The organism is Aquimarina celericrescens (genome assembly GCF_042682765.1).
In the GTDB taxonomy this organism is placed as follows: domain Bacteria; phylum Bacteroidota; class Bacteroidia; order Flavobacteriales; family Flavobacteriaceae; genus Aquimarina; species Aquimarina celericrescens.
Genome location: NZ_JBHUHY010000033.1, coordinates 1 through 57,671, shown reverse-complemented (window position 1 = coordinate 57,671; position 57,671 = coordinate 1). Strand labels below are relative to the sequence as shown.

49 protein-coding genes and 1 other RNA gene (1 of these 50 running past the window's edge) are annotated in these 57,671 nt (G+C 34.5%); 25 read left to right on the top strand and 25 right to left on the bottom strand.

Going from position 1 to position 57,671, the window contains the following annotated elements:
• Positions 1-271 carry the 3' portion of a DUF7935 family protein gene (locus tag ACFSJT_RS19130; protein WP_378321947.1) on the top strand. It extends 248 nt beyond the left edge of the window, so 271 of the gene's 519 nt are visible here — the last part of the coding sequence; the start codon falls outside the window, past its left edge; it ends in the stop codon at positions 269-271.
• Between the two features lie 69 nt (positions 272-340).
• Here ACFSJT_RS19130 and ACFSJT_RS19125 read toward each other — a convergent pair whose 3' ends face one another.
• Positions 341-1,264, bottom strand: a complete 924-nt coding sequence (locus ACFSJT_RS19125) for a patatin-like phospholipase family protein (RefSeq protein WP_378321946.1) — start codon at positions 1,262-1,264, stop codon at positions 341-343.
• Between the two features lie 9 nt (positions 1,265-1,273).
• The gene (locus ACFSJT_RS19120) at positions 1,274-3,358 is read right to left on the bottom strand and encodes a M1 family metallopeptidase (RefSeq protein WP_378321945.1); all 2,085 of its coding nucleotides are present in this window, start codon (positions 3,356-3,358) and stop codon (positions 1,274-1,276) included.
• Between the two features lie 112 nt (positions 3,359-3,470).
• Here ACFSJT_RS19120 and recG point away from each other — a divergent pair, with 112 nt between their 5' ends.
• The 3 genes from recG to ACFSJT_RS19105 all read left to right on the top strand — a co-directional run bounded on the left by recG (position 3,471) and on the right by ACFSJT_RS19105 (position 6,713).
• Positions 3,471-5,573 (top strand): ATP-dependent DNA helicase RecG, encoded by a 2,103-nt coding sequence (gene recG, locus ACFSJT_RS19115; RefSeq protein ID WP_378321944.1) that lies wholly within the window; start codon positions 3,471-3,473, stop codon positions 5,571-5,573.
• A 66-nt stretch (positions 5,574-5,639) separates the two neighbouring features.
• Positions 5,640-6,098, top strand: coding sequence for a hypothetical protein (locus ACFSJT_RS19110; RefSeq protein WP_378321943.1), 459 nt, complete (start codon positions 5,640-5,642; stop codon positions 6,096-6,098).
• 108 nt (positions 6,099-6,206) lie between these two features.
• Positions 6,207-6,713, top strand: coding sequence for a GNAT family N-acetyltransferase (locus ACFSJT_RS19105; protein ID WP_378321942.1), 507 nt, complete (start codon positions 6,207-6,209; stop codon positions 6,711-6,713).
• 41 nt (positions 6,714-6,754) lie between these two features.
• On the opposite strand, the gene ACFSJT_RS19100 is transcribed toward ACFSJT_RS19105, so the two are convergent.
• Both ACFSJT_RS19100 and ACFSJT_RS19095 read right to left on the bottom strand, forming a co-directional pair.
• Positions 6,755-7,258: a GNAT family N-acetyltransferase gene (locus ACFSJT_RS19100; protein WP_378321941.1), complete on the bottom strand. Its 504-nt coding sequence runs from the start codon at positions 7,256-7,258 to the stop codon at positions 6,755-6,757.
• Positions 7,259-7,476: 218 nt separating this feature from the next.
• Positions 7,477-10,053, bottom strand: coding sequence for an endonuclease (locus ACFSJT_RS19095; protein WP_378321940.1), 2,577 nt, complete (start codon positions 10,051-10,053; stop codon positions 7,477-7,479).
• Positions 10,054-10,421: 368 nt separating this feature from the next.
• Between ACFSJT_RS19095 and ACFSJT_RS19090 the strand changes: the two genes are divergently transcribed.
• The gene (locus tag ACFSJT_RS19090) at positions 10,422-10,607 is read left to right on the top strand and encodes a hypothetical protein (protein ID WP_378321939.1); all 186 of its coding nucleotides are present in this window, start codon (positions 10,422-10,424) and stop codon (positions 10,605-10,607) included.
• A gap of 143 nt (positions 10,608-10,750) precedes the next feature.
• On the opposite strand, the gene ACFSJT_RS19085 is transcribed toward ACFSJT_RS19090, so the two are convergent.
• From ACFSJT_RS19085 to ACFSJT_RS19065, 5 genes are all read right to left on the bottom strand, one after another.
• Entirely contained in the window at positions 10,751-11,938 is a 1,188-nt protein-coding gene (locus ACFSJT_RS19085; protein ID WP_378321938.1) for an acetate/propionate family kinase, read from the bottom strand.
• 26 nt (positions 11,939-11,964) lie between these two features.
• On the bottom strand, positions 11,965-14,058 hold the full coding sequence (gene pta / locus ACFSJT_RS19080) for a phosphate acetyltransferase (protein WP_378321937.1): 2,094 nt from the start codon (positions 14,056-14,058) through the stop codon (positions 11,965-11,967).
• Between the two features lie 177 nt (positions 14,059-14,235).
• Complete coding sequence (locus tag ACFSJT_RS19075; RefSeq protein WP_378321936.1) at positions 14,236-15,336, bottom strand: DUF2911 domain-containing protein; 1,101 nt, start codon at positions 15,334-15,336, stop codon at positions 14,236-14,238.
• 144 nt (positions 15,337-15,480) lie between these two features.
• Positions 15,481-16,710 carry a peroxiredoxin family protein gene (locus tag ACFSJT_RS19070; protein ID WP_378321935.1) on the bottom strand — a complete coding sequence of 410 codons (1,230 nt, stop codon included), beginning with the start codon at positions 16,708-16,710 and terminating at the stop codon, positions 15,481-15,483.
• Between the two features lie 92 nt (positions 16,711-16,802).
• Positions 16,803-17,228, bottom strand: coding sequence for a hypothetical protein (locus ACFSJT_RS19065; RefSeq protein ID WP_378321934.1), 426 nt, complete (start codon positions 17,226-17,228; stop codon positions 16,803-16,805).
• A gap of 188 nt (positions 17,229-17,416) precedes the next feature.
• On the opposite strand from ACFSJT_RS19065, the gene pheT reads away from it, so the two are divergent.
• Both pheT and ACFSJT_RS19055 read left to right on the top strand, forming a co-directional pair.
• On the top strand, positions 17,417-19,843 hold the full coding sequence (gene pheT, locus ACFSJT_RS19060; RefSeq protein WP_378321933.1) for a phenylalanine--tRNA ligase subunit beta: 2,427 nt from the start codon (positions 17,417-17,419) through the stop codon (positions 19,841-19,843).
• A gap of 186 nt (positions 19,844-20,029) precedes the next feature.
• Positions 20,030-21,802, top strand: a complete 1,773-nt coding sequence (locus ACFSJT_RS19055) for a serine hydrolase (RefSeq protein WP_378321932.1) — start codon at positions 20,030-20,032, stop codon at positions 21,800-21,802.
• A gap of 73 nt (positions 21,803-21,875) precedes the next feature.
• Here the strand turns inward: ACFSJT_RS19055 and ACFSJT_RS19050 are convergent, their stop codons facing one another.
• Both ACFSJT_RS19050 and gyrA read right to left on the bottom strand, forming a co-directional pair.
• Positions 21,876-23,150 carry a tetratricopeptide repeat protein gene (locus ACFSJT_RS19050; RefSeq protein WP_378321931.1) on the bottom strand — a complete coding sequence of 425 codons (1,275 nt, stop codon included), beginning with the start codon at positions 23,148-23,150 and terminating at the stop codon, positions 21,876-21,878.
• Positions 23,151-23,177: 27 nt separating this feature from the next.
• The gene (gene gyrA, locus ACFSJT_RS19045) at positions 23,178-25,718 is read right to left on the bottom strand and encodes a DNA gyrase subunit A (protein WP_378321930.1); all 2,541 of its coding nucleotides are present in this window, start codon (positions 25,716-25,718) and stop codon (positions 23,178-23,180) included.
• Between the two features lie 373 nt (positions 25,719-26,091).
• Here gyrA and ACFSJT_RS19040 point away from each other — a divergent pair, with 373 nt between their 5' ends.
• From ACFSJT_RS19040 to ACFSJT_RS19025, 4 genes are all read left to right on the top strand, one after another.
• On the top strand, positions 26,092-28,647 hold the full coding sequence (locus tag ACFSJT_RS19040) for an ATP-dependent Clp protease ATP-binding subunit (protein WP_378321929.1): 2,556 nt from the start codon (positions 26,092-26,094) through the stop codon (positions 28,645-28,647).
• A 166-nt stretch (positions 28,648-28,813) separates the two neighbouring features.
• Positions 28,814-29,197, top strand: a complete 384-nt coding sequence (locus tag ACFSJT_RS19035; RefSeq protein WP_378321928.1) for a hypothetical protein — start codon at positions 28,814-28,816, stop codon at positions 29,195-29,197.
• Positions 29,198-29,286: 89 nt separating this feature from the next.
• Positions 29,287-29,664 (top strand): hypothetical protein, encoded by a 378-nt coding sequence (locus ACFSJT_RS19030; protein ID WP_378321927.1) that lies wholly within the window; start codon positions 29,287-29,289, stop codon positions 29,662-29,664.
• Positions 29,628-29,993 (top strand): hypothetical protein, encoded by a 366-nt coding sequence (locus ACFSJT_RS19025; RefSeq protein WP_378321926.1) that lies wholly within the window; start codon positions 29,628-29,630, stop codon positions 29,991-29,993. Before ACFSJT_RS19030 ends, ACFSJT_RS19025 begins: the two co-directional genes overlap by 37 nt.
• A 50-nt stretch (positions 29,994-30,043) precedes the next feature.
• On the opposite strand, the gene rny is transcribed toward ACFSJT_RS19025, so the two are convergent.
• The 5 genes from rny to glf all read right to left on the bottom strand — a co-directional run bounded on the left by rny (position 30,044) and on the right by glf (position 33,623).
• Positions 30,044-31,609, bottom strand: a complete 1,566-nt coding sequence (gene rny, locus ACFSJT_RS19020; protein WP_378321925.1) for a ribonuclease Y — start codon at positions 31,607-31,609, stop codon at positions 30,044-30,046.
• Between the two features lie 55 nt (positions 31,610-31,664).
• Positions 31,665-31,771, bottom strand: a non-coding RNA gene (gene ssrS / locus ACFSJT_RS19015) — 6S RNA.
• Positions 31,772-31,823: 52 nt separating this feature from the next.
• Entirely contained in the window at positions 31,824-32,114 is a 291-nt protein-coding gene (locus tag ACFSJT_RS19010) for a cell division protein ZapA (protein ID WP_378321924.1), read from the bottom strand.
• Between the two features lie 7 nt (positions 32,115-32,121).
• Positions 32,122-32,412, bottom strand: a complete 291-nt coding sequence (locus tag ACFSJT_RS19005) for a hypothetical protein (RefSeq protein WP_378321923.1) — start codon at positions 32,410-32,412, stop codon at positions 32,122-32,124.
• A gap of 83 nt (positions 32,413-32,495) precedes the next feature.
• Positions 32,496-33,623 (bottom strand): UDP-galactopyranose mutase, encoded by a 1,128-nt coding sequence (glf, locus tag ACFSJT_RS19000; RefSeq protein ID WP_378321922.1) that lies wholly within the window; start codon positions 33,621-33,623, stop codon positions 32,496-32,498.
• Positions 33,624-33,809: 186 nt separating this feature from the next.
• Between glf and ACFSJT_RS18995 the strand changes: the two genes are divergently transcribed.
• The 3 genes from ACFSJT_RS18995 to ACFSJT_RS18985 are packed head-to-tail and all read left to right on the top strand — an operon-like array spanning position 33,810 to position 39,079.
• Positions 33,810-34,853, top strand: coding sequence for a glycosyltransferase (locus ACFSJT_RS18995; protein ID WP_378321921.1), 1,044 nt, complete (start codon positions 33,810-33,812; stop codon positions 34,851-34,853).
• Between the two features lie 54 nt (positions 34,854-34,907).
• Positions 34,908-36,596, top strand: a complete 1,689-nt coding sequence (locus ACFSJT_RS18990) for a M23 family metallopeptidase (RefSeq protein WP_378321920.1) — start codon at positions 34,908-34,910, stop codon at positions 36,594-36,596.
• Positions 36,597-36,610: 14 nt separating this feature from the next.
• Entirely contained in the window at positions 36,611-39,079 is a 2,469-nt protein-coding gene (locus ACFSJT_RS18985; protein ID WP_378321919.1) for a TonB-dependent receptor, read from the top strand.
• A gap of 22 nt (positions 39,080-39,101) precedes the next feature.
• On the opposite strand, the gene ACFSJT_RS18980 is transcribed toward ACFSJT_RS18985, so the two are convergent.
• The gene (locus ACFSJT_RS18980; protein ID WP_378321918.1) at positions 39,102-40,250 is read right to left on the bottom strand and encodes a cysteine desulfurase family protein; all 1,149 of its coding nucleotides are present in this window, start codon (positions 40,248-40,250) and stop codon (positions 39,102-39,104) included.
• Between the two features lie 258 nt (positions 40,251-40,508).
• Between ACFSJT_RS18980 and ACFSJT_RS18975 the strand changes: the two genes are divergently transcribed.
• Together ACFSJT_RS18975 and ACFSJT_RS18970 are read left to right on the top strand one after the other, a co-directional pair.
• Positions 40,509-41,432 (top strand): hypothetical protein, encoded by a 924-nt coding sequence (locus ACFSJT_RS18975; RefSeq protein WP_378321917.1) that lies wholly within the window; start codon positions 40,509-40,511, stop codon positions 41,430-41,432.
• Between the two features lie 3 nt (positions 41,433-41,435).
• Complete coding sequence (locus ACFSJT_RS18970) at positions 41,436-41,939, top strand: hypothetical protein (protein ID WP_378321916.1); 504 nt, start codon at positions 41,436-41,438, stop codon at positions 41,937-41,939.
• 3 nt (positions 41,940-41,942) lie between these two features.
• Here the strand turns inward: ACFSJT_RS18970 and ACFSJT_RS18965 are convergent, their stop codons facing one another.
• On the bottom strand, positions 41,943-42,497 hold the full coding sequence (locus ACFSJT_RS18965) for a Smr/MutS family protein (protein WP_378321915.1): 555 nt from the start codon (positions 42,495-42,497) through the stop codon (positions 41,943-41,945).
• Complete coding sequence (locus tag ACFSJT_RS18960) at positions 42,494-42,703, bottom strand: hypothetical protein (protein ID WP_378321914.1); 210 nt, start codon at positions 42,701-42,703, stop codon at positions 42,494-42,496. Before ACFSJT_RS18960 ends, ACFSJT_RS18965 begins: the two co-directional genes overlap by 4 nt.
• A gap of 96 nt (positions 42,704-42,799) precedes the next feature.
• Here ACFSJT_RS18960 and ACFSJT_RS18955 point away from each other — a divergent pair, with 96 nt between their 5' ends.
• Both ACFSJT_RS18955 and ACFSJT_RS18950 read left to right on the top strand, forming a co-directional pair.
• Positions 42,800-43,081: a DUF2752 domain-containing protein gene (locus ACFSJT_RS18955; RefSeq protein ID WP_378321913.1), complete on the top strand. Its 282-nt coding sequence runs from the start codon at positions 42,800-42,802 to the stop codon at positions 43,079-43,081.
• A gap of 20 nt (positions 43,082-43,101) precedes the next feature.
• A complete protein-coding gene (locus ACFSJT_RS18950; protein WP_378321912.1) occupies positions 43,102-43,425 on the top strand; it encodes a CCC motif membrane protein in 324 nt (107 codons plus the stop codon).
• Positions 43,426-43,489: 64 nt separating this feature from the next.
• Here ACFSJT_RS18950 and ACFSJT_RS18945 read toward each other — a convergent pair whose 3' ends face one another.
• Entirely contained in the window at positions 43,490-44,227 is a 738-nt protein-coding gene (locus tag ACFSJT_RS18945) for a bacteriorhodopsin-like (protein WP_378321911.1), read from the bottom strand.
• A 60-nt stretch (positions 44,228-44,287) separates the two neighbouring features.
• Here ACFSJT_RS18945 and ACFSJT_RS18940 point away from each other — a divergent pair, with 60 nt between their 5' ends.
• The gene (locus ACFSJT_RS18940; protein WP_378321910.1) at positions 44,288-45,205 is read left to right on the top strand and encodes a Brp/Blh family beta-carotene 15,15'-dioxygenase; all 918 of its coding nucleotides are present in this window, start codon (positions 44,288-44,290) and stop codon (positions 45,203-45,205) included.
• Between the two features lie 9 nt (positions 45,206-45,214).
• Here ACFSJT_RS18940 and rocD read toward each other — a convergent pair whose 3' ends face one another.
• Positions 45,215-46,492: an ornithine--oxo-acid transaminase gene (rocD, locus tag ACFSJT_RS18935; protein ID WP_378321909.1), complete on the bottom strand. Its 1,278-nt coding sequence runs from the start codon at positions 46,490-46,492 to the stop codon at positions 45,215-45,217.
• A 252-nt stretch (positions 46,493-46,744) separates the two neighbouring features.
• On the opposite strand from rocD, the gene rlmD reads away from it, so the two are divergent.
• From rlmD to ACFSJT_RS18920, 3 genes are read left to right on the top strand one after another with little or no spacing between them, the layout of a single operon-like run.
• Positions 46,745-48,154, top strand: a complete 1,410-nt coding sequence (gene rlmD, locus ACFSJT_RS18930) for a 23S rRNA (uracil(1939)-C(5))-methyltransferase RlmD (protein ID WP_378321908.1) — start codon at positions 46,745-46,747, stop codon at positions 48,152-48,154.
• A 3-nt stretch (positions 48,155-48,157) separates the two neighbouring features.
• Complete coding sequence (locus ACFSJT_RS18925; protein ID WP_378321907.1) at positions 48,158-48,673, top strand: DUF6452 family protein; 516 nt, start codon at positions 48,158-48,160, stop codon at positions 48,671-48,673.
• Entirely contained in the window at positions 48,639-49,349 is a 711-nt protein-coding gene (locus tag ACFSJT_RS18920) for a DUF6048 family protein (RefSeq protein WP_378321906.1), read from the top strand. The genes ACFSJT_RS18925 and ACFSJT_RS18920 overlap by 35 nt, the downstream gene beginning before the upstream one ends.
• Before the next feature lie 37 nt (positions 49,350-49,386).
• On the opposite strand, the gene ACFSJT_RS18915 is transcribed toward ACFSJT_RS18920, so the two are convergent.
• The 3 genes from ACFSJT_RS18915 to ACFSJT_RS18905 all read right to left on the bottom strand — a co-directional run bounded on the left by ACFSJT_RS18915 (position 49,387) and on the right by ACFSJT_RS18905 (position 54,962).
• Entirely contained in the window at positions 49,387-50,244 is an 858-nt protein-coding gene (locus ACFSJT_RS18915; RefSeq protein WP_378321905.1) for a dienelactone hydrolase family protein, read from the bottom strand.
• Positions 50,245-50,340: 96 nt separating this feature from the next.
• On the bottom strand, positions 50,341-53,613 hold the full coding sequence (locus tag ACFSJT_RS18910) for a VPS10 domain-containing protein (protein ID WP_378321904.1): 3,273 nt from the start codon (positions 53,611-53,613) through the stop codon (positions 50,341-50,343).
• Between the two features lie 185 nt (positions 53,614-53,798).
• Entirely contained in the window at positions 53,799-54,962 is a 1,164-nt protein-coding gene (locus ACFSJT_RS18905; RefSeq protein WP_378321903.1) for a THUMP domain-containing class I SAM-dependent RNA methyltransferase, read from the bottom strand.
• Positions 54,963-55,015: 53 nt separating this feature from the next.
• Between ACFSJT_RS18905 and ACFSJT_RS18900 the strand changes: the two genes are divergently transcribed.
• The 3 genes from ACFSJT_RS18900 (at position 55,016) to ACFSJT_RS18890 (ending at position 56,854) form a co-directional block, all read left to right on the top strand.
• Complete coding sequence (locus tag ACFSJT_RS18900; RefSeq protein ID WP_378321902.1) at positions 55,016-55,747, top strand: class I SAM-dependent methyltransferase; 732 nt, start codon at positions 55,016-55,018, stop codon at positions 55,745-55,747.
• A gap of 89 nt (positions 55,748-55,836) precedes the next feature.
• A complete protein-coding gene (locus ACFSJT_RS18895) occupies positions 55,837-56,424 on the top strand; it encodes a ZIP family metal transporter (protein ID WP_378321901.1) in 588 nt (195 codons plus the stop codon).
• A 1-nt stretch (position 56,425) separates the two neighbouring features.
• Positions 56,426-56,854 carry a DUF4268 domain-containing protein gene (locus tag ACFSJT_RS18890; protein ID WP_378321900.1) on the top strand — a complete coding sequence of 143 codons (429 nt, stop codon included), beginning with the start codon at positions 56,426-56,428 and terminating at the stop codon, positions 56,852-56,854.
• A 1-nt stretch (position 56,855) separates the two neighbouring features.
• Here the strand turns inward: ACFSJT_RS18890 and trhA are convergent, their stop codons facing one another.
• Positions 56,856-57,482 (bottom strand): PAQR family membrane homeostasis protein TrhA, encoded by a 627-nt coding sequence (gene trhA / locus ACFSJT_RS18885; protein WP_378321899.1) that lies wholly within the window; start codon positions 57,480-57,482, stop codon positions 56,856-56,858.
• Between the last annotated feature and the right edge of the window lie 189 nt (positions 57,483-57,671).

Below are 57,671 nucleotides of genomic sequence, written 5' to 3'. Positions count from 1 at the left end.
GGAAGGTTACGAATCGTTATTAGTTCACACTATAGATCAAGAATTCGAGCATAATCTTACACAACAAATTTACGTTTCAGACGAATGCTGGAATACCATTATAGCTGCAAAAAATGCAACCATTGCCATGATTAGAAAAACTGCTTTAAAGGAAGAAGTAGACTCTGCAGACAAAATGAGAGAAGTTATTCTAACACAACTTGTAGAAAAAGGCGCTCCCGGCGCTGCTGCTCTTTTGAAAATAAAAGAAGAAGTAGGTGATTTGTTTTAATGAATCAATGTAAAATTATCGCTCTTACATTAAAAAATACTGACAACCATTGTCATTACTTTTATCATCCTACCCTGCCATATCAATGTCTTTTAACTTATTTTCTTCAGCATGTTTAGCTTTTTCGGCAGCATACTCAAAACCTTGACGCCACCAACTACCCATTAGTTTTTTGTCAAAAATTAATGAGTTTTCGGTAAGTTTTGATGGTGTATAATATAAATTTAGAGGTACATCCTTATTTATTGCTGCCAATTTACCTACAATAGTATCATGTCCCTCGACCTGATCAAGCATATAACTAAATAGACTCACCATTAAAGAGAATGGATTTTTACCTAACACCTTATTATGCTCCATGTTTTCTGATTCCAGGATAATAGCATCTACCTCTGTAGCGCCTCTGCGTATGGCTTCCCGTATGGGTACCATACATCCAAACCCACCATCGGCATACTCACATCCATTTTTGGTGGCGAGGCTCATAAAAGGTACATAATTACAGGATATCCAAATCCAATCACAAAAATCTTCGTATGAAAAATCATTTATAGATTTGTATTCTGTGCGGTTCTTGGTCAAATTAGATACCGTTACCACGACATCTTTTGCTTTTTTTCGAATCAAACGAAACTCTGGTTCAGACAAATTTCTTCTAATGGCACGTCTTAAGTTCTTACTTTCTCCAAAGGTACGTTTCAACTTGATAAACTGCCACAGGGAAGCCAAAAAGTTAATAGATACAAACTCACGATTTCCCTTTTTACGAACCCTGAAAGGATTTACGTTAAATATGGTATGCTGATTAACATTTGTATAGATATCATACATCTTGCTAATATTACCTAAAGCTAGTTGTGGAATTAAGAGGCTCCCGGTCGAAGTTCCCAGAAAAAGGTCATACTTTTTACCTTGTTCTTCTATTAAGTATTGAGCAACACCTCCTGCATAAGCACCTTTACTGCCGCCTCCGGAAATTACCAATGCACGCATATTATTTTATTATGGGGTTAATTTTTTAAGAATAAACTTTTGTTGATTCTTTGGTAATTCATCCTTTAAAACTACATATTTCTTTTTATATTTTTCATCTTTCAATAATTTATCAAGGATTTTTCTGCAAGCATTTCTAAAACGCCAATTATGATGAGTTGCCCCGTCAATCAAATGAACCAAAGATTGATCAGAAAACGCCTGTAGACTTTCAAGATAAGAAAAAGCATTCTCGCGAGTACTAAAATGATATTTTGGAGCTGTATAGCCCGATAGCTCATTGTAGAATTTTTGGTGATTATCAATTTGATAATCTTGTGTGCTCAAAGCCAGAACCAACCATAGCACCCTTACATTCTTATCACTAAACCCTACGATATCTTTTGTAGTTTCAAGATATTCTTCCCTTTTTTCAGGAAAATTAGCCCACAAATGATATAAAGCTGGCTCTATAGTTGCATACGAAGCGTCCTTTAATAACGATTCATATTGCTCTTGTAAATCTTTGGGTATGGTACTTAAGGTACTAGCAATAGCCTGACGAACAAAGATATTATTCGTTTCAAAAGCCTTGTCATATAAAGCGATTACTTCTGGAGTCGTTTTTCCACTTAATTGATACACAACTTCCTGACCGATATAATCATTGACCGGAAAATTTAATGCTTTCGCCAAAGTACTCCATTTTCCTGCTATGGGTTGGGTACGTTCTTGCGCCAAACTCAGATAGTCTTTAATAAATGTAGACTTGGTAAGTAAATCTAATGCTTCTTGTGAAGGAAACTTTATATTCTCTAGCCAAAGTTTTTTAAACTCTGTAAGGTTTTTACCACTTACCTCCTCTGCCACTCCGATAAAATCATCAGTAGTTACATTTTGGAACTTATACTTTTCTAGATAATTATGAATAGTGATTTTAAAACTGGTCTCTCCTAGTAAATCTCTTAATGCATAAAGTGCCCAGGCACCCCGCTGGTAAAAAGTTAGAGAACTTGCTTTTGGATCCAGTAACGAAGTAGCATTTTGCGTCTTTGAAAGCTCGGTAAGCTGCTCTGCACTCTCATAAAGTTTATACAGGAAATACTCTTCACCAAAAATTTCCTTTTCGACAAGCAAAGCGTAATATGTTGCAAAGCCTTCTTGCAACCAATGATGGGTTCCTTCAGTTGCTGTTACTAGGTCTCCAAACCATTGATGTGCTAATTCATGAGCATTTACATTGATATAGTTGCGATCCAAAAAAGCGGTTTCGTCTACCACAAAGGCATCAGAAAAAATGGTTGTTCCTGTATTTTCCATGCCCGCGTATAAAAAATCTTTTACCGGCACTTGTTTGTAATTCTGCCAGGGAAAAGGAAAGCCTATTTCTTTCTCTAAAAAATCAAACATGCGTTTGCTATGTCGATAGGTAGACTCAAATTTATCTTTCTCCTCGGGATAAAAATACATCTCTAACGGGATCCCACTTGAAGAAGTTTCTACGACTTTATCATATTTACCAATAGCCATCGCAACCAGATAGCTGCTCATAGGATGTTTCATATCATATTCCCAACGTTGTATAGAATCGTTAACCGATTCAGTTTTAAGAAGTTTTCCGTTGGTAATCACTTCGTAACCCTTACGGTAATCAATCGTAAGGTCAAACTCGACTTTCTCATTCATATCGTCAAAACTGGGTAACCAGTTCGACGTATATTTTCCTTGCCCTTGTGTCCAAATCTGATGGTTATCCTGGTAATCTTTTACAAAATATAATGCCTTATTAGGTGTCGTGCTATATCTAATATTGATACTATGATTGCTATTTGCTTTGAAAGAAGACTTGATTATTAATTTTTTTTCATCGTATTCAAAATTAGCTTTATTCCCATCTAGCAATACTCTTTCAATCTTCATTTTTTGAGCATCGATATAGACAAATTTTACATCCTGTAAAATTTCAAAAGTATACTTTACTTCCCCTTCTACCTCTCTTTCCTTTGCATTAATATTAACGTCTACTTGTCCTTTCAAGAAGTCGACACTTTCAGTTTGCTGGGCTATACTTCCGAAGGAAATAAAAAACAAAAACACATATAAAATAACTCGCATAGTCTGGTTCAATCAAATGTTCTGCCAAAATAACGAATTTAGGTTACTAATGTGGCAAGTTTTGTTTGGAACCCGGTTGAACTATTTTCTAATTAATGCTATATTCGTCTCAATGAATCCTAATATTTTACAGACACCAATCGATTATCTTAAGGGCGTTGGACCTGCACGAGCTGATTTGTTACGGTCGGAGTTAGGAATTCACACCTATCAGGATCTAGTAAATCTCTTTCCGAACAGATACCTGGATAAGACACAATATTATAAAATCAATCAATTACAACGCACCTCTGCCGAGGTTCAGATTATTGGTAAGGTTATTAATATCAAGACTGTAGAGCAAAAACGAGGAAAACGACTAGTTGCAAAATTCATCGATGACACCGGAGAAATGGAATTGGTTTGGTTTAGAGGACATAAGTGGATACGCGAAAACCTAAAGCTCAATACACCTTATGTCATCTTCGGAAAAACCAAATACTACAATGGGTTTAGCATGCCACATCCCGAGATGGAATTGCTTGAAGAGCACGAAAAAAATCTACGAACTGCCATGCAACCTATATATCCATCTACAGAGAAACTCTCTAACAAAGGGATTACAAATCGAGTGGTAATGAAAATGATGCAGCAATTGTTTATTGAAACCAAAGTTCGTTTTTACGATACCCTTTCCAAAGATATTCTTTCAGCACTAAAACTAATCTCAAAAAGTGAAGCTGTATTTAATATTCATTTTCCTAAAAGCCAGGAGTTACTAGCCAAATCACAGTATAGACTTAAATTTGAAGAGCTTTTTTATATTCAGCTACAATTAATCACCAAAAAACTGATTAGAAAACAAAAGATCAAAGGATTTCCTTTTACTGAAGTTGGTGAACATTTCAATAATTTTTATAAAAACCACTTACCTTTTGATCTCACCAACGCACAAAAGCGAGTGATCAAAGAAATCAGAAATGATATTGGCAGTAGTGCACAAATGAACAGATTATTGCAAGGAGACGTTGGTTCGGGAAAGACAATTGTGGGATTAATGACTATGCTTTTGGCAATCGATAATGGTTTTCAGGCATGTCTGATGGCCCCAACTGCTATTCTAGCTAATCAGCACTATCAGGGTATCACAGAGTTAACCAAAGACCTGAATGTCAATGTCAAATTACTCATGGGTAGTACTACCACAAAAGAAAGACGGCAAATTCATGAAGAACTCGAAGAGGGATCTCTACACATTTTGATTGGTACTCATGCCCTACTTGAAGATAAAGTGCAATTTAAAAATCTTGGACTAGCAATAATCGATGAGCAGCATCGCTTTGGTGTGGCTCAACGATCCAAACTGTGGCATAAAAATACGTATCCGCCGCATATTTTGGTGATGACAGCGACCCCAATCCCAAGAACACTGGCTATGAGTTTGTATGGAGATCTTGATATCTCTATTATTGATGAGTTGCCACCAGGTCGAAAAGCAATTAAAACAGTACATCGTTATGACAGTAACCGATTGAATGTATTTAAATTTATTTCAGATGAAATCAAAAAAGGGAGACAGATTTATATCGTATATCCTTTGATCCAAGAATCTGAAGCTATGGATTACAAAGATTTGATGGATGGGTATGAAAGTATTGCGCGTTCCTTTCCTGCTCCCGAGTATCAAATATCTATTGTGCACGGCAAAATGAAACCCGCCGATAAAGATTATGAGATGGAACGCTTTGTAAAAGGTGAAACACAAATCATGGTTGCCACTACAGTTATCGAAGTTGGAGTGAATGTACCAAATGCCAGTGTAATGATTATTGAAAGTGCAGAGCGTTTTGGGCTCTCACAATTACATCAGCTTCGTGGACGCGTTGGGAGAGGTGCTGAGCAGAGTTATTGTATCCTTATGACCAGTCATAAACTCTCTTCAGACAGTAAAACGAGATTAGAAACTATGGTGCGCACCAACGATGGTTTTGATATTGCTGAAGTCGATTTGAAATTACGGGGCCCGGGAGATATTATGGGAACCCAACAAAGTGGAGTTTTAAACCTAAAAATAGCCGATATTGTAAGAGATAATGATATCTTGAAAACAGCGCGATATTATGCTATAAAAATTTTGAATGAAGACCCATCTCTTTCTTCAGAAAAGAATAAAGTCTTACTTTACACCTATCAACAAATGGCAAAACATAAGAATATCTGGAATTATATTAGTTAGCTGATCATAAATATTAAGGATGTTCGTTACTATACTTAACAGATTAAAAAAATAAATAAAAAACAGATGAAATATACATTAATTATTAGTTTCATTCTTCTAATTAGCTCAAACCTTACTTTTGGACAACATCTTAAGGAGCAGGAATGGGCAAAACTTTCTAAATATATAGCATCCGATGATATAAAAGGATTTGAAGATTATCTTTCAGAAAAAGATTTTAATAAAGCCGAGGAAACCAATCCTAATTATACATTCTACAACTGGAAACAAATAGAACCTTTTTATTATGGGGTACGAGTGAACAAGGCGTCGAAACAGGTGACTTATATGACCAATGATCAAAATTATGTTTTAAAAATGCTATCCAAATTTATGTCAGAGTATACTTTGATCACCTCTGATAAACAAGGAACAAAATCAACTACTCATATTTTTCAATCTCCAGGTAATACTATAGCGGTAAAATTAGATACGTCTACAGACTCTGGCACGCATTTATTATTTGCAGTAACTAAGTCTTGAAGCGTTATTAGAATTAATCTCTAGTGTTTTCAACAATCATGATCATCTAGATCAGCTTGTCAAAATCAAAAAAGCAGTTGCCATTTTTAAGTAATCCTAGCTAAAACTATGAACGATAAAATTCTTGAAACAGATAGATTAACATTAGAAAAAGCAATAACAGAGGACTCAAAATTCTTTTTTGAATTATTGAACAGTCCTAATTGGATTGAATTTATTGGAGATAGAGGAATTAAAACCAATAATCAAGCTATCGAATATATTGAAAGCTTAATCAATTCATATAAAAATAATGGATATGGTTTGTACAAAGTATCTTTAAAAAATACTCAAACACCAATTGGTATCTGTGGATTTGTTAAACGTGATTATTTAGAAAATGCTGATATAGGATTTGCTATCTTACCTAAGTATGAAGGTAAGGGATATACAGAGGAAGCGGCCAAAGCAGTTATGAAATACGGTGAATCTAAGTTAAAACTAAGTCCAATTTATGCAGTAACGACTCAAGAGAATCATAAATCCCGTAATCTTTTAAATAAAATCGGACTTTTAGAAATTGGGAAAATTAAACCTAATGGTAGCAATACAGAGTTCTTATTATTCTCAAATTAGAGAAAGATTTAGCAACACAAAACTATATGTAAGGATTAATTTTATATCCTTCTGAGGGCATAAATCAACTCATCTTCATACTCCCCGAATTTGTACAAGGTCTTTTCAAACTTTGCTTCCAATACGAAGCCTGTTTTTTCTAATACTTTTTGAGATGCCAAATTACTACCAAAGGATCTGGCAAATATTCTATCGATCTCTAAAAGATTGGCAAACCCATATTCTATAATCTGCTGAATAGCTTTAGACATAATTCCCTTACCCCAAAACGGTTCTGCAAGCCAATAACCAAGTTCTGCATTTTTGCACTGGATATCAGATTGAGGATGTAATCCTATTCCGCCACAAGCCACGTTATCTAAGATAATAGCAAATATATGATCTGTAGAATTATCAGAAGCGAAACTTAAAAAATTTCTACCATCTTCTTTGGTGTAGGGATAGGGAAACTTGTTAGATAAGTTTCTAGCTATCTTATAGTTATTGGCATATTTTACTAAATCATCAAGATCATCTAATTCCCAAGGTCTCAATAAAGGTTGCATTACAATACTATTAGAGTCAATTAATACTTTACTATAAATGTAATTCTAATCACAAAAGATGACTAAAAAAATAAAATTCTTCGATTAATTTAAACCAATAACATAAAATTCTATACAAACCGACCGATTTATTTTTTTTGAAGGAGCTATACACGTTTATGTTATTAAAACAAAAACCTCTATTTTCATAGAGGTTTTCAATATCTGATACTCAAAAACTACTTGATAAAGATCTTTTCAGAAAAACTTCTTTGTCCGTCAAAAATTTTGATAAAATATAGTCCTGCGGTTAGTCCATCCAATTCTACTCTATTTCCATAAGTCGTTCCCGATCTCACTAGACGGCCTAGTGAATTGGTAAGTGTGAAATTCACTTCTCGATGATCTCGCATGTCGAATTGAATATAATTTGTCGCCGGATTAGGGTATATTTTTGCAGAAAACACTTTATCCTCTTGTCCTAATTCTCCATCGATCTTTACAGTAGAGAATCCTTTTGCTCTTGTTGCCGAAGAACCAATAGTTACATTATAATCTTCTACTTCTCCATAGCCAAAAGTTTCACAGGCAGTCGGAGCTCCGTTCCATTTCAAAGAGACTCTCATTCTCGTAGTACCAGATACTGCAGACGATGGCACTGTGAAGTTATATGATAAATTACCAGAATTTGAGGTAGAACCGGTAACTACTTTCTCTGAAGACTCGAAAATGCCATTTCTATTAAAATCAATCCATACTCCCCAATGCTCTGTATAGGATGCGCTCGCAAATCCAACACTTAAAACTATAGTATTGGATCCATAGGAAAGATTTCCTGTTTGTGAAGTAAAATCTCCATATCCTCCATCACGCCCTGTTGTATTAGAGATGCCCCCAATACCAACAAAATCTATAAACTCATAAGTTACAGTATTTCCTGTTGAAGAACAATAGGTACGTACAATATCCTGCGTCGTAATATTTACCGGATCACTTAAACCGGACATATTTCCTGAGGCATCGTATGCATTTATGGTAAACATATAGCGTGTACCCGGAGTCAAGCCAGAAACATCATAATTGGTTTCTGAAGTTGCTACTAAGAAAGTACCATCCTGATAAACATTATATCCCGTAATGCCTACATTATCGGTTGATCCATTCCAGGAAAGGTTTAGATTATTATCCCCAATATTGGACCCAACTACATTTGTTGGTATGGAAGGAGCCTCAGTATCCATGGTATTTCCTCCTCCGTTAAAGATGTGATTTCCCAAGTTTTCAAAGGTGTTTTGAGGGTAAGAATCCCATTCTAATACTTGATAACTTGTAGAAGGTGATGATATATCTGCTTTTCGTCTTAGAGTAATATCCTTGGCAAAATTCGAGGATCCCCCATTAAATGTCCCTATGACATCTATTAAAACATTATTTTTAAATAACCCAACAGGATCATTTCCATTAAAACTCATTGCTGATGCTCCCGAAATCAAGTTGGCATTATTTGTAATAGTAGTCACTGCAGAACTATTTGCTATTATGTAAACGTCATTATTAGCTATGGTTCCCGAAAGATTAAGTCCACTTGACCAGGCACCGGATCCATTAGTTTGTCTTTTCAAAGAATACTCCGAAAGATTTATAGACCCACCCGTAAAATTTGCTATTTCTAGTGCCTTATTATTTGATGATCCTTCAACGTATTCAGAAAAGAACAACTCTGTTGCTAATCCTACAGATGTACTATCTTGAGTAGTTACACTAAGAGCTTCACTAGCTTCAGACAGATTTCCCGAAGCATCTTTCGCTTTTACAAAAAAGGAGTATGTTGTGTTTGCAATTAATCCCAAAACAGTAAAACTTGTTGTTGTAGAAGATCCAATAGAAGCTCCTTCCAAATAAATATCATACGCTGTTACTCCTACATTATCAGTTGAAGCATTCCAAGATAATGTCGCTGAAGTTTCTGTTGTATTGCTAGCGGTAAGATTCATTGGTATAGTTGGTGACATGGTATCCCCACCTCCCACTGTACCATCAAACCTATCTTCTGCTTGAGGTCCTCCCCATATTTGTGTTGCAAATGCAGGGTTATCTATAAATGGATTGCGATTACCTTGAATATTTTCCAGTAAAGGATTACGCTGTAATTCTAGTTGTGAAACTGGATCTTCTGCATTCCACTCCAAAAATAACTGAAGCATATTGGGATCACTGACTGTTGTAACTCCTACACCTACATTTTTAGGCAAAGTTCTGTTTCCGTAACGGATATACATATACATCATCATACGCGCCACATCTCCTTTCCATTCATCACCCGGATACCAATGTCCTTGGGCGGTAGGCCCAGAATTACCTGATCCATCAGCAAATTTCCTGCTTCCGCGTGAAGAATTACGTTGCACGTCTGCAGGCCTGAGGTGATGAGCATCTGCTCCCGGACCTTCAGTTCCCAGATTTGGACTTCCTAATGATTTAGGATAAACATGTTCTCTGTTCCAATCGGTTGCTCCTCCTCCATTATTATTTATTCCTCTAGTTCTATCTGTTGTTGAATTACCATCGGTATCATTATATCCATACACCAAGATTACTTTCGAACCATCTGTTAGATCCAAATCTGTTTGCTTAAGTGCCTCCCAAACTCCTGGGGTGTAAGAAAGAAATGTTGCGTGAGTATTCGTCACTTTAGCCCCTAATTCATTTTGTAAAGCTTGACCAGTCAAATTTAGATTAATATCGTTGTAATATGCAGGAATCTGGCTGTATAAGGAAACAGAAATGAGAACTAATAAAAGTGCTATTTTTTTCATTGTGTAACGTGAATTAGTTTATTGTTTTTTTTGATTGTTATTCATTAAACCGAGCCGAAGCTAAAATTATTTTATTGAATTTTCTAATGCGAATTGTTACGAAATGGTTATCTAGTATGTTGATAATCTATTATTTACAAAAAATATAATTATAAAAATCTGATTTTTAGATATTTAAAAAATATAATATATGTTAACAAGTTATTTCTTACAAAACTAGCAGAATTGTATTTCAGGCTGAATAGACTATGTTTCCTATTGGTTCTGGATCATTTTCAATAATACCTCACTTATTTTGCGGTTTTTAAGTAACTGTATTCCAATATTTTAAATTAAATTTAAGAGCTAACTTAAATATATTACACAAAATGAAAAAGATCTTAAATCTAACCCATGTTAAAAGACTTAGTAAAGAACAACAGCAAGAAATTACCGGAGCTAACTTTAACAGGCCTTACTGTGGACCTCCAGGTCAATGCTGTGTGAATTTACCTAATGGAGGAAGATTCTGTGATTACGGATATTGCTTATCCAACGGTTGCATGTGGGCATAATAAAAAAGGGGCTGTCTAAAAAGGATAAGAAAACGTCATTACGATCCGCCTTTGGACGGAGAAGTAATCTGTTTATCAGTAACTTAAATTTAACAGATTCCTTCGCTTCTCTCGAAATGACGACTTTCTAGACAGCCTCTTTTTTATTTAGAAAGAAGCTTAAAGGATTGCGTGGCGATCTCTAGCTCCTCGTTAGTGGGGATCACCAATACCTTCACTTTTGATGAAGGTGAGCTAATATCTCTTTCTTCTTTTGAGCGAATCTCATTTTTTTCTTGGTCTATGTCAATACCCAAAAAATCTAAATCTTTACAAACCAAACTTCTGATCGTATCAGAGTTCTCTCCTATTCCCGCCGTAAAAACTATTGCATCAAGACCATTTAGAATAGCAGCATAGGCTCCAACAAATTTTTTGATGCGGTATGCATTCATTTTCAAGGCTAATCTACAATTTTCATCTCCTTTTTCAGCTTCAGATTCTATATCTCGCAAATCACTATATCCAGTAAGACCCAGCATTCCGCTTTCTTTCTGCAACAGCGTATTTACTTCATTTATTGAATATCCCAGAGAATTAACCATGTAAAAAATAATTGCAGGATCAATATCACCAGAGCGTGTTCCCATAATAAGACCATTCATAGGTGCAAATCCTAAGGTATGATCAATACTTTGTCCGTCTTTTACTGCGGTCATGCTGCAGCCATTACCCAAATGAATAGTTATGATTTTGGTACTATCTTTTCCTAGATATTTAATTGCCTTCTCTGATACATATTTATGACTAGTCCCATGAAAACCATAAAGTCTAATATTATTTTCATCTAAAAACCTATTCGGGATAGCATACTTGTAGGCCTCAATAGGTATAGTTTGATGAAAAGCAGTATCAAAGACAGCCACTTGTTTAGCAGTTGGAAAAATCTCTTCTGCAACCAAAATACCTTCAAGATTTGCTGGGTTATGTAAGGGTGCCAATGCAGAAAGCTTTTCTATTTTTTGTTTCACTTCTCCAGTAATCTCTACTGTTTCGGCAAACGTGCTTCCTCCATGTACAACCCGATGCCCAGCGACATGAATTTCTGAGGCTGATTGTATCACTCCCAAATCTGAATCCATTAAGTATTTCGCAATCAACTCTAGCCCTTCTTTATGATTCTGAATAGGAGCTATCTTTTCAATTTTTTCTTTATTTGTTTTGTAACTTATTCTTGCATTATCCAAGCCAATTCTTTCTACTATACCAGAGCAAATAACTTTAGCTTCGGGCATTTTGAACAATTGAAATTTTATTGAAGAGCTTCCTGAATTTAATACTAATATTTGCATAGTTTTTAAAGAATCTAGGTTCTACATTATAATCCCTGTGCCTGAATTGCAGTAATGATCACAGTATTATATACATCATCTACCGTACACCCTCGACTTAAATCATTAACTGGCTTATTGAGTCCCTGTAGCATAGGCCCAATTGCTAATGCTCCAGTCTCTCTTTGTACCGCTTTATAAGTATTATTACCTGTATTGAGATCTGGAAATATCAAAACACTCGCTTGTCCTGCAACTTCTGAATCAGGAAGTTTGCTTTTACCAACTTTCAAGTCTACCGCAGCATCGTATTGTATCGGTCCTTCGATTTTAAGATCAGGACGTTTTTGTTTAACGATTGCAGTAGCCTCTCTCACGATCTCTACATCTGCTCCTTTGCCAGATGTACCAGATGAGTAAGACAACATGGCCACTTTAGGTTCAATACCAAAAGCTGCTGCAGATTCTGAAGAAGAAATTGCAATCTCTGCTAGTTCTTCGGCATTTGGGTTTGGGTTAATCGCACAATCGCCAAAAACAGAAACTCGATCCTCAAGACACATAAAGAAAACAGAGGACACCACCTTTACACCAGGTTTAGTTTTTATAAATTGTAATGCGGGTCGTATGGTATGCTGTGTCGTATGAACAGCGCCCGAAACCATACCATCGGCGTGTCCTTTGTAAATCATCATGGTGCCAAAATAAGAAACATCTGCCATCATATCCCTTGCCATATCCATGTTGACGTTCTTATGCTTACGCAATTCATAAAATGTCTCGACATACTCATCATAATATGGAGATTCTGTAGGAAAAACTATATTCACTTTACTAAAATCGATAGGGATATCCAGTTTGATCGCTTTACTCTTTATCTTTTTTTCATTCCCAATAAGGGTAATATCCACGACGTCTGATGCTAATAACCTAGAAGTAGCTCTTAGTATTCTCTCATCAGAGCCTTCTGGCAGTACAATGTGTTTTTTGTGTTGAAGTGCTCTTCTTAAAAGATTATACTGAAACATTCGTGGTGTGAGCCCCTCAGACTTAAATGTAACCAATCTATCTGCAAGGCGATCTTCATTAACGTATTTCGCAAATGTGCTAATCGATGTATTTATCTTCTGTAAATTGTCTAAGTAAATCTTAGATTTGATGGCACCTATTTTATTGGTTATAGCAAAGGTTCCACTAGTTACTGATATGATTGGGAATGAAATTGATACTCCTTCAATCAGGTCCAATATAGATTTTTCAGGAATAATGCCACCTGTAAGTATCATACCCGAAATTTTTGGATAATTATCTGAAATATTTGCCTGTAAAACCCCAAGAATTATATCTGCTCTATCCCCAGGTGTAATTACGAGACTATTATCTCTTAGATGGGTAAGATAATTACGTAGCTGCATTGCCCCTACACCATAACTACCTGCCTGATTATTTATGTATTCCCTACCAAAAAGTATAGTGCCATCAAGTTCATTCACAATCTCTTTAATAGTCGGATTGATCAACGAATTAATCTTTGGTATGATAATTCTATCTACACTATTCCCAAAATTCTTCTCAAAGACAGCTTCTAGTTTCTCTTCACAACCGGGAGTTACTTTATTTGCAAACATTGCTAAGACCTCTACATCTTTGCTGTTAAAAGTATCAAATGCAAGTTTTAAATTACCAACAATCTCCTCGTTTCTCTTGTCTATTCCACTTGCAATGAGTATGGCGGGAATACCGAGATTTTTTGCTATTACTACATTAATATCAAATTCGATAATACTACCTTCGTCAGAAAAATCTGTTCCTTCAACTAATATAAAATCAAATTTTTCCTCAAGTCTTTTGTACTTGCGTATAATTTCGTCTATAATTTCACCTGATTTTCCTTCATTGTACTTCTGAAGTACTTCACTTCTTGTAAAGGCATAAGCCTTTTTAAAATCGATGTCCAATTCGAAATGGGATATCACTGTATTAATGTGATTATCTACTTCTCCTTCTTCTGGATCATCAATGATAGGTCTAAAGTATCCTACCTTAGCAATTTTACCAAGTAGCATACGCATCATCCCTAAAACTACGATAGATTTACCACTATTAGGTTCAATAGTAGCAATATAAACGGCTTTACTCATTTAAATGAATTTGGTTGATGCAAAGATACGCCAACGCACGAATTTAACATAAAATCAAGAAGCAATAAATCTTCTTTATAGGAAACTGTCAGAACATTAACAATTATATTCTATTTTCCATAAAAAAGGCTTAGAAAAACTCTAAACCTTTTAAATAAATACTGTGAGTATTAATTTCTAGTTTATGTCCTCTCCTTTTTTAAGCTTTGCAAGAGCCCCAGTCAATCTTAGTTTAAACTGTTCAGGGGCTTTTTCCATAGAAGTATTTAAAGATTTAATTGCATTTTTGTAATCTCCGTTAGCGGCATATGCTCTTGCAAGACCATAATTAGATGGCCATGCACCATTACTATTTTTCACATTATTTTTCAAGACCTCTAATGCCTTATCCTTATGCCCTAAATCAATAAGGCCTGTTCCCAATTGATAAACCTCGGAAGGATTCCCTAATGTAACAGCTTTATCTACCGTTTTCATGGCTTCTTCAGTTTTACCTTGCTTTACCAATATTTGAGATTTGAGAGCAAGATTAGAAAAAGTTTCCTTACTAAAAAAATTACCTCTAATAGAAGAATTTACCCATTCTAATGCCAGATCCAACTCACCAGCATTATATGCATACGTAGCTGCATTATCCCAATTTGATTGAGTAAATCCTGCAGCATTGCGCATGTCACTTTTAATACCTTCTAACACAATATCTGTTACTTTTACCTGGATGTTAAATGGAATTTCTTTTTTCTCCCACCGTAAAACTGCAGTTGCATTATCTGCCTCTACTTTCGGAAATAAAAAAGTCAATATTTCTGTATGCGCAGTTTCTTTAGTTTGAACATCTACACGCAATGCATCTTCTTTCTCATCGTAAAAATAGCTCCCCCAAGAATTAGAATTATTTGAAAAAATGATTGTAGCTCCACCGCCTTCTTTTAATGCAATATGAAGGCCGTATTTACCCGCTTTAATGTCCTTTCCTTCCACTTTCACATCGTGGCTGAATTCGACGGTCGTATTCATATTGGCTCCTGCTCGCCAGGGTGCCGCTTTTGACGTTCCAAAACCAAGGTTATTATATCCATAGGGAACCAACTTTCCCCAGATTTCCCGTTCTTTCACACTTGGCCTACCATAATCGATGGTAATATTGGTAATCCCTACACGTTGCATTACTTGTGCTCGCTGACTTCCTTCAGGAGTTTGTAATTGAGCATTTGTTTGAGACGTAAACAGCAGTATTGCACCCACAATACACGATGTAAACAGGTTGAATTGTTTCATGACTGACTTTGTTTGAGTTAATGACTATTGATTCTAGAAATTGACATAATTTCTAACCTCTACAAGGTAAAGGGTAAACCTGTGCAGCGATGTTACGGTAGTGTTAAACCCAGAGAAAAAGTGATAATTGATTGTTAAACCTTATTATTCATTTAACAGCTGATTAACAAAACTCTCGAATTCAGTTTTAAATTGCGCATATTTCTGCCCTGTTGCAGGACCACTAAAACCAGTGTGTATTTTACGAACTTTGCCTTTCTTATCGATAAAAATAGTGGTTGGATATGATAAAACATGATTCAGCATAGGTAGCTTTTCTTGTGCTTTCTTCTTATCTGATGTACCATACTGAGCGAGCAAAACCGGATATTCAACTTTCAACTTTTGTTGTAATCGTTTTATCGATTTAAATGCTTTTTCAGGGGTTTTGGCATATTCGAAAGCCAAAGCAATAAATTCAATATCTTTTTCTTTATTACGATTATAGAAATCTACATAATATTTGGTTTCATCCATACAATTAGGACACCAGGTGCCCATTATCTGAACAAGTACAACCTTATTTTTAAATTGATCATCTGCCAAAGAAACTTGATTTCCCGAAGCATCGGGAAAACTAAACTCTAAAGTATCGTATCCTTCTTTCAAAAAAGTCAATGAATCTTCTGAAGGCAGCTCATAATTGTCATTTCTTTTAGCGGTAAAAGGCTCTTTCCAGTGATTACCAGAGTAAAAATATCCATTTATGATGCTATCAGTAACTTGAGCAGTAAATAAAAAAGCATGCGCACCATCAAATGTAGATAATTTTAATTTGTTATTGTTGAGCACCCCTTCGAGATAACGATAATCACCTGTTGTTGTTCTAAAAGTTCCGGTAACAATATTTCCGTTTTGCTTAAAAACACCTTTGGCAATATATCGATCTTCTTCATTGTCGTTGCTAAAAACAGTTTCCCAGATACCTGTTACATCCTGTAACGGTTTAGAGCTCACTTCAAATCGATCTTGCTGTCCATATTTTGCCTCAAATGGTACTATCCTGTTCAGGCTTTCTTTTATAAAACTTCCAGAGATGGTTGTAGAATCTGTAAACTTTGCCGCTATATATCCTTCAAAAACTGGAAACTTGATCCAAATAGAATCTCCCCTAATTTCAATTTCGTCAACATCAATTGTTTCTTCTGCATTAAAAATGGTTAAAGTCTGATCATCCATTACTTCAAATAAAAATGGTAGCTTTTTATTATCACGTACTTCTAAAGTGCCTCGCCAAGGACCACTGTTAAATTCGTAAGATTTTTTTTCTTCTTCATCTTTACAGGACGCAAAAATTAAAATTATACTTAGACAATAAATAAATTTATATTTCATGGATAACACATTATTGAATATAAAAAAACCGCCGAAAAATAAACACTTAACGGCAGTACATTAGTTCTGTTTTTACGTTTTAAGAAAAGTGACTACTGTTTTTTCTTCCCTTTATTTTCTTTTTTGTCTTTCTTCTCTTTCTTCTCTTTCTTCTCTTTCTTCTCTTTCTTCTCTTTGTCGTCATCGTCATCGTCGTCATTGTCGTCGAATTCCTGTTGCAGTATCAGTTTTCTGTTTTTTCGAATTTCTTTTGGATTTTGAATGACTTCAATTTCAAAGCTTTCTTTAGATTTATCTGAAACTGAAGAAACTTGATTATCTTTTTTTGTAGAATAGGATTTCGAATTTTTATCCTTTTTTTCTGATTGATTAGCAGATTTAGAAGTTAAAACTTCATTTTTTAAATCTTTCTTAGAACCCTTATTGCTCTGCTTTTCTTTTTTCTCTTGGGCAAAAGCTATAGAACAAGTAAACAACAAAATAACTAAATATCCACTAACGCTTCTTAGACTTATCATATGTATTCCTTTTAATAATCAAAAATATAAAAAATAAAGCATTTAAAGACTTAATCAAACATCATATCAATTTTAATGTGGTTACGGTTTTCGATTTTTACAGTATTTTTGACTAAGATAAGATCGTTCTTGTTTGCAACCTTTGGGCAATATATTATCTTTACGCACTGAATTTAGAAAGATCATCAATGAAAATTTCATATAACTGGTTAAAACAGTTTATTAACCTGGATTGGGACGCAAAAAAAACTGGTGAATTGCTTACAGACCTGGGGCTCGAAGTTGAAGGAATAGAAACCTATCAAAGTGTAAAAGGGGGTTTGGAAGGTGTTGTTATAGGGCACGTCTTAAATTGCGAAAAACATCCCAATGCAGATAAATTAAAGATCACCAAGGTCGATCTTGGAGCTGGAGAGCCCGTACAGATTGTTTGTGGTGCCCCAAATGTTGCTGCTGGTCAAAAAGTCCCTGTTGCTACTATTGGAACCAGATTGTTTGATCCTGAAGGAAAGGAATGGACAATAAAGAAAGGTAAAATCAGAGGAGAAGAAAGTCATGGGATGATTTGCGCCGAAGATGAGCTGGGTCTTGGAGAAAGCCACGATGGAATCATGATCCTTGACAAAAATATACCTGTCGGGACCAAAGCTTCAGAAGTATTTGATATAGAAGTCGACCAGGTTTTTGAGATAGGTCTTACTCCTAATCGTGCAGATGCCATGAGTCATTGGGGAACTGCTCGGGATCTTAAAGCCGGACTATTACAAAAAGATATCCATATAGAACTTATTACACCTTCTGTAAGTAAATTTAGAGTAGAAAACAGATTACATAAAATTGATGTAGAAGTCGAAAACGCAGATCTTGCTCCAAGGTATTGCGGAGTAAGTATTTCTAACATTAAAGTTGGAGAATCACCCGCTTGGTTACAACATAGACTAAAAGCAATTGGTTTAACTCCAAAAAATAACGTAGTAGACGTTACCAACTATGTATTGCATGAATTAGGACAACCCCTACATGCATTTGACGCTCACTATATCGAAGGTGGTAAAATTGAAGTGAAAACTTTAGATACCGGTACAAAGTTTACAACTTTGGATGAAGTTGAACGAGAGTTGCACGAAGAAGACGTAATGATATGTGATGCTGTAAAACCATTATGTATTGCGGGTGTTTTTGGCGGTATCAATACTGGTGTTACAGAAAATACTACTTCGATTTTTTTAGAAAGTGCATATTTTAATCCTATTAGTATTCGCAAAACTGCAAAAAGACATGGACTAAATACCGATGCTTCATTTAGGTTTGAGCGTGGTATAGATCCAAACGTAACCGAATATGCATTAAAAAGAGCCGCTCTTCTCATACAAGAACTTGCTGGTGGAAATATCTCTAGTGAAATTGTCGACTTATACCCAAAAAAGATTGAAGATTTTCAGGTAGTTTTGTCTTTTGAAAACGCTACCAAATTAATTGGCGAAGAAATCCCTCAAGAGACTATCAAAAGTATACTTTCTTCTCTCGATATAAAGGTCAATAGCTTTACCGAAAGTGGTTTAGGATTAACTATCCCTGCGTATAGAAATGATGTACAAAGAGAAGCCGATGTAATCGAGGAAATCCTTAGGGTATACGGATATAATAATATTGGATTTACTCAAAAACTAAATGCTTCGATAGCTAATATTGATAAGTTCTCTGACCATAGTGTTCAAAATACTATTTCGAATCAATTGGTAGGACAAGGATTTAATGAAATGTTAGCCAACTCCCTTACATCACCTGAATATATAGATTTAAGTGAGCAGTTACATTCTGAAAGTAATGTCGAAATGCTAAATCCGTTAAGTAATGATTTGGCGGTGATGAGACAATCTATGCTTTTTTCTGGGCTCGAAGCTGTGTCCTATAACATCAACAGAAAACGGGCAGATCTCAAATTATTCGAATTCGGCAAAACCTATCATAATTATGAGAGTGGAAGAATTGAAAATAAACATTTAAGTATTGTTGTTTCTGGCCGCAAGACTAATGAAAGTTGGAAGATAACTCAGCAGAATAGTGATTTCTTTTATTTAAAAGGTATAGTATTTTCTGTTTTAAACCGTTTAGGTTTAGATAAACTAAAAACCTCTCCTATTAAAAATGATCTATTTTCAGAAGGAATATCTCTAAGCCTTGGTAAAGCTAAACTTGTTGATTTTGGAGTGGTAAAAAAGTCTGCCTTAAAGCATTTTTCAATTTCTCAAGAGGTATTATATGCCGATTTTAATTGGGGGACAGTTTTAGACTTTACAAAACATAATAAGATTAAATACCAAGATATACCTAAGTTTCCTGAAGTACGTCGGGATTTTGCTCTTTTATTAGACGAATCTATAAAATTCGAGGAAATTCATACTATAGCGAGACAAACAGAGAAACAACTTTTGAAAGATGTGAATCTATTTGATGTGTATCAAGGTAAAAATCTACCAAAAGGAAAGAAATCGTATGCTGTTAGTTTTATATTGCAAGACGAAAACAAAACCCTTACCGATAAACAAATCGATAAAATTATGAATAAGTTACAACATAATTTCGAAAATAAATTGGGAGCTGAATTACGCTAAAAATTCATGCTCCAAAATCCTAAAAGAAAGCGCCTTTAAAAAATTAAAGGCGTTTTTTTATTTCAAAAAGCGATATATTTATTCAGAAAGCCCAATAAATTTGATAAATGACATATAGGTGACATCTAAATGTCGTAACAAATACCAACAGCTCTTGATAGCTTTGTTCTAAACAAAATAAAAATTATGGAAGATCAATCAATTGCAAGAAATCTGGTTTATCAGCGTAAACTTAAAGGATATACACAGGAACAACTATCAGACAAGACCCAAGTAACCATTAGAACCATTCAACGTATAGAGAAAGGAGAAGTAAATCCACATTTACAAACGATAAAACTATTGGCAACTGCTTTAGAAATCGAAGTTGAGGATCTATTAATATTAGAAAACCCAAAAGAAGAAGCTATACAGAAAAAATGGTTATTATTAATGCATAGCGTCCCCATTCTTGGATTTGTTATTCCTTTATGTAATATATTAATCCCATTATTTCTTTGGATTCATAAAAGAGAGGATAATAACATTTATGATGTACATGGAAGAGCGATTATTAATTTTCATATCACTACTACTATTCTATTTATTTTATCTTTTATTGCATTGCTCGTTCTACCTGGGGCCGGTTTTTTCTTTTTTATATCCATGATACCTTATGCGGTTATAGTAATGATCATCAATGTAATTTCTGCAGTAAATTCTCATAAGTGCTATTATCCTTTATCTTTCCCTTTTTTAAAAAAGAATAGTAACCACAAGATAAAAGAAGCAGGGATTCTAATTACGCTATGCCTTTTAAGCATAAGCAGCTGTACTACACTTTCAACCCAGAAACATATAACCCGACTTGATGGCTCGATAGTTTCCAAAGACTCCTTAACTCAGAAAATAGAACAATTGGTTAATGATGCCAAAGTTCACGGAATAGGTATAACTCTATTTAACCACAACAGAATTGCCTATGAGAAAACTTTCGGGTACAAAAATTATCAAGAAAAATTACCTTTAATAAAAAATACAAATATGTACGGTGCTTCTTTTAGCAAAGCAGTTTTTGCAGTACTTGTTATGAAATTAGTAGAAGAAAATGTAATTGATCTAGATACGCCTCTGGAATCATATCTACCAAAAAAAATATATAATTATAAACCACTTACCAGATGGCATGATAATTTTTCAGATTTAAAAACAGATACCTTATATCATGAAATAACCGCCCGAATGTGTTTAAATCACACTACCGGATTCCCTAATTGGCGCTGGGATGAACCTGATCATAAATTAAGAGTGCTTTTAGAGCCAGGAAGTCGATACAGTTACTCTGGAGAAGGATTTGTATATCTACAAGTGGTATTAGAAAAAATACTTGGTAAAAGTCTTGAAGAACTTGCCCAGGAAAAAGTATTTACTCCCATTGGTATGAACCATTCAAGTTATCAATGGAAAACTTCTTTTGGAGATAATTTTGCTCACGGGCATTCCAGTTCTGGAGAAATGTATAAAAAAGATATAGATAATGAGCCAAGGGGAGGAAGCACATTAGAAACTACCACTGGTGATTATAGTAAATTTCTAGAAGCAGTTTTACAGAAAAAAATTATATCACAAAAGTCTTGGATCGAACTATTTAAACCTCAAATAAAAATTCGTTCTGTGATGCAGTTTGGTCCATTATCAAAAAAGGATTCTACTTTAAATGATAAAATAAAATTAAGTTATGGTCTTGGATGGGGAATTTTAGAATCTCCCTATGGAAAAGGTGTTTTTAAAGAGGGCCATACTAATGGATTTGAACACTATTCCATACTATTTCCTGAAACAGGAAAAGGGATTATGATAATGACCAATAGTGACAATGGAGAAGGTATTTTTAAAGAGCTACTAGAACTTGCCCTGGGTGATTCTTATACCCCATGGAAATGGCAAAACTATATACCTTATAATTACAAAAATGAATAACCTAGAATATCACTTTATAAAAAAAACCGGAAGCAATATCTTCCGGTTTTTTTTATACTAATTTAAAAATAGCTTAGTTTCCTCCTTCAAGAGCTTTAAGCTTACTCTTTACTTCATCTGCCTTTGGGTCATCTAATTGATAATAGATGTTCATTAATGTACGCAGTGCTTCTATATTATCGGGCTTATTTTGTAGAGCACCCTCTAGATAAGGAACAGCACTTCTGTAAATATCCATTCTCTGCTCTTTCAATTCATCGTACCTCTTGTAGTCCTTACTTGAAGTACCTAAGTTATTCATCTCATCAACGATACTTTTTTCTTTTCCTAAAATAGCAGCTGCGATATTAATTTGAGCCGCAGCATAATCCGGTTTCAATTCCAGAGCTTTTTTATAATAATCCATTGCTTGATCTGTGTCTCCAAGTCTAGAGGCACTCACTCCCAAGTTATACAATAAATCAGGATTTTTGGGATCATTGGCTACAATTTGCTCCATTAAAACTTTATATTTCTCGAAATTCCCGAGTTTATAATACACATCAGCTTCTGCCTGCATTAGAGCAGAATCATTAGGATTCTCTTTTTTTGCATCTTCAATAGCTTTCATAGCTTCTTCATCTTTTCCTTGGCTAATATAGATTAGTGCTATATTCTTAGCTATTTCTCCAGATTTAGAATCAGTTTTTCGATCTTCAGGTTTAATATATGAACCAGTCTTGACAGATAAATCTCTTGTTTGTTTTGAGTCAAAAGATTCTTCCTCACCCGTTTCTTTGTTGGTAGCATAATACTCTGTAGATATTCCTTTATAGCCAAGGTCTTTCAACTCTACGTAATACCTAAGAGCACTTTCATAATCTTTTCCATTAACCGCATTACCTGCAGCATAGTAAAGATAGGTTGTATCTGCTTTATTGGTGGTATACCCCAAGTATAATTTCTCAGATGCTCCTTTATAATTTTTTGAATTTTGATCTTTAATAGCGCTTTCTATTAAAGACTGCCGCAAAACTTGTAGTTTCTGAGATGCCTCTAGGGTGTATTTAGAATTACCAGAAGCTTTTTCAATATCCATAGTTTTATTATAGGCATTCGCAGCTTGTTCTATATTATCAATAGAATCTGCACTTTTAGCTGCTAAAACCTGACCTTTCAGGAAATAATATTGCGCCTTCATTTTTTCGTCAGCAGCATCGAGTTGCCCTTCAGCAGCCTTTAGTGCTTCACTAGCTACTTCCAAATTACCCGATTTAAGTGCTTTAGAAGCTGATTTTAGTTCTTGTTTTTGAGAAAATCCAATAGTACTAAGTGTTAAGAATAATACTACGATAAATTTAGTCTTCATTATTTAATTTTTTAATATGGGATTTAATTATTCTTTGGTTTCTTTATCAATATTCGTGCCACTTGAGGCGTTATCAGAATCTAAATCAGTAGAAGTTGCTTCATCAGCATTTTCTTCTTCTATATCATCTTCGTCATGCATTACTTTTGCTACAGCAGCAATAGAATCTTTTCCTTTTAAATTTATTAGGCGAACCCCTTGGGTGGCACGTCCCATAACTCGTAAATCTTCTACAGCAAGCCTGATTGCAATCCCCGATTTATTAATGATCATCAAATCATCTAAATCAGTAACATTCTTTATAGCTACTAAATTACCAGTTTTTTTGGTAATTGATATGGTTTTAACTCCTTTACCCCCTCTATTAGTAACTCTATAATCTTCTAGTTTCGAACGCTTTCCATAACCATTTTCTGAAACCACAAGAATATTACTTTCCATATCATTCACAGCGATCATGCCAATAACTTCGTCTTTGTCATCTGCCAAGCGTATTCCTCTAACACCAGAGGCACCTCGACCCATGGGTCTCGTTTTCTCTTCTTCAAAACGAATTGCTTTACCAGATTTAACTGCCAACATTACCTGACTCCTACCATCGGTTAGTTTTGCTTCTAGTAACTCATCCTCCTCCTTTATAGTAATCGCATTAATACCATTGGTTCTAGGTCTAGAATATTGTTCTAATGATGTCTTTTTGACCTGACCCTTTTTAGTTGCCATTATGACATAGTGGGAATTGATATATTCTTCGTCTTTTAAATCCTGAGTACATATAAAGGCTTTTACCTTGTCATCTGTACTGATGTTTATCAGATTCTGAATAGCTCTTCCTTTAGAAGTTTTACTACCCTCTGGAATCTCATAAACTCTCATCCAGAAGCATTTACCTTTCTGAGTGAAAAACAGCATATATTGATGATTGGTTCCTACAAATAAATGTTCTAGGAAATCCTCATTACGCGTTGTACTTCCTTTTTGACCAACTCCTCCTCTATTTTGTTTTTTATATTCATTAAGAGAAGTTCGTTTAATATAACCTGCATGAGAAATAGTGATAACTACTTTTTCATCAGGAATCATGTCTTCTATACTAAGGTCTCCGCCAGCATATTCTATTTGAGAACGACGCTCATCTCCATATTTCTCTTTGACTTCGACAAGTTCTTCTTTGATGATCATCATACGACGTTCTTTCTTATCAAGAATATCTTTAAGATCTTCGATTGTTTTCATCAACTCTTCATACTCTGCACGCAGTTTATCTTGTTCCAGACCGGTTAACTGGCGTAGTCGCATTTCTACGATTGCCTTAGCCTGTATTTCAGATAATTTGAAACGCTTTATAAGCTTTTCACGGGCCTCATCTGCATTTGCTGATGCTCTAATCAATGCAATAACTTCGTCTATATTATCTGAAGCGATTATTAAACCTTCAAGAATATGCGCTCTTTCTTCTGCTTTCTTAAGTTCAAATTTTGTACGACGCACAACAACTTCGTGTCTATGCTCTACAAAATGATGAATCATCTCCTTAACATTCAGCAATTTTGGTCTTCCATTAACTAATGCGATATTATTTACACTAAAAGAAGATTGTAAAGCTGTATACTTATACAAAAGGTTAAGCACAATATTAGGTATCGCATCACGCTTCAACACGTATACAATACGCATACCTTTTCTATCTGATTCGTCCCTAATAGTAGAAATACCGTCGATTTTCTTATCATTTACAAGATCGGCTGTCTTTTTAATCATATCTGCCTTGTTCACTTGATAAGGAATTTCAGTGACTATGATACATTCTCTACCATTCACCTCTTCAAAAGAAGCTTTTGCACGTATAACGATTCTGCCTCTTCCTGTTTTGAAAGCCTCTCTTACTCCATCATAACCATATATAGTTCCTCCAGTTGGAAAATCAGGAGCTTTTATATGTGTAATTAATTCATCAATCTCAATGTCATGATTATCAATATATGCTATTATTCCGTCTACTACCTCACTTAGATTATGAGGAGGCATATTGGTAGCCATACCTACTGCGATACCGGACGCGCCATTAATCAATAATCCTGGTACTCTAGTAGGAAGAACGGTTGGCTCTTGTAACGTATCATCAAAATTAAAAGTATGATCTACGGTATCTTTTTCGATGTCTGCAAGCATATCTTCAGATATCTTACGCATTCTAGCTTCTGTATAACGCATTGCTGCGGGACTATCACCATCTACAGAACCAAAGTTACCCTGGCCATCCACTAACATGTACCTCAAACTCCATTCCTGAGCCATACGCACCATCGTATCATATACCGAAGTATCACCATGCGGATGATATTTACCAAGAACTTCTCCTACTATCCTCGCTGATTTCTTATGGGCACTGTTTGCTCTAACACCCAATTCATACATACCATATAGTACTCGCCTATGCACAGGCTTAAGACCATCCCTGACATCTGGAAGTGCACGAGATACTATAACTGACATCGAATAATCGATGTATGCAGATTTCATCTCATCTTCTATATTGATAGGTATAAGTTTTTCTCCTTCTGTCATAAAAAACTTTTTTCTTAAATTGAATTAATAAACGCGCTAATTTAAGTAAATAAAGACGTTTTTAACACGAATTTAGATACCTAATATACGTAATTTATTAACAAAAATTATAGTATCTTTAGTTAATAAGTCTGTTGCCTTAGGCTTTGATTATTAAAGCTTTTTTTGTCTCTTTACAAACAGGAGAGAAAAAAACTTCACAAATCGTCAGTTCACTTACTAAAAAAACAGATTGTCAATCGGCAATTATCATGACAAAATGTAACAATAATGTCAGATATTTGTTAATGATGGTTTAAAAGGAATAGTTTTTGCCCTAGTAATCTTAAAAATTACTATTTTAGTTATTAAGAAAAAGAAAGAGATTAATTATATGGATGACAATTTTTCACCTAGAGTAAAAGATGTTATTGCCTACAGTAAAGAAGAGGCCTTACGATTGGGGCATGACTTTATTGGGACAGAGCATCTTATGTTAGGTTTGTTGCGTGATGGAAGTGGAAAGGCGATTAGTATCCTTGATGCGTTGGATATAGATTTAACCAATTTAAGGAGAAAAGTGGAGATCTTAAGCCCTGCAAATCCTGATGTTGCAGTAGCTTCAAACGAAAAAAAGAATTTACATTTAACTAGACAGGCAGAACGTGCTTTAAAAACGACATTTTTAGAAGCCAAGCTTTTTCAAAGTTCTTCTATAAACACTGCCCACCTTCTTTTATGTATTTTAAGAAACGAAAATGACCCAACTACTAAACTTTTAAATCGTTTAAGAGTAGATTATGATAACGTTAAAGACCAATTTAAGTATATGATTGCTAACGACGAAGAATATATAGACAACCCAAAAGCAGAATCGTTTTCAGAAGATGATGATGATTTAACAGGAGATACATCAAAAGAAAACCCCTTTAATTCTCCTTCTGGAGGAAGTAAGGCCGGAAAAAAATCAAAAACTCCTGTTTTAGATAATTTTGGGCGCGATTTAACTGCTATGGCAGAAGAAGGTAAACTTGATCCCGTGGTAGGACGATCCAAAGAAATAGAACGAGTATCACAAATATTGAGTAGACGTAAGAAAAACAACCCATTATTAATTGGAGAGCCAGGAGTAGGTAAATCAGCAATTGCCGAAGGACTTGCTCTTAGGATCGTAAAACGTAAGGTTTCAAGAATTCTTTTTGATAAGAGGGTGGTTACACTAGACCTTGCGAGTTTGGTTGCAGGTACTAAATATCGGGGACAGTTTGAAGAGCGAATGAAAGCCGTGATGAATGAGCTCGAAAAGAATGATGATATTATTCTTTTTATTGATGAAATTCATACCATTGTGGGAGCTGGTGGAGCCACAGGAAGTCTTGATGCTTCTAATATGTTCAAACCTGCATTAGCCAGAGGTGAAATACAATGTATAGGTGCCACTACACTTGATGAATACAGACAATATATCGAAAAAGATGGTGCCTTAGAAAGGCGTTTTCAAAAAGTAATCGTAGAGCCTACAAATATTGAAGAAACTATCGAAATTCTTAATAATATCAAAGAAAAGTATGAGGAACATCATAATGTAAGCTATACAGATGAGGCTATCCAAGCATGTGTGAAGCTTACAAATCGTTATATGACCGATAGATTCTTACCAGACAAGGCTATTGATGCACTTGACGAAGCTGGATCCAGAGTACATATTACCAATATAGATGTACCCAAAAAAGTATTGGATCTCGAGAAAAAACTTGAAGAAGTCAGAGAGCTTAAAAACAGCGTCGTAAAAAAACAGAAGTATGAAGAGGCTGCAAAACTTAGGGATGATGAGAAAAATCTTGAGAAAGAACTAAGTATCGCCCAAGAACAATGGGAAAAAGAATCTAAGCTTCATAAAGAAACGGTAGACGAGGAAAATGTAGCAGATGTTGTTTCTATGATGACAGGGATACCCGTGAATCGAATTGCTCAAACAGAAAGTAATAAATTAGCCGAACTTCCAGACCTTATAATGGGTAAAGTTATTGGTCAGGAAGAGGCAGTTAAAAAGGTAGTTAAAGCGATTCAGCGTAATCGTGCCGGACTTAAAGACCCCAACAAACCCATTGGATCTTTTATATTTCTGGGGCAGACTGGTGTAGGTAAAACTCAGCTAGCCAAGGTATTGGCAAAAGAACTTTTTGATAGTGAAGATGCACTTATACGAATTGATATGAGTGAATATATGGAAAAGTTTGCTGTATCTCGACTTATAGGAGCACCTCCAGGATATGTAGGATATGAAGAAGGTGGCCAGCTTACAGAAAAAGTAAGAAGAAAACCATATGCAGTGATACTTCTTGACGAGATTGAAAAAGCTCATCCAGACGTGTTCAATATGATGCTACAAGTATTAGATGATGGATATTTAACAGATAGCTTAGGTCGCAAAATTGATTTTAGAAATGCTATAATCATTATGACTTCTAATATCGGTGCCAGAAAATTGAAAGATTTTGGTCAAGGTGTTGGTTTTGGAACGACTGCCAAAAAGACACAAGCCGACGATTATGCTAAAGGAGTAATAGAAAGTGCATTAAAAAAGGCTTTTGCTCCAGAATTTCTAAATAGAGTTGATGATGTGGTGGTATTTAACGCTCTTGAAAGAGAAGATATACACAAAATTATCGATATCGAGCTTGATAAATTGTATAGTAGAATTAAGGATCTGGGATATGACTTATCACTAAGCGAAAAAGCCAAGGATTATATCACAGAAAAAGGTTTCGACAAACAATACGGAGCACGGCCTCTGAAAAGAGCTATTCAAAAATATATTGAAGATGCTCTGGCGGAAGAAATTATTAATGCCCAGCTTCAAGAAGGTGATAGCATTTTTATGGATATAGACGATTCCGGAGAATTAATTATTAATATCGAAAAGGCTGAAAAATCTGCAGAGTCATAATAGATATAAATTCTATAAGTAAAATACAAAGGTTACTATCTGCAATAGTAGCCTTTGTTCTTTTCAGAACATCACTTTTCAAATATCACTTTCGAGAGTTATAGTAAACAATAGGTCCTGATTTACATATATTAATTTTTATCTTTACATTACTAATAATCTTTCAATGATTGCGTCATTTGATTTCAGTTTTTGCAAAGTTGAAATACATACAGATTATGTATTAACTATAATGACAGAAGGTATTACTGTAATACCAAAATATAACAATCTTCTGTTAATGGCTGCCGATCAATATTACAAAAATAAACCCTTTGTTTATATATCGCATAGAATTAACTCTTATGCTGTAGATCCCTCTATACATATAGAAATGTCCAAAATTCCTAACTTGGTCGGTTTTGCAGTAGTATCAAATAACCCAATTCAAAAAATGCAAACGGCACTAGAGCAATCTCTATTCGAAAAAGAATTACGATTATTCACTACCTTAAAATCTGCTATCGCCTGGAAAAATAAAATTATTCAAACACATTTACTTCAACAGTAACTAAACATGAGTTAAAAAAACTTCTTTCCACCACCATATTAAGATTTATTCGTAATTTAAGTAATTATGTAGTAGATCAATTAAACTCAATGCTTGCCAACTATGATTTGGGCTTTTGCCAAGTGAATATCTATGATGATTATGTGATAGCTATAATGAATGAAGGAATCACAGTCATACCCGAATATAATGACATATTCCTAAAAATTGTTGAGAGACATTTCTTAAACAAGGCATTTGTATATATCTCGCATAGAATTCATTCCTACTCCGTAGACCCAACCATATATTTTGAAACTGCAAGAATTAAAAATCTAATTGGTTTTGCCGTAGTTTCTAGTGACCCCAAACAAAAAATGCTCACACAAGTGGAAAAGAATTTCTTTGGTAAAGATTTTAAGCATTTTGAAACCCTAGATCAGGCCATATTGTGGAAAGACGAGATTATTGGAAAGAAAATGGATTGATCTTTTCAAATAATTCCGTAATTATAGCCAGAAAGTATTATTCAGATAAGCAATTTGTGTACATCTCATACCGCATTAATTCTTATGCCGTTGACCCCATTTCCTGTTTTGAAGTGAATAAAATAAGTAATTTGATAGCAGTTGCGATTATTTCTGAAGATTTTAAACTAATAAATCAGTCAAAAATAGAATGGATGTTTTCTGATAAGGAATTAGAATATTTGGCACTACAGAAGAGGCTCTGGAATGGAAGAATGAGATCACCAAAAATATTGGACAGTGGCGATAGTGTCATAAAGAAAGAACAAAACTCCCGAAAAAAAAAGTGACGATTAAAATTCGTCACTTTCTCTATAATTGTGCAAATTAACTTCTTAATTTATTTTGCAATATTCACAGCTCTGGTCTCTCTTATCACAGTTACTTTAACCTGACCAGGATAAGTCATATCTGTTTGGACTTTCTGAGAAATCTCGAATGAAAGACTTGCCGCTTTTTCGTCGTTTACCTTTTCACTTTCAACAATTACTCTTAATTCTCTACCTGCCTGAATTGCATATGCTTTTTTAACTCCATCAAAGGCAAAAGCGATCTCTTCTAAATCTTTTAATCGTTGAATATACGAATCTAATACTTGTCTTCTTGCTCCTGGTCTTGCTCCACTAATGGCATCGCAAACCTGAATTATTGGAGATATCAATGATGTCATCTCTACCTCATCGTGGTGTGCTCCAATTGCATTGCACACCTCAGCTTTTTCTCCATATTTTTCGGCCCATTGCATTCCTAAAATGGCATGAGGAACCTCTGTCTCGGTATCAGGAACTTTTCCTATATCATGAAGTAATCCGGCTCTTTTTGCAAGTTTTGGATTTAATCCCAACTCTGAAGCCATAACACCGCATAATTTTGCCACCTCTCTAGAATGTTGCAGCAGATTTTGTCCATATGATGACCTATACTTCATTCTACCGATAGTTTTTATAAGTTCTGGATGCAATCCATGAATACCTAGATCAATAACTGTACGCTTGCCTACTTCAATGATCTCCTCATCGATCTGCTTTCTAGTTTTTCTAACTACTTCTTCAATGCGGGCGGGGTGAATTCTACCGTCTGTTACTAACTTATGTAAGGAAAGACGTGCTACTTCTCGTCGTACCGAATCAAAACATGATAAAATTATTGCTTCCGGAGTATCATCTACAATAATTTCTACGCCTGTAGCTGCCTCAATAGCCCGAATGTTTCTCCCTTCTCTACCGATGATTCTTCCCTTTACGTCATCACTCTCAATATTAAATACAGAAACACAGTTTTCTATGGCCTCTTCTGTACCTATTCTCTGGATGGTATTGATGATTATTTTCTTAGCTTCTTGCTGTGCTGTTAATTTAGCCTCTTCTATTGTATCTTGAATAAGAGACATTGAATCTGTTTTTGCCTGCTCTTTAAGTGATTCTACAAGTTGTTCTTTTGCATCCTCTGCAGATAATCCAGAAATAACTTCTAATTGTTGAACCTGACTTTTATGAAGTTTTTTGAGTTCGTTTTGCTTCTTTTCGAGATACTCGTTACGCTTATCGTAGTTTTTTATCTTTTCTTGAAGCTCTTCATTTAGCTTTTTACTTTTTGATAATTCGTTGGAAACCTGAGACTCTTTATCTCTGGTTCTTTTTTCTGCTTCAGCAATTTTTTTATCTCTAGATAAAATTACTTTTTCGTGCTCTGATTTTAATTCAATAAACTTTTCTTTAGCCTGAAGTATTTTGTCCTTCTTAATAGTTTCGCCTTCGCTTTTTGCATCTCTTATGATACTTTCAGAATTTTTCTTTGCAGTCCTAATAATTTCTGAAGCTTTATTACGCTCTAATATCTTGGCAATTATAAAGCCTATGATTAGTCCTGCTACTGAAGCTATAATTAAAAATATAATGTTATCCATAATTCTGTGTAATATTTATATATAAAAAAAGCCTGCACTAGCAAAGGTTCTGTATAAACTCTGTAAAAACAGGTTTAGGGCTAACAAGCTGCTCAAGAATCCGCTCAAGGCGGCGCGCTTTTACAACTTAAACTCACCCTTTTTAATTAATTCTTGTTGAGTTTATCAAAATAACAACTAGTGCAGGCAGTAACCTATTTATTTTTAATGAACGTTATGATAAATGATCATGCAACAAATCACTTAAAGCGTTTAATCTGTTTGCCACATTATCCATATTACCATCTTTATCTATACTCTTCTGTTCGACCTGTGCAGCAAACTGTAGGGCGCACATTGCCAATACATCTTGCTTATCTCTAACCGCATAACTTTGCTCGAATTGCTTAATCATTGATTCTATCTTTTTTGCTGCTTTTCGTAATCCTTCTTCCTGTTCTGGATTTATGGTTAATGGATACACCCGATCTGCAATCGATAGTTTGATTTTAAGCTTATCTGCCATATTATAATTATTCAGAGAGCTGTGCTATACACATATCAATTTCTCTTATTAAGGCGTTTATCTTGAGCTTGGTCTCCCTTTTAAATTCATCACTGCCTAGCATTGCGTTAGCATTTTTGAGTGCACTGAATTTTTCTTCCCACTGCTTTAATTGATCTAACTGAAGTAGAGAAACTGACTCTAATTCTTGTATTTTACTCTTTAAGTCCGCTTGTTGCTTTTTCATTAATTCATACTTATGTAGCAACTTGCTTATCCTATTCTCAAGAGAATCAACAATTTCAATTAAATCACTCATTAATATATATTACACAATACTTCGTTACACAAAGTTAACATACCAATTGAAAAAACCCAATAGTTTTTAAACTAATTTTACAGCTATCCCCTATTACTGCTTAATCCTAATATTTCTTTGACTTGAGCTAGTGAAGATGCAATAATTTGATGCATGTCATAATAGCGATACTCTGCTAATCGACCGCCAAAGATTATATGGTTTAGTTTAAGTGATTCTTCTTTGTACCTTTTATAGATCTCTTGGTTTCTATCATTATTTATAGGATAGTACGCTTCTTTTCCCTGATCCCAAGCCTCTGGATACTCTTTGGTGATAATGGTTTTACTTTGTTTTCCAAATTCGAAGTGCTTATGTTCAATAATTCTGGTAAAAGGGTATTCTGTGTCATTATAATTCACCACGGCGTTACCTTGATAATTCTCAATCTCATGTAGTTCATTTTCAAAACGTAATGATCTATACTCTAATTTTCCATATTTATATTCAAAAAACTCGTCAATCTTACCCGTATATACCACGTTATTTGCCAAGGCTTCTAATTCACTCCTGCTTTCAAAAAAATCCACACCAGTTTTGGTATCAACCCCGTCAAGTAACCCATTAATAATAACATTGTATCCTCCAATAGGTATTCCCTGATATCTATCATTGAAATAATTATTATTGAAGGTATATCTAACTGGTAAGCGTTTAATAATAAAAGCAGGAAGATCTGTGGCCTTTTTTCCCCATTGTTTTTCAGTATATTCCTTTATAAAAGTTTCATAAATATCCTTTCCTACCAATGACAAGGCTTGCTCTTCGAGGTTCTGAGGCGATTTAGTTCCATATTTAGCTACTTGTTCGTCAATAACTGCTTTTGCCTCTTCTGGTGTTCTAGTTCCCCATAACTGATAAAAAGTATTCATATTAAAAGGTAAATTATAAAGTTTACCTTTTGACAAAGACATAGGAGAATTTATGTAATTATTAAACGTAGCAAATTGATTTACATAATCCCATATTCGCTGATCATTTGTATGAAAAATATGTGCTCCATATTTATGTATATTTATACCTTCTTTCTCTTCACAATACACATTTCCTCCCAAGTGATTTCGCTTATCTATAACCAAACACTTTTTATTAAGTTTGGTCATCTCATGGGCAAAAACACTTCCAAATAACCCTGCTCCTACTATTAAATAATCATATTCTTTTACGCTCACTTTTTACAATGTTTTTGAGTTTACTATCTATTGAACTGAATATACAATGACAAAACTAATGTTTTACATCTCCATTTCATCTTAATCAACAAAGAATCCAACAGTAGTTCTTGCAATTATCTTAATAATATGTGGCATAAAAAAATAAAATGTATGTATCTTTCCTTCCAGAAATTAAGATAAAATATGATAGGGTATTACATCTCAAGAAATTACAAATCTCTTTTCAATGCAGCTGGTAAAGCCAAAACCGATTGTGAGTTTATTTTGGAGGAAAAGGGATTTAAAAACCTTGGATTTAAGCAGTCATCAATTCCTAATTCTGCTTTAGGCACAATAAAAAATTTTTTTGGAATAAGTCTTGCACTGTTACGTCTCCCTTTAAAAAGTACACTATGCACACAGTATCCTTTAAACAAGTTTAGAGCATACGTATTATTTGTTGCAAAATTGAAACGCTGCAAGATTATTACGATAGTACATGATGTAAGATTTTTAAAAGGACGTACCGGTAATGCTTCTAAGGAACTAAAAAAAATAATATCTTCTGATGCAATCATTGTTCATAATCAGGCAATGAAGAATTGGTTTGTTGAACAAAATGTTCAAATACCAATAATTGTATTAGGAATCTTTGATTATATTCTAAGCGATGGACTGCCAGAACAAAACAATGATAATGGAACGAAACCTTATGAAGTTGTTTACGCAGGAGGATTCGCTGAAGGTAAAAATTCATACATATACGATCTCGACACTTTAGAAAAGAATGATTTTAAGATGAAGCTTTATGGTATCGGTTTCGAATATGAAAAACTTAAAGTTTCGAACGAAGAATCTATCTTGTCATATGAGGGTGCATTTCCATCAGATCGAGTAGCGTATCACATAAAAGGCTCTTTTGGTTTGGTTTGGGATGGCATTTCTACAGAAGAATGCAGCGGACAATATGGCCAATATCTGAAATTCAATAACCCGCACAAGACATCTTTATATATTCTATGTGGTCTCCCCATTATTGTATGGGATAAGGCGGCAATTAGTAAATTTATATCAGAAAACAATTTAGGAATCACCATTTCTAATTTGGCAGATTTAAGCAATGCGCTAGAAAGGCTTTCTAATGAAGAATATCAAACTATGAAATCGAATGTTAATCAGGTAAGAACAAAAATAATTTCTGGAGGATATTTAAATAATGCTTTAAATGAAGCGTTACAGAACATATAACAAAAAAAGGTGGTTTTATACGGTGTACTTAAACATATACTTTTATACTTATCTATGCGAACAATAATATTCTCTATACTATTTGGTATTTCTTTCTGTTTTGGACAAGATGGTGTTCCTAAAGACTATTTTATGAATCCCCTAGATGTTCCCGTGGTAGTATCTGGTACTTTCGGGGAATTACGATCTAATCACTTTCATTCTGGATTAGATATGAAAACTAATGGAGAAGAAGGACTTAATGTATATGCTTCAGCATCTGGAAGAGTGAGCAGAATAAAAGTATCTCATGGAGGATATGGAAAAGCCATTTATCTTTTGCATCCAAATGGATACACAACCGTCTATGCCCACTTAAAAAAATTTGCTCCAAAGATTGAAAAGTTTGTGAAAGAGAGGCAATACGCAAAAGAGTCTTATGAAATAGAGCTTTTTCCAAAATCAGGTACTTTAGAAGTAAAAAAAGGAGATATTATCGCCTACAGTGGTAATACTGGTGGAAGCTCTGGTCCACATCTTCATTTTGAGATTCGGGATTCAAAATCTAGACCCATGAACCCCATGAGCTTTGGTATTGAGGTAGAAGATACAAAAAAACCTATAGTTAATGGCCTATGGGCGTATAGTTTAGATAAAAATGCTCATGTAAACGGAAATCAAAAACCGTATCGACTTACCCTTACCCCTAAAGAAGATGGCTCCTTAAAAGCAGAAAATATTACTGCTCATGGCAATATTGGTTTTGGTATTTCTACAATTGACAAACAAGATCTTGCTCCTAATCACAACGGAGTTTACAAAATAACCACAGAGGTTAATGGACAAAAAAATCTTAAGTTGGAGATGAATCGCTTTTCATTTTCTGAAACAAGATATGTGAATAGATTAATCGATTACAAGTATTTCAAAAAATACCGTAGTAGAATTAGTAAACTATTTATTGAACAAAATAATCCTTTAACGATTTTTAAGACTAAAGTTAACAACGGTTTTATTAAAGTTGGCGATAGCTTTTCTTATAACTATAGGATATTGGTTGAAGATTATAAAAATAATACTACGGTGATTGATGTTCCTATCAAGGGAAAATATATGGATTCTATTACGAAATCTGAAACCTTTAAAACTTCAGATTTTGTTAAGGTCAATGAGAACTACACCTACAACTCTGGGATTGTAGATCTTTTAATTCCTAAAGGAAGCCTATATGAAGACACATATTTAGATCTTTTGGTAAACGGAGAAACGGCTGAAATACATAATGATGAGACTCCACTTCACAAAAACATAACCTTAGTGTTTGACGTTTCTCACTATAAGGATGAAGATAAAAAGAAACTATATATTGGTCGTATTAACGGGAATGATAAAATATATTACACAAGAACCTCGAAAAAAGAAAATCGATTTTCTACCAGGACCAGAACATTTGGGAAATATTCTTTATTTTCAGACACCCAAAAACCAACTATAGTTCCTATTAATGTCTCTAGTAAAAAATGGATCTCGCAAGCGACCCATTTAAAAGTAAAGATTAATGATACCGAAAGTGGTATAAAAAGTTATAGAGGCACATTAAATGGAAAATTTATTTTAATGGAGTACGATTATAAAACCGGAATGTTAGTTTATGATTTTAGCGATAATGTTAATACAGATCCTGAAAATAATTTTAAATTGGTCGTGCTAGATAACGTGGGAAACAGAGCGACGTTCGAAACCACATTTTATAGAAAACCTTAAAACCATCTCATTTCTTGAAAAATCGCTTTTTCCTCTTCCTAATCACATCAATATTATTCAGTTACTCTTCTTCTGCTCAAAATGCAATACTAAAAGGCGTCGTTCTTGATGAAAATAACACTCCGGTGCAAGGAGCTAACATAACTTTTAACAATTCGGGTACTCAATCGAATAAAAATGGTGTTTATGAACTAAGTATTCCTGCCAATAAGGAAATACAAGTAGTAATCTCTCATATTGCTTTAAAGAGTCTTCAGTTTACCATAAAACTTGAAGAAAATCAAGAATATGAGTTGAATCCAGTACTTAAAACCAATGTAGAACAAATAAGTACTGTAGTCATATCGGGTAGAGAAAGAAAAATTGTTGAAGGAATTACTACTCTAGATCCAGAAACCATACGAACAACTCCTTCAGCCAATGCCGGAGTAGAAGGACTGCTTAAAAGTCTTCCCGGAGTTAGTTCTAACAATGAACTAAGTACTCAATATTCTGTTCGTGGTGGAAATTATGATGAAAATCTTGTGTATGTTAATGAGATCGAAGTGTACCGCCCTTTTTTAATTAGATCAGGGCAACAAGAAGGCCTAAGTTTTGTAAACACAGATTTGGTAAGAAATGTAGATTTTTCTGCAGGAGGTTTTCAAGTAAAATATGGTGATCGATTATCTTCAGTTTTAGACATCACCTATAAAAGACCTACCCGTATAGGGGCCACCGCAGATTTAAGTTTGTTGGGCGGAAGCATTTCAGCTGGGGGGATTTCAAAAAACAAAAAGCTTTCTGGTATTGTCGGGATACGATATAGAGATAATAGTTTATTGGTCAACGCCAGAAATACTGAAACTAATTTTCAACCCTTATTCGCTGATATTCAAACATATTTGTCTTATAATGTATCCGATAAATTCGAGCTTGGGTTCTTGGGCAATTTAGCAATCAATAAGTACGATTATCAACCGTTGAGAGAACAAGTAAATTTTGGAACATTACAAACCGTACAGGCGCTTATAGTTTCTTATCAAGGCCAGGAAGAAGATCAATACGATACTTATTTTGGTGCTTTAAAAGGGACTTATCGGCCCAATGATAATTTAACATTAAAATTGATCGCTTCTGGATATCAAACCCAGGAACAGGAATATTATGACATTCTTGCGGCGTACGCCTTAGGAACAGTGAATACAGATATAGGTAGCGAAGATTTAGGTGAAGTAGAATTTGCTGAAGGGGTAGGCTCACAATTAACTCATGCACGTAATGATCTTGATGCATTAATCTTTAATCTAGAGCATAAAGGAACATATATTGCTGACACCCATCAATTTGATTGGGGAATAAAATATACTTCTGAAGATATAAAAGATCGTTTGCAAGAATATGAAATTGTTGATTCTGCAGGTTTTTCAATACGCCCACCGATTTTTGACTTTGTAAATGATCAACCTTATACTCCTTTTGCGAGTCCACTTGTTCCTTTTGTAAGTGTGAGGGCTATTAACGATGTAAAAATTGATCGAATCTCGGGATATGCTCAATACAGTATTCGAACGACTATCAAGGAAAGCGAAATTTGGGCCAACATTGGAGTAAGAGCTCATAATTGGAATATTTACGGTAGTACGGTGGCAAGTACCGACTCTCAAATCGTATTAAGTCCCAGAGCGCAACTTGCTATAAAACCAAACTGGAAAGCCGATATGATATTTAGAGTTTCTGGCGGGCTTTATCATCAACCACCATTCTATAGAGAGTTAAGAGACTCCCTGGGTATTGTTAGACCAGAGGTTCAAGCACAACAGTCTCTTCATTTGGTGGTAGGTAATGATTATAGTTTTAAAATGTGGGATCGACCTTTTAAACTGACCTCGGAAGTCTATTATAAAAAATTGACCGATGTAAACCCATATACTATCGAAAATGTGCGTATACGATATCGTGCCAGAAATAATGCTGAAGCTTACGCCCAAGGTTTGGATCTTCGATTAAACGGAGAGTTTGTTCCTGGTACAGAAAGCTGGGTAAGTTTAGGGTATCTAAAAACGGAAGAAAATATAGATAATAGAGGATATATATCAAGACCTACAGATCAACGTTTAAAGATTGGTGTTTTATTTCAAGATTATGTTCCTTCTATACCAAGTCTAAAAATGTATCTTAACATGGTTTACCAGACCGGAGTACCAGGTGGATCACCGAGTTATGCAGACCCTTATGATTTTCAATCCAGACTACGTGATTATCGAAGGGCAGATCTTGGAATATCCTATGTCGTTGTAGACCCTAATAAAAGATTAAGAGAAGGACACTTTTTGAATACCTTTAGAGAATTAAATCTGGGATTTGAAATTTACAATATTTTCGATAATCAGAATTCAATTACCAATACCTTCGTTAGAGATGCGTCAAGCCAGCGCCAATTTGCCATTCCCAATTTTCTTACCCCGAGAGTCTTTAATGTCCGTTTGGGTATGAAGTTTTAAACATATACTTTAACAGGCTATTTTAGCTTGCAATAAATTTCTTCAAAACATCAACTACATAATCAACCTCTTCTTTTGTATTGTATTTTGAAAAAGAAAAGCGTATCGATGGTTTCTGGAGATCTTCTTCACAAAGTATTTCAGAGAGCACATGGGATCCTTTGCTACTTCCGCTTTGACAGGCACTTCCTTTAGAGCAGGCAATGCCATTGATATCCAGATGAAACAATAATATTCCCGCTTTTTCATCTGTTATCGGTAAACATACATTAATTAAGGTGTAAGTACAATGATCAAGATCACAACAGTTGGCATTAAATTTTACTCCTTCGATGTTCTTTTTCAAAGCCTCTATAAAATAGTGCTTCAGATCTGATATATATTTTCGCTCTTCTTCAAGATGTTCGTAAGCAAGACGTAAAGCTTCATCCATACCTGCAATATTATGCACACTTTCTGTACCTGCACGGTACCCCCTCTCCTGCTCACCTCCAAAAATTAATGGTTTTAAACCAGAATTCTTACGAATGTAGGCAAACCCAACTCCCTTTGGGCCATGAAATTTATGAGCACTAACCGCAGTAAAATCAACATTTAGTTCATTAAGGTTAACTTCTAAATGACCAATGGATTGTACCATATCGCTATGAAAAAGAGCATTATGTTCTTTACACAAATTACCAATCCTGTGAATATCTAATATAGTTCCTATTTCATTGTTCACGTGCATTAGGCTAACCAATACTTTCTCTGCAGAGTTACTTAACAAGGATTTTAAATGATCGTAATCAATAGACCCATCGGGATTAATATTCACATAACTTACTTCAATCCCACTAGTCGCCTCTATTTCTTGCACGGTATGTAAAACAGCATGATGCTCGATTTTTGATGTAATAATATGCCTTACTTTTAAATCTCTAACCGCACTATTGATCACCAAATTATCAGCTTCTGTTCCTCCAGATGTAAATATAATTTCTGAAGCCTTTACACCTAAATAATTTGCAATATTCTTTCGAGTCTGTTCTATATGATTCTTTGCGGACCGACCAAAACCATGAGTTGAAGACGGATTTCCAAAATCTTCCTCCAGTACAGATACCATTTTTGTAATAACCTCTGGTCTTACATTTGTAGTAGCAGCATTATCAAAATAAACTTTTTGCATAAAACATAAATAATTAATTGCTTAAAAATGAAAACAAATAGTATTTATAAAAGCGATATATAATCTTTGCAATATTCGTAATTTTTATAATTATATAACTAGTATAAATAAAATTATTTTAGGCGGGATACGTTATAATCTTTCAATTACTTTACTTTTGTCAAAAAATGTTAAAAATACATTGTTATCAACATTTTCTTTTTTTTATCGTCTTTAAAAGGAAATAATGATGTTAATCTGAATTAAATGATAAGCAACGTGAAAAAATTATTTTCATTTCTTCTTTTAGTATCAATACTATTTTCATGCGATGACGGTGATATTATCATAACTGGTTTTGAGTTTGATGATGCTCCCTTAGAAATCTGTAACGGTTCGGCAGAAAATGAATTTGTTTTCTTTAAAATTAATACTGCTAATAACGAGGCAATATCATTTAACTTTGTTGATACGACATATTTAGATACGGCTGTTACTGAAACGCCTATTATAATTGATCTAAGTGAAAATATGGGTAGTTTGATTTATAGACAGTTCAATGTAACCATTACTAATGATTATTATTGTTCTAATGTTCCGTCAAGCGACATTATTGTGACCGAACAACTTAGAGCAGTTTCAGGGATAGCAGAAATAACTGTACAAATTGCTACAGAGGATGATCAAGATGGTATTCCAGCCGAAGATGAAGACTTGAACGGAAATGGCAATCTTGAAGATGATGATACCGATGGAGATGGTATACCCAACTACAAAGATCAGGATGATGATGATGATAACATTTTAACCAGCGTAGAGCTCGAAAATGGGTTGCCAGAAAATGATGATCCTTTAGACACTGATGGAGACGGAATCCCTGATTACCTTGACGCAGATGATGATAATGATGGTACTCCTACTATAAACGAGGATATAGATGGCGATGGCAATCCTAGAAATGATAATACAGATGCTGCCGATGATGACGATATTTTCAATTATCTAGACCCTGATACTTCCGAAAGGAATGATAATGTTACACCTAGTCCCGATAATACAACTGTATTGACAACATATCGCACAACAGTTGATATTAATACTATTATTTTTGATGGTGATAATGAAAACTTTGAAGATGATAATTTTTCTTTTGGGTTTAGAGATGTTAATAGCACAAGAAATTTACCGAAAACTCCAAATTAGAATATGAAGAAATTCTTTTTCCTTTTAATCATTATTACTGTAGTAGTAAGTTGTAGTGAAGGTGATGTTGTTGAAGATGATGTTAACTTTGACGGTGCTTTACAAGATTGCTCTAATGGAAATAATTTTGTGATCTTTAAAATTAATGATGAAGGTAACCAAGCGATATCTTTAAATTTCTCAAGTACTAATTTTGAATTAAACAGTGCACCAGCAGATAACGTAAGTCAGACTTTGGAACTTAATGCTAATAATAATTTGATATATCGTCAATTCGATACGCCAATAAATGGTGACGAATATTTTTGCGCGAGCATACCCCCGGGAAACATAATGGTTACCCGAGAATTAATAAGTGCCAATGGTACTGCTACTATATCGTATAGTACCGAAGGTAATGTTACAACTAGAACCATAACATTATCAAATATTACCTTTTTAGGGACTGGTGTTGAAATACGCCAAGAAGTTTTTAATTTAGGTTCTTACGATATTACCTCACCCTAAATACTACTGGGGATTTTGCACAATGTATACCTCCATTGCTCCTAGCCCATACTTTCTATAATCTGCATCAGAAATTCTTACATTGTCGTATCTCCCAAAAAGATACCTAAGTTCTTCTTTAAGGACTCCCTGCCCGACCCCATGAATAAAAACGATTTTAGGAATACGTTTACTAATTGCAAAATCTAGTTGTCTCCTGGCGGTATCCAATTGTAATGTAACCATATCATGGTTAGTCATCCCTTTTGTCGATTTTACTAATTTATGAATGTGTAAATCTACCTCCATTGGCGGTAAACTGCGCTCTTTGGGTCTTGGGTTTGCCCTTTTTGGTTTCTTTTTAAAAACTTCTTTTTCTTGCAAGTTTTTATTCACCTCTTCAAATGAAGGAATAGTCATTTCTCCAGATTCAATTTTTACTACTTCCTGTTTAGAAAAAGTCAGGTCAAAACCATCTTCGGTTGTAATAGTAATTTCATCAGAATCTATAGAAATAACTTTACCCGATAGAGGTTCGTCTAACACTGATACTTTATCTCCCACTTTGATCATGCTCATTCTTCTTCAAAATATTCCTGAGAATCTACTTTTGATTTTGATGTTAACTTTGAATTAATCACGAATAATCCTAACATCAACAATACTACTCCAGCACTCTGTAGATAATAATTTTTATTTCTTGAAGCAATCTCTATAACAAGAATGATAGCTCCCATCACAATGAATGCTATACTGCCTATCCTTTTTATTTTACCTTGGTTCATTTTGCTAAAATATTAAATAATAGATTTTTTGCCTTGCAATTATGAAAAATAACTTAATTATGTATATTGCATATACTAATCGATAAAAAATTGCCTTTGGAAAAGTACATGCTTCCTTGTATAAACAAAAAAATTTTTGGTGTTGATTGTTTAGGTTGTGGTATGCAAAGAGCTATATCACTTCTATTTCAAGGAGAATTTAAAGCAGCATTTTATATGTATCCGGCAATTTATCCTCTTTTGCTACTACTTGTATTTTTAGGATTTAACTCTTTTATGAAGTTTAAATATGGCCAATTAATTAAGACTGGCCTTATGATTACTAGTGTTCTAACAATTATTTTTAGCTATGTAATCAAAATGAAAATTATTTTTTAACTAATCAATTAAAATTAATTATGGAAAAACAGACATTACCTAACTCCACCCTTATTTTAGTTTTTGGTATTCTTTCTATTTTGGGATGCTGCTGCTATGGTATCTTAGGAATTATTTTTGCCGTTGTAGCTATAGTTCTTGCCAAAAAGGCAACTGCATTGTATATGGAAAATCCAGAGCTATATGAAGGGTATAATAACGTGAAGACAGGTAAAATTTTGGCAATTATTGGTTTAATTCTTAGTATTATCTATCTAATCTATGTTATTTTCTTATTTGCCACCGTAGGATTCGAAGGGTATCAAGAAATGATTGAGGAATTAAGAAGATCTGCCGGAGCATAAAACGAACTTCTAGGATAACAAAAAAGCCTGCTTTTTCAAGCAGGCTTTTTTTTAACTAATAAAATTAAGCACTTGCCGGCTTTTCAGAAGCCGAAACTGCAAGGTTGTATACCACTAATCCAAAACCAATTTTGTTAACCGCATCACCAATATTATAAACTACGTCCATTGCAAGACCATCAAAAATACCATCGTACCATCCCGGCGTACCTGCCATATATCCTATTGGGTATATCGCCCATCCTACGAGTACAAACCAACATAAAGTTTTGTGCGCGGTTAGAACGGCTCCTCCCGCCTCTTCAGCAAGTTTTTTAGCTTTACCAAGCCATATATCGTAAACAATAATAAAATATGCTATTCCCGAAATCAGACCCCATAACCATGCTTGGTCTCTATAAACTGCTTCTCCAAAGTAACCAGTAACCAGCATAATCACAGAAAGAACAATCAGACGCCACATTAGCGATTTTTTTGCTCCTGCAACTTTTAATATAAGGTAAAACTCAACACACATTAAAGGTACAGTGAGTATCCAATCTACATAACGGAAAAATGTAGGGGAACTTCCGTTAGCATACCAATAATCTCTCATGTACCAATAATGAACAGCAGCAATGAATGTAATCAATCCAGAAATAAGGAGGGAAGTCCTCCATTTTCTATCATAACTATTCATTGAAAAAAAGAAAAATACCGAAGCTGCCATCATAGCCATACATCCCACGAAAAATGTAAAGCCCACGTAATCGTCAGTTGCTATTTCCGGGGTAAAGGAAATTGACATTAATAAGTTTTTCATAATATTTATAATTTTGTTTAATCAAATTTAATAAAGATTAAACATAAAATGTTTAACTTTATGATAAATTTATCAATCATTATGAAAGAAAGAGCTTTATTTTTTAACAATCTAAGAAGTTTTACATTAATAGCCACATTCTTTTCATTATGGTTTGCAGTCTACTTTCAAGACAATGTAGAAGACTTTTTTGCTTATTTTTTAATTTTATCGTTAGGAATTTTACATGGAGCAAATGATATAAAACTAATTGAAAAGACCTCAAAAACCGTTCAAAAAAAGAGATTTTATAAAATTCTCATCCTTTATCTATTGATAATCTCAATAAGCATTATTCTTTTCTATTTTTTACCAACCATAGCACTTTTCCTATTTGTAATTTTTAGCGCATATCATTTCGGAGAGCAACATTTGAATTCTAAGATAACACAGCAGACCTTCATTAGTAAAATGATGTTTTTGGTCTATGGAATAGTCATTCTATCGGTTCTTTTTTATAATAATAGCTTTGAGGTTTCTCGCATTATCGAGAATATAACGGGTATTTATTTTAAAAAAGATTTCTATTTGTATTCATTATCTATTTCGTCCTTATCATTGATTGTTTTGGGATTCAAAATCTATTTTGACGGACAATTAAAAGCTAAAATAGTCGAAGAAATTTTTTATATACTTGTATTTTTTATTGTTTTTTATACTGCTTCGTTACTTTGGGCTTTTGCCATATATTTTATTTTCTGGCACAGTATTCCTTCACTGGCAGATCAGGTATATTATCTTTATGGCAATAATAAAAAAGAGAATTTCATTAAATACCTGAAATCCTCTTTTATCTACTGGTTTATATCTATAGTCGGCCTGTCCTTACTATATTGGTTATTTCATGCTCAAGATCGACTATTTTTATCAATATTTTTCACTTTGATAGCCTCAATTACGTTTCCGCACGTATGGGTCATGTCAAAATTTAACAAATAATATTAAATTCTATTCAAACTCACTCAAAGTTTTTGTAATAATATTCACACATTCCAAAAGTTGTTCTCTATTTATTACCAACGGTGGTGCGAAACGAATAATATTGCCATGTGTTGGTTTCGCGAGAAGACCATTTTCTTTTAATGCCATACAAATATTCCAGGCAGTTTCACTCTCTTCAGAATCATTGATTACGATTGCGTTTAGCAATCCCTTACCTCTAACAAGTGAAACAATATTAGATTTCTCAATATATTTATTAAGCTCTGATCTAAATAGTTCTCCTAATACAAAAGCATTTTCGGCTAATTTTTCATCTCTTACCACTTCTAAAGCCGCAACCGCAATTGCCGCTGCTACAGGATTACCACCAAAAGTACTTCCATGACTCCCTGGCTTGATCACTTCCATAATATGATCATCTGCCAATACTGCTGATACTGGATAAGCGCCTCCGCTTAATGCCTTTCCTAATATCAAAACGTCTGGTTTCACCTCTGGTGTTCCCGAGCAATTTTTATTCGCACAAGAGCAATTACCACAGGTTGCCAACAACCTTCCTGTTCTGGCGATACCTGTCTGCACTTCATCGGCAATAAACAACACATTATATTTTTCACAAAGTGCCTTAGCCTTAGACAAATAATCATCAGAAGGAACATATACTCCGGCTTCTCCCTGAATGGGCTCTACCAAAAATCCTGCTATATTCTCATTATTTTCTAGAGCTTCTTTTAGTGCATTAAGATTATCATATTCAATCTTAATAAATCCAGTAGTATAAGGTCCAAAATTCTTTCTAGCCACTGGATCATTAGAAAAGGAAATAATCGTAGTAGTCCTCCCATGAAAATTATTTTCACATACTATGATCTGCGCTTCATTTTCTGGAATACCTTTCTTCTCATATGCCCATTTTCTACACAATTTCAAAGCAGTCTCTACTGCTTCGGCACCCGTATTCATTGGCAATAACTTATCAAAACCAAAAAACTCAGTAGCAAATTTTTCGTATTCGCCTAATTTGTCATTATAAAACGCTCTTGAAGTGAGGGTCAACGTTTGCGCCTGATTGACCATTGCCCCAACTATTTTTGGATGACAATGTCCTTGATTAACTGCAGAGTATGCACTCAAAAAATCATAATACTTTTTTCCTTCTACATCCCAAACATATACTCCATCTCCTTTATTTAATACAACAGGTAGTGGATGATAATTATGAGCTCCATACTTATCTTCTAATTCAATTGAATGTTGTGATGACTTTTTTTCTAAAACTGCCATGTTACACGTAATTAATAATACAACTTTACCATTCCTTCTTTGAAATACTATCCCGGAGAGAAATCATCCTGCTGAAGTTGGTTGCAAATTACTAAATCTTTGGTAATTTATGATTCAATTATTGAAAGATCCTTAAAAATTTCATTCATTAGATAACTTAACAATAAGAAGCATTGATTTGCAAAGAAATTGTACTTCATATTTTTTATGTAAGATGAAAGGTAATCTTTTCAATTATTCTATTTTTGCGCTATGGCAAGAAAAAATCGAAGACAAATCTTTGAGAAGATAGAAATAATTGATGCAGGTGCAAAGGGAAAAAGTATTGCCAAAGCTCCTGATGGAAAAGTTATCCTTGTAAGTAATGCGGTACCTGGTGATATAGCAGATATCCAAACTACCAAAAAACGTAAAGCTTACTACGAAGGATCTGCAACCAAGTTTCATAAGCAATCTGATAAACGTGTTGAACCTACTTGCAAGCATTTTGGAACATGTGGTGGATGCAAATGGCAATTCATGGGTTATGAACACCAATTGGCATATAAGCAAAAAGAGGTTGTGAATAATCTTACTAGATTGGGAAAAATTGAGCTCCCTAGTGTATCTCCCATTCTAGGATCTGAAAAGCAGTTTTTCTACAGAAATAAAATGGAATTTTCATTTAGTGACAGCCGATGGTTAACATTAGACGAAATTCAAAGTGAAACCGAAATTGAAAATCGTAATGCATTAGGTTTTCATATTCCGGGAATGTGGGATAAAATTCTGGATATTGATACTTGCTATCTTCAGGAAGATCCAAGTAATGCAATAAGAAATAAAGTTAAAACATTTGCTACACAAAATAATCTACCTTTCTATAATGCACGAAGACAAGATGGTTTTTTAAGAACTCTAATGATTCGAATTTCGTCTACAGGAGAAATTATGGTTCTGGTACAATTTTTTCACGAGGATGAAAAGAAAAGAGTATTATTACTGGATTATATTGCTTCAGAGTTTCCCCAGATTACTTCATTACAATACGTGGTGAATTCAAAAGGAAATGACACTATTTATGATCAAAAAGTAGTCTGTTACAGGGGAAAAGATTATATCGAAGAAGAAATGGAAGGACTACGATTTAAAATTAATGCAAAATCATTTTATCAGACCAACTCTGACCAGGCATATGAATTATATAAGGTAACAAGAGACTTTGCAGGACTTACCGGAAATGAGCTTGTATACGATTTATATACAGGAACAGGAACCATCGCACAGTTTGTCGCTAAGAAAGCAAAGAAAGTGATAGGGGTTGAAGCTGTTCCTGAAGCAATTGAAGATGCCAAAGAAAATGCAAAAAGAAATGCTATTGATAATGTAGAGTTCTATGTGGGTGATATGAAAAAGGTTTTTACTAAAGATTTTATTACCGAGCATGGTCAGCCAGAAATAATAATTACTGATCCTCCACGAGATGGGATGCACAAGGATGTTGTGGCACAACTATTACATATTTCACCTCAGAAAATTGTATATGTAAGTTGCAATAGTGCAACACAAGCACGTGACTTAGCGTTATTAGATGAAATGTACGAGGTCACCAAAATACAGCCGGTAGACATGTTTCCGCAAACCTATCATGTAGAAAATGTGGTTTTACTAGAAAAAAGATAGTTCATGAAAATTTTTAAAGGTCTTTTATATTGTGCTTGCATTGCTGTAATCACCTATTCAGCTTCTAGTTGTGAACGTGATGATATTTGTGCAGAAGGAACTCCAACGACTCCATTTCTAATCATAAAGTTTATTGACGATGTCACCAGAACCGAAATAAAAGCACCTATAGAGTTACAAGTAAGAGCTGTAGGTATCGATGATTTTATAGATATAGGAACGGTAAGCGATTCTATCAGTATACCGCTTAGGACCAATACTACAAGTACTGCTTTTGAGTTTACAATAAACTCGAACACCGATAATGACACCATACCTGCAAATACCGATATTATAAGCTTTCAATATGCCCCGGTAGAAGAATATGTAAGCAGCGCATGCGGGTTTAGAGTTGTTTATAACGCCATTACATCTTCTGAAGATGAAGCTGGCACAGACGGTGATTGGATTAAAGAGATTTCAGTACAACGAAGAGACGTAATAGATGAAACAAACGCACATATTATTATTTTTCATTAGCATCCTGTTTTCAGGTAACATTTTTGGCCAGGAAGAAAATAAAGTGATTCCTTCCGATACATTACCTCCGGCAGAGAAATACGGGCTTAGAATTGGTGTAGATTTGGCGAGAATAATTCGTTCATCTGTTGATGATAACTATTCTGGATTTGAAATTGTCGGGGATTATAGAATTTATAAGAAATTTTATATCGCTGCCGAAGTTGGTAACGAATCATTAATTAGAGATGAAGAAAACATTAATGTTGAGGGTTCTGGAAACTATATAAGGGCAGGAATAGATTATAATACGTACAGCAATTGGTACGGAATGCAAAATAGTATTTATGTTGGATTACGTTATGGCTTTTCTACATTTGACCAAACCTTAAATGATTATAATATATTTACAGGAACCAACTATTTTGGTGAAAATACAATAACCGAATCTGTTACTGAAGATGATTTAAATGCCAGTTGGATTGAACTTGTTTTAGGAATAAAAGCCGAAATCTTTAAAAATTTATACTTGGGAGCCAATGTTTCTTTGAGAAGTAAGATAAGTGAAAAAATTCCCGATGGTTTTGATAATCTCTTTATTCCCGGATTTGGCAGGACAAATGATTTTAGCTCAATAGGTGTTGGTTACGGATATAATATAAGTTATTTAATTCCTTTCTTTAAAAAGAAAAAATAGCCTTTTGCTATGACAACAAAAGGCTTATTAATCAGACTTAAAATACTTCTTTTAAAAGTTGCTTGAGCTCTTCCCATGATTTCTCATCGGCCTCTTTTTGATACCCTAATGGTAAATTGAATTTTTTACCCAGAGAATCCGCTCCTTTACTAGTAAATGCATGTACTGCATCCTCATAGGCAATATATTTGTAATCTGCCTTTAAACTATCCATTGCTTTGGTAAAAGCAGCTACAGATTCTGGGGATACAAAAGGATCTGCTGCTCCATTGCATATTAAAACTTTTGCCTTTAAACTTTCGTTAGGCATTACAGGAAGTTCTACTCCACTATGAAAAGCAGCAACAGCGTCTAAGTCGATCCCGGCATTTGCCATAGTTAAAGCTACGCTTCCACCAAAACAGTAACCAATAGCCGCAATCTTATCGGCATCTACAGATTCCTGTGATTTTAGCATTTCTAAAGCTGCATTAAAACGAGCTTTTGCAGATTCGATGTTACTCATCACACTCATGGCAAATTTGCCCGCATCATCTGGATGAGCAGCTTGTTTCCCTTCTCCATACATGTCTACCGCCAGGGCAACATATCCCAGTTCTGCCAACATATCTGCTCTTTTACGCACGTAATCATTATGTCCCCACCATTCGTGAATTACAATTACCCCTGGGCTTTTTTTTGTTGAATTTTCATTAAAGGCAAGATATCCTTTCATCGAAAGTGTGTCGGCTTTATAAGTAACCTCCTCTCCTTTTACCTTTATTGATTTTTCAATGGTTTCTTCTGCATCTGTTGAAGTTTCTTCATCTCCTGATGATGTTTTATTATCCTTACAACTGCTCATCAAAACAGATAAGAAGAAAAATAATGTGAAATACTTTACTACAAGTTTCATAAATATTAATTTTAAAAATTTGGTTAGTTTTCTATTCGTTATAAAGTTAGTAATTCTAAAACTGCTAGATTCTTTTCTAGGATCTAAAACTGATTATTAATCTTCAACATAAGGAGCTCCGGCTGATTCCAGTTCTGTCGCAAATGAATCTATTTTATTTTCAAGAGTATTCAATTGAGAAGTAATTGTTCCTATCTGCGAATTGATAATTTGCATAGTTTCCAAATGTGTAGTTGTCGGTCCATAGGTTGATCGATCTACCCCTCTATAAATGGCAAACATCCTATCCCCGATCGTAGGTTTTGTTTTCTCTCCCACTTGCAGTTTTGAGCCATTTCCATGCATTTCTCTATTAAGATTAACTATACTCCTTTCTAATTCATCAAGACGATTATCCAGATTACCAGGAGCAACATTAGCTCTATGCAAAGCCACTTTCATTGCTTTTATACGTTTTTCTTGCTTAGCTACTTGTATTTCTAAAGCAGAAACCTTACCCATTGTATTTTCGAAATTTCTCCAAAACTCTGCTACCTTATCTGGTGTTTCTCCTTGCAATGCCCCACTACGCATGCGTTTAATTTTAAAGGCAACCGGAGCCGAAAGTTGAGTAACATTTCCATCAATTATTTTAGATAGTGTAGCGGTATATTCGCCTGTAGGTGCCATAAAACCTTTTGGTGCATCTGTAGAGTTCTCTTTTGACTTCAAAGAAATCGCTTCAGGAGCAGGATATCTTAAATCCCAGGCAACTCTATGAAACCCCGGTTTAACAGGTCCATCAATTCTTCGAACCACTTTTCCAGCTTTATCCTTTATGGTAAGAATTATCTGAGGTTTACGTTGTGTACGTTCTTCTTCTACTTGATCCCACCCAGGAAATAAAATATCTTTTCCTTTGTTTTTCTTCTCCATTTCCTTCCGTTTTTCTTCCTTGGTCTTCAAACCATCTTTTAGATAGTAGGTAAAAACTGCACCAAAATCTGGATTTCGAGCTACATAATGAGATGCCCCCTGACTTCCTTTTTCATTATCAAAACTTAATTTTGGTCTTGGTATATACCACCATGCATCACGAGCTGGGAATAAAACAGCTTCTTCTTTCAGTTTGGCTTCAGAAACACTTCTGAGAGCGCTGTAGTCGTCAAATACGAAGAATCCTCGTCCAAAAGAGGCTCCTATTAGATCATTCTCTCTGCGCTGAATAGCAAGATCACGAAATGATATTGTAGGTATATTGCCTTTTAGCTTTATCCATCTATTTCCACCGTCTACAGTAAAAAATATTCCAAATTCGGTGGCTGCAAATAAGAGGTTCGGTTGCACATGGTCCTGAACTATTCGCCAAACTAATGTTCTATCTGGAAGATTCCCTTTAATAGATTTCCAAGTACGACCTTTATCCGTACTTTTTAAAAGATAAGGGTTGAAATCCCCAAATTTATGATTATCAAGTGCCACATATACAGTATTAGCATCAAAAAGATCAGCTTTAATATCATTTACGAAAGCCGTTGTCGGGACTCCCGGTAAAGTTCCTACATTAATTCTTCTCCAGTTGGCACCTCCATCTTCTGTTACTTGAATAATTCCGTCATCGGTCCCAACATAAAGAATATTCTCTTGCTTTGGCGACTCTGCGATTGAAGTAATGGTATTATAGTTTGACATAGCCAAAAAGTCCCAAGGGGCATCCCATGATTGCTTTTTACCCATGATCTCTAATTCGATACGTTCTTGATTTTTAGTCAAATCTCCCGAGATTGATGTCCATTTGTCGCCTCGATTATCAGATCTCCATAATCGTTGTGAAGCAAAATAAATACGTTTAGGATCATGAGCACTTACTAAGATAGGAGCATCCCAATTAAATCGTTCAAAATTTTCATTAGCACCTGGTTGTGGTTGGATATCAATTACTTCACCTGTACTCAAATCCACTCGGGAAAGATTACCTTCCTGCCGTTCTGCATACATAATATTAGGGTTACCTGGTTCGGTAGCAGGTTGATGGCCATCCCAATTTAATACAATCTTCCAATCAGAATTTTGAATTCCATGTACATTATCTGTTCGTGATGGCCCTCCTTGAGTACTGTTATCCTGTGTTCCGCCATAAATATTATAGAAAGGTTCAGCATCATCTACGGCAACTTTATAGTATTGCGTTACCGGAAGATTATCAACGAATCGCCAATTTTTTGTAAGATCAAAAGTTTCATATAATCCTCCATCGGTACCCACTAAAAGATAATCAGGGTCATTTCTTTTGAAAGCGATAGCATGGTTATCCCCGTGTTTATGTTCTTCATTCATCCTCACAAATGTCTTTCCTCCATCTTCAGAAATCTGCATAGTATTATCTACCAGGTACAACCTTTCAAAATGATGTGGAGACGCATATAGTTCTTGATAGTAATGTGGCCCTGTAGCGCCAGCCACGGCATCAGATTGTTTTTTCCAGGTAGCTCCGCGATCCTCAGATCGATAGACCCCTCCTGTTCTTCTATCCAATTCTATTGCTGCATACAAGATATCTGGTTTTTGTGGAGAGATTGCCAACCCTATTTTACCCATCTGTGATTTGGGCAGACCATTTTTGAGTTGTTCCCAAGTTTCCCCTCCGTCTACACTACGATGAATCCCTGATCCCGGACCGCCACCCATATAAGCCGCAACTGTTCGATGTCTTTGCCAAGTGGCTGCGTATAGCAGATCTGGATTTCGAGGATCAATTGCCAGATCAGTTACTCCAACCCATTGATTATCACCTAAGGTTTTCTTCCATGTTTTTCCTCCATCAACAGATTTATACAAACCACGCTCTCCTCCTTTTTTCCAAAGAGGACCTTGTACTGCTACCCAGATCACATTGCTATTTTCGGGATGTATAATAATCTTAGAAATATGTTCAGAATTTTTTAATCCCATGTTCTTCCAAGAAGCACCACCATCTTCACTGCGATAAATACCATCACCATAACCTATATGGCGTCCTCCTACATTCTCTCCGGTACCCACCCAGATGATGTTATGATCTATGGGATCGATCGTTACACATCCTATGGAATAAGATGTTTGACCGTCAAAAATTGGTATCCATGTGGTACCAGAATTTACAGTTTTCCAAACACCACCAGAACCGACCGCCACGTACCAAATACTTTCGTTTTTAGGATGAATCGCTACATCTGCAATTCTACCTGACATAAATGCCGGACCTATATTTCTTAATTTCAATCCTGAAAAAACAGAATCTGAAAGCACAGTGGAAACAATCTGTTTTGTCTTTGACCGTTGCCCTTGTGCCGAAAATGTAAGTGTAAATACGAATATGATGAAAATGACGTGTGTTAGTTTTGTTTTCATATTGACTAGAAGATTAGTTAGAAATTGAATATCACTAGAAAATTATTGCTATTTCAATAATTTTAGTCTTAATAAAAACATAAAAATCCTACATCAAATAAATTTCAGGAATGAATTAAAAAATAATCACGGGAGCTCATTAGAAATAAATTTTCAAGGTAGTCGAAAACAAAAGTACAAGACTTTTATTGATCCTGTTGATGTTTTGCTTTTTTGCTGCCGGCATACATTTCGTATTTTACTAATCTAGCTTCTAACTTTCCGTTAAACACTTTTATCTTTCTAGAAGGTCGAAGTCCAACATATTTTAGTGCTTCAAGATTTCCTGTAATAAACCAGGCATGAGTACCTGGATAATTTTGTTTCAGGGTATCACCAATTTGTGAATAGAATTCTTCCAAATTAATTTCTAATCGTTCGTCATAAGGGGGATTAAACACCATGTGTAATGTCCCTTCAACGTCTTTAGACGATGAGAAGAAATCTCCTTCTTTTATGGTTACAAAATCGGTAAGATTAGCATTTTCCACATTCACATTTGCTTTTCTAACAGCCGAAGGAGCTTTATCCATTCCTATAATAGAATGATGAAAATCTCTGGTTTTTTTAAGACATGATTCTTCAATTTTTTCGAATAAATCCAGATCCCAATCCAACCATTTTTCGAAAGCAAATTCTTTCCGATTTAAGTTTGCAGGAATATTACAGGCTATCATTGCCGCTTCTATAGCCATCGTGCCGCTCCCACACATAGGATCTAAAAAATCACATTGACCGTCCCAGCCCGAGAGAAGCAATAAACCAGCGGCCAAAACTTCATTGATAGGAGCAATATTAGTCGCTGTACGATAGCCGCGATGATGCAAGGAGCCCCCAGAGCTATCCAAAGATACTGTACATAAATCTCGTTGAATATGAATATCAATTGAAAGATCCGGATGATCTAAATCTACATTAGGTCTTCTTCCCTTTTCTTTTCTGAATTTATCTACAATGGCATCTTTAGCCTTTAAAGCAATAAACTTAGAATGAGTAAACTGTGTTGAATTAACGGTCGCATAAATTGCAAAAGTATCATCTACACTCAAATATGATTCCCATCGAATACTTTGAATAAAATCATAAACATCCTGTTCGTTTTTAACTCTTCGGGAAGTAATAGGTTTCAAAATTTTAATAGCAGTTCTAAGGCAAAGATTTGCTTTATACATAAATCCTGTATCTCCATAAAAACTAACCATTCTATTACCCATTTCAACTTTCTGGGCACCTAAATCTCTAAGCTCTTTTGCCAAAACTTCTTCAAAACCAAAAAGAGTTTTGGCCACCATTTTAAAAGAATTACTCACTATCTTCGAATTCAATATAATTAAACCGCAAAAATACATTAATTTTGCGCCCTATGCTAAAAGATTCATCAATGTGGTACGCATCATGGTTTGACACGCCATACTATCATATCTTATACAAGGACAGAAATCATATTGAAGCTGGTGAGTTTATGGATAATCTCACTAACTATCTTAACCTTGAAAAAGGAGAGAAAATTTTAGATCTTGCTTGTGGCAAAGGTCGTCATAGCATCTACTTAAACCAACTGGGCTATGACGTTACGGGAGTGGACTTGTCTGAAAAAAGTATAAAATATGCTTCTCAATTTGAAAATGAGACCCTGAAATTTAGAGTACACGATATGTGTCGCCCTTATTCTGAAAAATTCTCGGCAGTTTTTAATTTATTTACCAGTTTTGGATATTTTGATCAAGAAGAAGACAATTTAAATACTATTAAAGCTATCAAATCAGATCTTAATGAAAATGGATTCGGGGTTATTGATTTTATGAATGTCAATTACATTATTGAAAATCTTATCCCAGAAGAACTTAAAGAAATTGAAGATATCAATTTTCATATAAAGAGATACATTCAGGATGGTTATATCTTTAAAGAAATCAGATTTAGAGATAAAAATGAAGATTTTTTCTTTACAGAGCGTGTAAAAGCGATTACTCTAAATGATTTTGAAGATTATTTTAATAAAGCAGATGTGCATTTGCTGGATGTTTTTGGTGATTATCAATTACGGAAATTTGACATAAAAAATTCACAAAGATTGATACTAATTTTTAAATAGTGGATCATTACATACTTACTATATTAGCCGTATTCATAGGATCATTAATTGTGTTCTTTTTTAGACCCTCTAACCAAAAGAATTTAAAATTGCTTTTAGCTTTTAGTGGTGCTTTTTTGTTGGCAATCACTATTTTTAATCTGCTACCTGAGGTCTTTAAAAATAACAATTTTCCGAAACGCACTGGTGTTTGGATAATGGTAGGTATTCTACTTCAAAAAATTCTCGAGTATTTTTCTAAAGGTGCTGAGCACGGTCACATTCATCTGGATAAAGAAACTACCACTATCCCAAAATTACTTTTTATTAGTTTAGGGATACATGCAATTTTAGAAGGGTTTCCTATACACCATACTGAAGGAATAATTTTAGGAATTGTTATTCATAAAATTCCTATTGCTATGATTCTTGCCACCTTTTTATTGAATACCAAAATTTCACGCACTCTTATTGCAGTATTATTGGTAGTATTTGCATTAATGACTCCATTAGGAACTTTTATTTCAGAACATTTTACTGCCATTCAAAACTATTATAAAGAAATTACAGCGATAGTAATAGGTATATTTCTGCATGTTTCTACCACTATTCTTTTTGAAAGTAATGCAGGGCATAAGTTCAACGTTACAAAACTAATGGTTGTTCTATTTGCAACTGTTACAGCATATTTGATTTAATATGTTTAGCAAAGAAGAGTCAAAACGAATACGACAAGAATTTTGGACTTCCTTTGGAAAAGAGTATCCTCGTAAATGGCTATTATATAATACAAAAATCAAAGATGTAACACTTAAATTTACCTTTACCACTAAAAAAGCTCAAGTATCTATTGATATTGAACCCTATGACCAAGTCATACAGGGCTATTATTATGAAAAATTTGTGAGCTTAAAGGATATTCTTGTTACAGAATATCTTCCTGGTATTATCTATGATAAGTATTATGAATTGGATAACGGAAAAGTCATCTCCAGACTTTATGTAGAATTACCAGATGTTAGTATTCACAATAAAAACACTTGGGAAGAAACCAAAGAATTCTTGAACGAAAAGATGTTAAAACTAGAAGCATTCTTTTTAGAATACAAAGACTTTATTGATAATTGAGCTAGATAACAAATTTCAGTATAAAGATATAATGAAAAATACTCCCGGCCATTACAAAAAGATGCCATATTACGTGATGAAATTTTAATCTTCGCATAGCATAAAAAATAATTCCGATCGTATAGGCTGCACCACCTAATATCATGAATGTAATTCCTTCTTGCCCTACTTTATTCATTAAATTGGTCATATCTAAAACGATCAGCCATCCCATTACCAGATATAATATTAATGATATAGCTTCAAATCTTCCCGTAAAAAATAGCTTTAGTATAGTTCCTATACCAGCAGTAGACCAAACTAATATAAATAAAAGCCAGCCTTTACCCTCCAGAAGTGTAATCAAAGTAACTGGACTATAGGTCCCTGCTATAAGGAAATAGATACTTATATGATCCATAATCCTAAATCTTCTTTTAAGCTTTTCATCAGAAGTATAATGATAAGCGGTAGAAGCAAAATATAAGACCATTAAGGAAAGACTATATAGAACAATGACAAAAGTACTATACCTGGTTAATTGTGAATCATTGGCAAATAAGAAGAATAACCCTATAAAAGATAAGATAAATCCTAATCCGTGAGTTAACCAATTCCAACGCTCTTCTACTGGGGTTTGTATTTTCATATACTGTGTAAATAGGACAAATCTATAAATTATAGTATAGAAATACATACAATAGTTAGCAAGAAATACCTTAATAAAATAAATGCATAAAAAAACCCTTCATAGTTTTATGAAGGGTTTTAAGGAAGGCGGTGACCTACTCTCCCACGGATTGCAGTACCATTGGCGCTAACGGGCTTAACTACTCTG

Coding starts and splice junctions, on each gene's coding strand:
- ACFSJT_RS18970 (WP_378321916.1), top strand. CDS start 41,436: ATGAAGAAATTCTTTTTCCTTTTAATCATTATTACTGTAGTAGTAAGT.
- ACFSJT_RS18940 (WP_378321910.1), top strand. CDS start 44,288: ATGATAAATTTATCAATCATTATGAAAGAAAGAGCTTTATTTTTTAAC.
- ACFSJT_RS19050 (WP_378321931.1), bottom strand. CDS start 23,150: ATGAAGACTAAATTTATCGTAGTATTATTCTTAACACTTAGTACTATT.
- recG (WP_378321944.1), top strand. CDS start 3,471: ATGAATCCTAATATTTTACAGACACCAATCGATTATCTTAAGGGCGTT.
- ACFSJT_RS18890 (WP_378321900.1), top strand. CDS start 56,426: ATGTTTAGCAAAGAAGAGTCAAAACGAATACGACAAGAATTTTGGACT.
- ACFSJT_RS19010 (WP_378321924.1), bottom strand. CDS start 32,114: ATGGCAGATAAGCTTAAAATCAAACTATCGATTGCAGATCGGGTGTAT.
- ACFSJT_RS19055 (WP_378321932.1), top strand. CDS start 20,030: ATGGAAGATCAATCAATTGCAAGAAATCTGGTTTATCAGCGTAAACTT.
- ACFSJT_RS19075 (WP_378321936.1), bottom strand. CDS start 15,336: ATGAAACAATTCAACCTGTTTACATCGTGTATTGTGGGTGCAATACTG.
- ACFSJT_RS18980 (WP_378321918.1), bottom strand. CDS start 40,250: ATGCAAAAAGTTTATTTTGATAATGCTGCTACTACAAATGTAAGACCA.
- ACFSJT_RS19120 (WP_378321945.1), bottom strand. CDS start 3,358: ATGCGAGTTATTTTATATGTGTTTTTGTTTTTTATTTCCTTCGGAAGT.
- rlmD (WP_378321908.1), top strand. CDS start 46,745: ATGGCAAGAAAAAATCGAAGACAAATCTTTGAGAAGATAGAAATAATT.
- gyrA (WP_378321930.1), bottom strand. CDS start 25,718: ATGACAGAAGGAGAAAAACTTATACCTATCAATATAGAAGATGAGATG.
- ACFSJT_RS18960 (WP_378321914.1), bottom strand. CDS start 42,703: ATGAACCAAGGTAAAATAAAAAGGATAGGCAGTATAGCATTCATTGTG.
- trhA (WP_378321899.1), bottom strand. CDS start 57,482: ATGAAAATACAAACCCCAGTAGAAGAGCGTTGGAATTGGTTAACTCAC.
- ACFSJT_RS19005 (WP_378321923.1), bottom strand. CDS start 32,412: ATGAGTGATTTAATTGAAATTGTTGATTCTCTTGAGAATAGGATAAGC.
- ACFSJT_RS18995 (WP_378321921.1), top strand. CDS start 33,810: ATGATAGGGTATTACATCTCAAGAAATTACAAATCTCTTTTCAATGCA.
- ACFSJT_RS18945 (WP_378321911.1), bottom strand. CDS start 44,227: ATGAAAAACTTATTAATGTCAATTTCCTTTACCCCGGAAATAGCAACT.
- ACFSJT_RS19110 (WP_378321943.1), top strand. CDS start 5,640: ATGAAATATACATTAATTATTAGTTTCATTCTTCTAATTAGCTCAAAC.
- ACFSJT_RS18965 (WP_378321915.1), bottom strand. CDS start 42,497: ATGAGCATGATCAAAGTGGGAGATAAAGTATCAGTGTTAGACGAACCT.
- pta (WP_378321937.1), bottom strand. CDS start 14,058: ATGAGTAAAGCCGTTTATATTGCTACTATTGAACCTAATAGTGGTAAA.
- ACFSJT_RS18950 (WP_378321912.1), top strand. CDS start 43,102: ATGGAAAAACAGACATTACCTAACTCCACCCTTATTTTAGTTTTTGGT.
- ACFSJT_RS19035 (WP_378321928.1), top strand. CDS start 28,814: ATGATTGCGTCATTTGATTTCAGTTTTTGCAAAGTTGAAATACATACA.
- ACFSJT_RS18920 (WP_378321906.1), top strand. CDS start 48,639: ATGAAACAAACGCACATATTATTATTTTTCATTAGCATCCTGTTTTCA.
- pheT (WP_378321933.1), top strand. CDS start 17,417: ATGAAAATTTCATATAACTGGTTAAAACAGTTTATTAACCTGGATTGG.
- ACFSJT_RS19105 (WP_378321942.1), top strand. CDS start 6,207: ATGAACGATAAAATTCTTGAAACAGATAGATTAACATTAGAAAAAGCA.
- ACFSJT_RS19125 (WP_378321946.1), bottom strand. CDS start 1,264: ATGCGTGCATTGGTAATTTCCGGAGGCGGCAGTAAAGGTGCTTATGCA.
- ACFSJT_RS19100 (WP_378321941.1), bottom strand. CDS start 7,258: ATGCAACCTTTATTGAGACCTTGGGAATTAGATGATCTTGATGATTTA.
- ACFSJT_RS19095 (WP_378321940.1), bottom strand. CDS start 10,053: ATGAAAAAAATAGCACTTTTATTAGTTCTCATTTCTGTTTCCTTATAC.
- ACFSJT_RS19065 (WP_378321934.1), bottom strand. CDS start 17,228: ATGATAAGTCTAAGAAGCGTTAGTGGATATTTAGTTATTTTGTTGTTT.
- rocD (WP_378321909.1), bottom strand. CDS start 46,492: ATGGCAGTTTTAGAAAAAAAGTCATCACAACATTCAATTGAATTAGAA.
- ACFSJT_RS18925 (WP_378321907.1), top strand. CDS start 48,158: ATGAAAATTTTTAAAGGTCTTTTATATTGTGCTTGCATTGCTGTAATC.
- ACFSJT_RS19090 (WP_378321939.1), top strand. CDS start 10,422: ATGAAAAAGATCTTAAATCTAACCCATGTTAAAAGACTTAGTAAAGAA.
- ACFSJT_RS18900 (WP_378321902.1), top strand. CDS start 55,016: ATGCTAAAAGATTCATCAATGTGGTACGCATCATGGTTTGACACGCCA.
- ACFSJT_RS19040 (WP_378321929.1), top strand. CDS start 26,092: ATGGATGACAATTTTTCACCTAGAGTAAAAGATGTTATTGCCTACAGT.
- ACFSJT_RS19085 (WP_378321938.1), bottom strand. CDS start 11,938: ATGCAAATATTAGTATTAAATTCAGGAAGCTCTTCAATAAAATTTCAA.
- ACFSJT_RS19030 (WP_378321927.1), top strand. CDS start 29,287: ATGCTTGCCAACTATGATTTGGGCTTTTGCCAAGTGAATATCTATGAT.
- ACFSJT_RS18915 (WP_378321905.1), bottom strand. CDS start 50,244: ATGAAACTTGTAGTAAAGTATTTCACATTATTTTTCTTCTTATCTGTT.
- ACFSJT_RS18990 (WP_378321920.1), top strand. CDS start 34,908: ATGCGAACAATAATATTCTCTATACTATTTGGTATTTCTTTCTGTTTT.
- ACFSJT_RS18910 (WP_378321904.1), bottom strand. CDS start 53,613: ATGAAAACAAAACTAACACACGTCATTTTCATCATATTCGTATTTACA.
- rny (WP_378321925.1), bottom strand. CDS start 31,609: ATGGATAACATTATATTTTTAATTATAGCTTCAGTAGCAGGACTAATC.
- ACFSJT_RS19070 (WP_378321935.1), bottom strand. CDS start 16,710: ATGAAATATAAATTTATTTATTGTCTAAGTATAATTTTAATTTTTGCG.